Source organism: Leucobacter chromiireducens (assembly GCF_003917135.1).
Lineage (GTDB): Bacteria > Actinomycetota > Actinomycetes > Actinomycetales > Microbacteriaceae > Leucobacter > Leucobacter chromiireducens_A.
This window is the reverse complement of record NZ_RPDI01000008.1, coordinates 56,073-110,202: the sequence shown is the minus strand read 5'-3', so window position 1 is coordinate 110,202 and position 54,130 is coordinate 56,073. Positions and strand designations below refer to the sequence as shown.

The following is a 54,130-nucleotide window of genomic DNA, read 5'->3' as shown; positions in this document are numbered from 1 at the left end:
CGGCGCGGCCCGCGGCCCCGACCCCGGGCCGAGCCGGGCGCGAGCCGGGATCCCCATCGTCTCGCGCCGGATCGGGCTGACCGCCGCGGCGCTCCTCACCGCGCTCCTCGTCGGCCTGCCGCTTGCCGCCCGGATCTGGCCCGGCCTGCTCGTCGGCATCGCCGACGCGTTCACCCGCGCCGGTGCGCTCGTGTTCGGGGGCGGGCACGTCGTGCTCCCGCTGCTCGGGGCGGAGCCCGTGATCGCGGACGGCATCGATCCCGCGCAGTTTCTCGGGGCGTACGGTGCGGCGCAGGCCGTGCCTGGCCCGCTCTTCACGTTCGCGGCGCCGCTCGGTTTCGAGCTCGGCGCCGGGGCCGGCCTAGGCTGGGGAGCGCTCGGCACCGCAGCCCTCGCCCTCGTCGCCGTGTTCGTGCCCGGCGTGCTCTGGCTCCTCGCCGCGCTATCGGCGTGGGACGCGTTGCGCGCCCGGGCGTGGGCCGCGGCGGGGATCAGCGGCGCCAACGCCGCGGTGGTCGGCATTCTCGCCGCGGCGTTCGTCACCCCGGTCGTGCCCGCCGGCGTCACCGGATGGCTGCCGCTCGCGTTCGCGTGCCTCGTGTTCGTGCTGCTCACGCTGGCGCGGTGGCCCGCGTGGCTCGTGGTGATCGGCTGCGCCGTCGGGGGCGCGGTGGCTGCGCTCTGCGGCGTGCCGAGCGGGTGGTGAGCGCCTAGGATTGAGGGGTGCCACCCCGTCGCAGATTTCCCGTGTCGAGCAGCGCGAAGTCTCGCGCGCGTTACGCGAAGCGGCGCGAGCGGCGCCTCTCACGCGTGGACAACGACCTCACCGCAGCCGAGTGGGATGAGCTGCGCGCCGCCTGGGGCGGTTGCGCGTACTGCGGGGTGCGCGGTGCGGCGCTGCAGAAGGACTGCATCCAGCCGATCGCGCGGGGCGGCAGGTACACGCTCGAGAACGTGGTGCCGGCGTGCGCGTCGTGCAACGCGAGCAAGCACACCAACGAGGTGACCGGCTGGCTGCGCCACAAGCGGCTTGATGAGCGGGCATTTCTCCAGCGCTACGCGGAGATTATCGCGGAGCTCGCCCCGACGGTTGACTAGCTGGACCAGCGTTGCTCTGGCCGCGGCCCGGCCGGCCCGGCTGCTTCACCAGCTCCCCAACTGTGTTCGAGAGTGATCCGCTGGGTGTCAGGATTCCGGCCCGGGCTCACACATAGTGCGAGTGGGGGTGGGGTGCGAGTGAGGGTGTCGCGGCTCGGGCTGACCGGGCCAGTCGCTCGCACGGAAGCCTCGATTTGCCAAAATATATAGACTGGTCTATTTTTAATCCATGGCAACAAAAGGTGAACTCACGAAGGCCCGGCTCGCGGCGTCGATGCTGGAGCTGATCCAGATCGGCGGGTACAGCGGGACCGGCCTCAACGCAGTGACCGAGCACGCGGCGGCGCCCAAGGGTTCGGTGTACTTCCACTTTCCCGACGGGAAGGAGGGACTCGGTGTCGCAGCGGTGGAGCTCGCGGCGCGGCAGTTCGAAGCGCTGATCGCCGAGTCGGCGGCGTCCGCGAAGAACGTCGCCGAGGCGGCGCGCTCCGTGATCCTTGCCCTCGCGGCGCTCCTGGCGGACAGCGACTTCCGCGTGGGGTGCCCGGTGTCGGTGGTCACGCTCGAGATGGGGGCGGAGAGCGAGCGGCTGCGCGACGCGTGCGCCGCGGCCTTCGACTCCTGGATCGAACCCACGGCGGCGCTCCTCCAGGTGGGGGGCGTCGACGCGCAGCAGGCGAGCGCCACCGCGACCGTCGTGGTCTCCCTGATCGAGGGCGCAGTGATCGTGTCGCGCGCCCAGCTGAGCACGCGACCGCTCCTGGCCGCGGCCGACAGCGTCACCGAGCTCATCGAGCTGCGCTGCCAGACCGCTGGTGGACTCCGATGAGCGGGGCAGGGGTGGCGCGTCACGCGCTCGTGCTCGGCGCGTCCGGGCTGGTGGGCAGGCACCTCATCATGCGGCTCATCGACAGCGGCGCGCGCGTCACCGCGGCGGTGCGATCCGAGGCTTCGGGGGAGCGGATGCTGGCCTGGCTCCGCGAGCACGGGGTCACGAAGCCGGTCGGCACCGCGCTCGTCGACTTCACCGCGTCGCCGATCCTCGCGGGCGGGCCGGCCGAGTGGGCCGACGTCACGGAGATCCACAACTGTGCTGGATCATTCCGCTTCGGGATGACCGCAGCGGAAGCGCGTGGAGCGAACGTGGGGATCGTTGAGCAGCTCGTGGCGTTCGCCGCGGAGCTGCCGCTGGTGCAGCGCGTGGTGCACATCTCCGGCTATCGGGTGGGCGGCCAGGATCCGGCTCTGGTGCCGTGGAGTGATGAGTACCGTGCGGCCACCTATCGTGAGCTTGGGGCCTACGAGGCCTCCAAGGTGGAATCCGACGCGGTGTTCCAGGCCAACGCCAACGCGGCCGGGGTGCCGTGGACCATCGTGAACCCCGCGACCGTGATCGGTGACAGTGTGACGGGCGAGTCCGAGCAGCTGGTGGGGTTCGCCAGCACGATCCAGCAGCTCTGGGATGGAACGGCGACCGCGCTGCCGTCGAACGCCGACATCTTCCTGCCGGTGGTGACGGTCGACTTCCTCGCGGCGTTCATGGTGGCAGCCGCCGTTGACACCGACGCGGTGGGGCGCGCGTACTGGGTGCTCGACACCGAGACTCCGCCGCTCACCGAGCTGCTCACGCGGGTGGGGCAGCACCTCGGCGTCAAGGTTCCCCGCCTCCGGATTCCCGTCGGCCTCATCAAGCGGCTCCCCGCGCGCATCAGCGGCGTGGACCCGGAGACTCTCGGGTTCATGTCGAGTGATCGTTACCCGACGGGTCCGGCAGAGGCGCTCGCGCAGCGGCACGGGCTCCGGATGCCCGATGTGCACACCTCACTGATGCGCTGGGTCGACTACCTGGCGCTCCATCGCTTCGGCACCGCGGCGCCGGGAGCGCGCCGGTTCGTCAGCGCCGGGGGACTGCGCACCCTCGAACTGGGGGACCCGGCGGCGCCGCGTGTGGTGCTCCCCGGCCTGCCGGTCAACGCCGAGACCTGGGCAGGGGTCGCCGCCGACACCGGGGCGCGGGTGCGGGATCTCCCCGGGCTCGGGCTGAGCGGCGGCGCGGGGATCGAGGACTGGGACGCGTGGCTGCCCGCGGCTCTCGGCGAGGATCCGGTTGAGCTGATCGGGCACTCCATCGGGGCGGCTACCGCGGTGACCGCCGCGGCTCGGTTCCCCGATCGGGTGAGCGCGCTGACGCTCGTGGCTCCGTTCTTCCTGCAGCGGCTCCCCGGTTTCGGCGTGCGCATGCGCACCATGGTGCGCGAGTTCCTGCGGCACGCCAGCCCGGCGCAGCTCTCGCGCACGCTGACCGGATTCCCGGACAGCGCAGGCGCGCTCGACAGCGTGCGCAGCGATCTGTCGGCGCGAACCGCCGGGCGGGTCGCGGCGCAGCTCGCTCTCACCCACTCCCGGCAGTGGCGCGCGGAGCTGCGCGATGCGCTTGCGAGCTATCCCGGGCCGGTGCGCATCATCACGGGGAGCAACGACCCGCTCGACCCGATCGCGGCGGCGTGGGCTGAATCGCTGCCCGGCGTGACGCTGCACTCGCTCCGCGGCGCTGGCCATCACCCCCAGCTCACGCACCGCGCGGCGCTGAGCGCGGCAATCGAGGCACCCGTTCGGGAGTCGCGGTCTAGGGCCGAATGAGCCTCACTCACTTGGGGTCGGCGTGCGCGGCATCGTAGGTGTTTCGCGCGGAAACGACACGGTCCATGTGAGCTTCCGCCCACTGTTTCACCGGCTGCACCACAGCGAACAGCGAGCGGCCGAGGGGAGTGACAGCGTAGGTGACCGTCACGGGAACGGTTGCCACGACCGTGCGGGTGAGGATGCCGTCACGTTCAAGCCGGCGAACAGTCTGGGTCAGCATCTTCTGGCTGATGCCGGCGATGCGCCGCCGCAGATCCGAGTATCGCTGCGGCCCCTCTGCGAGCGCAGAGAGGATCAGCACGACCCACTTGTCGCCGAGCGTGTCGAGGAGTTGCCGGCTCGGGCACGCGGCCAGATAAGCGTCGTACGCTACCTCTGCGCTCGCTCGGCGTTCGGCTGCTGTGGTTGTCGCCATTGTGCTCCTCGTCTGCGTTCGGTGACCAACGCACCTTTAGGTGCCTACTTCCCGAAGGGGAGTGCGGTCGGACAGAGTGTACTCGGAGCGGCCAGACAGGCCCTGAAATGGAGAACAAGATGAGCGACAAGACCATGCGTGCGGCACTGGTGCGAACGCCGGGCGATGCGGACGCGATCGAGCTTGTGAGCGTCCCCACCCCGGTCCCAAGCTTCGGCGAGGTCCGAGTGCGGGTCGAAGCAGCAACGGTCAATCCCGTTGACGTGCAGACTCGGGGTGGGGTGTATCACCGGCTGGGTTGGGTCGCGTCATCCGAGGTGGGGCTGGGGTGGGACGTCGTTGGTGTGGTCGACGCTGTGGGCGACGGCGTCGCGGATCTCTCCGGGGGCGAGCGGATCGCCGCCCTGCTCGCAGGGGTCGATCGTGGGCCAGGCGCCTACGCCGAGCTGGCGATTGTTCCCGCATCGGACCTCGCCGAAGTGCCGTCAGCACTCAGCGCGGAGCTCGCGGCCACCGTTCCGTTGAACGCGCTCACCGCGCAGCAGGCGCTCGAGCTCCTCGGCGCGCCCAACGGTCGGCACCTCCTGGTCACCGGCGCTGGTGGAGCGGTAGGCGGATACGCCAGTGAGCTCGCGAGCGAACTCGGGTTCCGCGTCACAGGTCTGGCGAGGCCTGCGGACGAAGCATTTGTGGCCGGCACGGGCGCATCGTTCGTCGACACCCTCCCTGATTCACCACACTTCGACGCCGCGTTCGATGCGGCGGTGATCGGATCCGGAGTGCTGATGAGCATCCGGGATGGCGGTCACTATGTCGGCGTCGCACCGGCTGCGGTGCCCGATGCGCCCCGGGATATCACGAGCGAGGCGGTGCTGGTCGCTCCGAACGGGGCGCAGCTGTCAGCATTGCTCGACGCCGCTGCACGGGGGAGTATTACTCCCCGCGTGCACCGCACACTCCCACTGGAGCGCGCGGCCGCTGCGCACCGAGAGCTGGAGGCCGGGGGCGTGCGCGGGCGCATTGTGCTGACACCCAGCCGCACATGAGTGAGCACTGGGCGGTGCCGCCCGGCGGCTGAACTGCGCTCTGCTCAGTGCCGCTGAGCGAGCGGTGTGGCGGACACCCCAGAAACGCGTGAAGCCCCCGGCATGGCCGGGGGCTTCACTCTGTGCGCGATACTGGGATCGAACCAGTGACCTCTTCCGTGTCAGGGAAGCGCGCTACCGCTGCGCCAATCGCGCCTAGTTAAGGCTATTGAATTATAGCGAGGTGGCGACGGGATTCGAACCCGTGTATACGGCTTTGCAGGCCGCTGCCTCGCCTCTCGGCCACGCCACCGTATGGTGTTGCCACCTATTCAGATAAGCAATCAAGATAATACTGACTACCAGAGCGGATGACGAGACTCGAACTCGCGACCCTCACCTTGGCAAGGTGATGCGCTACCAACTGCGCTACATCCGCATGTTCACGGTGTCTGTTTCTGCGTTGCTGCCGTGTACTTGTATGACTATACGGGGATTTTGCGGGGGTGTGCAAATTGGGTCGGTATGCCCGGGCGTGCCGCGGCTCCACGTAAGGGATCTTCGGGGTTTCGAGTCATTTTGTGCATTCTTGGACCCGGGCCGACGCCGCGACAGTTACTGTGGTCACATGGCAAAGGCACAGCGTTCACGTCTCTGGCGCGGCCTGTGTGTGACGGTCGTCGTCCTCCTTGCGCTTTGCCTCGTGGTGGCGGTGATGTTCCGCCAGCAACTGAAGGATCACTTCGCCGCGGTGTCGTTCGATCCTGATCCCAGCGTGGAACGCGTGCTGCACGAGCTCGACCTCACGAAGCGTGGTGCGCGGGTGTTTCTCGCGACCCACCCCACAATCGACGGCAGCCAGCACTTCAATACCCAGTGCGCCGGGGTGGATCACTCCGAGCAGGGGCACGTGCTCGGGTGCTACACGCATGACCAGATCCACCTCTTCGATGTGACGGACGATCGACTCTCCGGGGTGGTCGAGGTGACTGCGGCGCACGAGCTGCTCCACGCCACGTTCGCCCGGCTGGGGGATGGGGATCGCGCAGCGCTCAGCGCGAAGCTCCGCCAGGAGTACGACAGCAGGGTCGAAAGTGATCCCGAGCTGAAGGAACGCATGTCGGTGTACGAACACCTGCCGGAGGCGGCGTTCGTGAACGAGCTGCACTCGGTGCTCGGGACCGAGGTGCGCGAGTTGCCCTTCTGGCTCGAGGAGCACTACGCCCAGTGGTTCGTTGACCGCGCCGACATCATTGACGCCTTCGCGAAGTATCACGCGGTGTTCGTGGATCTCCAGCGCCAGGCCGACGAGCTGCGCGCGGAGATGACCGAGCTCCGCGAGGACGTCGAGCGGCGGAAGAAGGAGTACGTGCTCGCCGTCGAACAGTTCAATGCCGATGCGGCCGAGTTCAGTGCGCGCAACGAGCGGTACGAGTTCTCCGACGACCCGTTCGGCTTCGATCAGCTGCGCGGGGAGCTCGAGTGGCGGCGCGGCGAGCTCGAGCGCACCCGCGTCGGGATTCAGGCCGACATTGATCGCTACAACGCGCTGCGGGATCAGCTGACGGCGCTGAGTGAAGTGAGCTCGGAACTGGACGAGTTGCTGAATAGTGACCTGGCCCCGGTCACGACACGCCCGGATGAGGGGTGAAAGACCCCCGAAAACACGCGGAACAACCCCCACGTGCGCGGGCCGTGCGCGAAGCCGTGTAGTATCGATCGAGTTGGTGCGACACCGCAAGGAACCGCAGCACGGGCGATTGGCGCAGTTGGTAGCGCGCTTCCTTCACACGGAAGAGGTCATCAGTTCGAGTCTGGTATCGCCCACCAGAGTGTCGATTGTTCAAACATGCGACGCGACATCCTCACCCGCGAGCACGCTGGATTCAGAAGCCAGTGGTGACGCGTGGACTGCCGGGTCGAGCAGCGTGTCGAATGGCGCGCCGGGCTCTGCCTCCACCCGTTCTGGGCTCTTTCGGACTCGTTCGCCGGTGGCTTGGGCGACCTCGACCTCGCCGATTCCGCGATGCTCTGTCGCGTCGGGATTGTCCGGTCCGTGGAGGAGGACGTGGGCGAGCTCGTGCACGAGAGTCTTCACCTAGGCGGCGTCGAGGATGTTCTCCCGGGCCGCCACCGTCTTCGCACCAAAGTCGGTGAGGCCGTTGGCTCCGTGGATCATGCCCTCGTGCGGCACCCGCATCACGGTGAACCCTTGCGCCTCGACTTGCGCGGTGATGCCCTCCCAAAGTCCGTCGGGGGCTTCGCCTTCGAGTAGCCGCGGGGACGGCGGTGTAGGGATCGGGTCGCCGGCGGTTTGCGAGAGATCCCAGACGTAGGCGGGTCGGACACCGACCATGCGCGACCGCACCGCCCCGCCGGGCTTCGGACTCTCGAACCTGCCAAGCCTGCGCCACGACTCCGCCACATACGACGGCACCGGCTCAGGTACCGGGCCTGCCTCGAACGCCGCCTGATGCTGCACAAAGATCAGCAGCGTGTTGTTGAACGAGCGGGCGCGGAACCTGGCCGCGAAAGCCAACGCCCGCTTCCCGCCCTCACCCGACACCGGCGACTCCACCGCATCAGTGAGTTGTTCGTGAAGCGCGTCGAGCTTCGCATCGCGCGCCGCGCGGGCTTCCTCGGTGGTTGCCATGGTGGTCCTCCGTCCGCGAGGCTCCGCACACGGCGGGTGACCTCTGCGACCAGAAGGTGCGCGAAGGAACTCAGGAAACGCAATCGAGACGGACGACGGACAGATTGTGAGCGACCGTCAGGTGCATCACTGAACCCGACGTGGTCACCCACCACTCCCTCAGCAGCAGGAAGCCTGGAGATCCGAGCATCGAATCATGGTCGTTTCACCCGGACGCACGCGCGTTCACTCGGGGTACGACGGCGACAGACGCTGCTGGCTGATCCGGCGATACTCGCTCGGAGTGATCCCGATGCTCCGTCGAAACTGCTGGGCTGCGAAGTCAGGATCACCCCAGCCGACAGAAGCCGCAATGACTGAGATCGGCGATTCCGTGGCTTTCGACAAGTTCGCCATTCGCTCCGCACGCAACATCGTCAGATACGCGATCGGTGACTTCCCGAACGCATCAGTGAATACCCGGCGCAGCTGCGAGGAATACAGGTGCACCGCGTCAGCCAGCTCAGGCATTGACCAGCGTCGATCCATTGCAGTGGCAAGGAGATCGGCGACGCTTCGTACTTCAGGGCGAAGGGGCCGAAACATACGATGCCGCGGAGTCGACGGTACGGCCGGGCTCCGCTGGGTCAACGTGACCCGTTGGCCGGTGATAGCAGGATAGGGAACGATGACATCGAGGACAGCTGAGAGCAGAGCCTGCGCTCGATAGCAGGGCTCTGCGCATGGACCCTCAACGCTCAAGGCCGCGAGTTCATCCAGCCACGGCATCAGCAATCCGGCGCGGTCCTCACAGATCCTGACGAGCTGCGCGGGCTCGGCATAGATCGTTTTGAGAAAGCTACGAGCGTCGAGCCGATCCTTGAACTTTGCGGCGTATTGCCAGAACACCTGATCGATCACCGAGCCACGGTCGAGATACGCGGTTGTAGCCGTTCCCCACCCCTCAGGCTCAGCTCCGCAGAGGGTGCTGTCGGCGAGCACGATGTCATCGCCGAGGCGTGCATGTTGACAGCCGAACTCGCTGAACAGCCGAGCACTCCCGGCCCGCACAATGATGAACTCCACATAGTCAAATTCGATCGGTTGGATCGGACGATAGTCGGTTCGTGTGCGGGTGACGATGGGCGAGAACGAGGTTCCGCTCTCTACAGACCGGCTGTCTTTCGAGGCAGAGAAGGCCCCTTGCGCGCGGATGTCAAGACTGTTCCGATGTTGCTCGCTTGTACGCGCGGGCGGCGGCGGCAGCAGGGAAGAACGAGACGATGACCCAGAGGAGAATCCAAGCCACGGCCACTCCCAGAAGTACAGCGGCAGTGGTGCTGAGTTCGGTAACGGCGAGTACGCTGGCCACGACTCCAGCCCCGATTGCCCCGATTCCACCGATGTACAGGTATGGGGCAGTCGCTTTGTGGACGGCGATCCAGGCGTTCTTGTCGTGCAGAGTGAGAGCGGTGCGGTAGCCGAAGATCCATTGCTGGCGAAGAGTTCCGCGCTGACTCGCTCGGGCCCACCACAGCACCAGCATGCCGAGCAGGACCACGAGCACAGCACCGATGAGTTGAGGCATGGTGACTCCTCCGTGGATATTGAAGAACCGTTGTGGCTTCCGATTCCACGTTACGAGTCTCGGACAGTGGCAGGCCACCAACCACGGGTTGAATGACTCCTGCCGCCTGCGCATCCCAGAACGGCGTTGGCGTGGCTGCAGGCCGGTTAAGTTGCCCAGTCGATGAGCGTGGATGACCGCCTGTGCACGGTCGCGGAGACCGAGTTTGCCGAACACCTTATTGATGTGGCTCTTGACGGTTGCCGGCGAGAGAAGGAGCCGTGCGCTGATCTCCGCATTGGTCATGCCCGTGGCGATCGCGAGGAACACGTCGTACTCGCGAGGACAGAGAACATCGAGTGCGCTACGAGGTTCCGGCGACGGTCGCGCTTGTTCTGCGAGGGCGTGGTCGATGAGTTTGCGTGTGATGCGCGGTTCTCCGACAGCGTCTCCCTGGTGGACGGTGCGGATCGCGCGGGGACCGTTCGGGATCGGCGCACCGGACTGGGCGAGCGTGACGGGAAGGCCCGTTGCCCGGAACACTTCGATGCTCTCTTCGAGCGGAGGCAAGTCATAGCCGGAACGATGTTGAGCTTCGTCGAGTTCCGCGTCGCTCAGAACCCTTGAGCACACGGCGAATCAAGGATTTCAGCGCCGGGCGCTTGTGTGAGAATCGCCCGGGCGGGCCCACTGAAAGAAGGCCCCCGGGATTGCCCGGGGGCCTTTTCATTTCCCGGTGAGGTGCGCCCGAGCTCAACCCGTGGGTGGCAGTGCAGCCCGGAGCCGGCTCCGTAGCGTGAATACGACAAGCAATTCACCGGATGCAACGGAGGTCGGACGTGAGTGTGCAGGTGCAGGCGCTCAGCAAGCGCTACGGGACGAAGTGGGCCCTACGGGATCTGACGTTTGAGGTGAAGCCGGGCCGCGTGACCGGCTTTCTCGGGCCCAACGGATCGGGGAAGTCCACGACGATCCGCGCGATTGTCGGGCTGGACCGCCCCACCGCGGGCGAGGCCCTGATCGGCGGGAAACCGTACGCGAAACTCCGTGCGCCACTGCGGGAGGTGGGCACGCTCCTCGACGGGAGGTCGGCGCACCGCTCGCGTCGCGCGATCGACCACCTCCGCGCCGTGGCCGTGACGCACGGCATCTCGCGCCGTCGCATCACTGAGGTGATCGAGCTGACGGGCCTCGGGGAGGCCGCGACGCGCAAGGTGGGCGGCTTCTCGCTCGGTATGACCCAGCGGCTTGGGATCGCGGTGGCGCTGCTCGGCGACCCGCACACGCTGATTCTCGATGAGCCGGTGAACGGGCTCGACCCGCAGGGCGTCGCGTGGATGCGTGAGCTGCTCGCCCACCTCGCGACGGAGGGGCGCACGGTCTTTCTCTCCTCTCACCTCCTGAGCGAGCTCGCGCTCGTGGCGGAGCACATTGTGGTGATCGGTCGCGGGGAGTTGATCGCTGACGCGCCGCTGTCGGAGCTCACCGCGCCAGCACACCGCGTCGCGGTCCGCTCCGCGCAGTTGCCCGAGCTGATGCGGCTCTTGGGTGCGCCCGGCGTGACGTCGGTGACGCGCGACGCGGAGCGGGCGGAGATCTCGGGGCTGTCCGCTGACACGATCGCGGAGCGTGCCGCGGCCGCCGGAATCGTGCTGCTCGAACTCGCACCGATCCATCGCACCCTCGAGGAGGCGTACACCGAGCTGACGCGCGGCGCGGTCGAGTACCGCGCGGGCGGCACTCTGGAGACCGGCACCGGGGAACCGATCCGATGAGTGAAGCCAAGCTGACGGAAGCCGCGCCCACCGCAGCGCGGGCGATGCGTGCTGAGTGGGTGAAGTTTCGGACGCTTCATTCGTACCTGGTGACCTCGCTGTCGGCGTTCGTCCTGATCGTGGGCATGGCGGCCATGCTCGTGTGGGTCCGCACGGGCGATGCGGCGGCGGTGACGCTGACCGAGTTGCTCACCGGGGTCTCCTGGGCGCAACTCATCGTCGCGGTGCTCGCGACGGTGTTCGCATGCGGAGAGTGGACCTCGGGGACCGCGCAGATCAGCTTTCTCGCGGTGCCGCGCCGCTGGCACGTGCTGCTGGGGAAAGCCGTCGCGCTCGCGGGCGTCGCGTTCGGGGTCGGCGCGCTCGGTGCCGGCTGCGCCGTCGCGCTCGGGGTCGTCGTGGGGCAGATGACTCTGGGCAGTGCGTCGCTCGGCGTTCGCGTGGCGCTCGGCGCGGGTGTCTACCTCGCCGGCATCGCGGTGCTCTCGGCCGGCATCGCGGTGGTCGTTCGCAACGTGGTGGGCGCGATGCTCACCGTCATCGGCTTCGTCTGGGGCCTCCCCATGGGGATCACGCTCGTGCCCGTTGTCGCGGTGCAGCGCGCGGCGTCCTATCTTCCTGCCCCGGCGGGAGGTCAACTCCTCGCTGGCGGCCGACTCCTCGCGGACGGCCCCGGTGCCGCGGCGCTCACGCCGCTCGCTGGGGGAGCCGTGCTGTGGGCGTGGGCGCTCGCCTCGCTCGTTGCCGCGGCCCTCGTGCTCCACCGCCGTGATGTGTAACAGAAAGCAGATGCAATCATGACTCTTCACACGAAACCCCTCGCCGCACAGCCCCGATTCCGCGGCGCGATCCGCGCGGAGTGGGTGCAGCTGTGGTCGCTCGTCTCTCGTCGCGTGATCATGGGGGTCGCCTTCCTGGTGATCGTCGGTTCGGGGGCCCTCCTGTCGGCAGCGCTGATCGCGCGGCTCACGGACGAGCGGTTCGCCGGGCAGGAGATCTCCGCGACGCCGATGATGTTCGTCGACGCCGTGCTCTGGGCGCAGATCGCGATGGTGATCCTCGCGGTGCTGTCCGTGACCGGGGAGTACGGTTCCGGCCACGTGCGGCAGTCACTGCTCGCGTTTCCCACGCGGAGCCCGTGGCTCGTGGGCAAGCTCGGGGTGGTGGGGGCCGTGGGGTGCGTTGTCGGCGCTCTGGGCGCCGCCGCATCTCTCGCCCTTTCGGTACTCATTCTGCGCGGCAGCGAGGTGCAGTACACGTTCGACTGGGCTGAGGCGGCGTCCCTCAGCGCGCGCTCGGGACTCTACCTCGCGCTGATCGGGATCCTCGCAGCGGCGGTCGCGATGACGATCCGGCACACCGTCGCAGCGTTGAGCGCCGTTCTCGCGCTCACGCTCGTGGTGCCGCCGGTGCTCTCCTCGATCCCGGTCGTGAACATCGCCGCGGATTTCCTCCCCACCATCGCGGGTCGGCGACTCATTTCGAACTTCGATACGCTCGCCGGGCTCAGCGACTGGCAGGGGGGAGCGGTGCTGGGTGCCTGGGTGCTCGCGGCCGTCATCGCCGCGTGGACGCTGCTGAAGCTGCGGGACGCCACCGACAACTGAGTAGTGGGGCCGTCAGCGACAATGGGGGGAGAGGCCAGCGCGGCAGCGCGGCCGGCTGAGGAGGACGCATGGCTGACGACCTGACGCTGCGCGCCGCCGATCTCCGGCGGCGGCCGTCGGCGGTTCGCGCGTGGCTGCGCCGCCACCCGGAGGTGGGGGACACCGTGGTTGTGCTCCTCGCCTGCGGGCCGCACCTCGCCGCGCTGCTGCTCCGCGCGTACGACTTCGGCTGGTGGGCCGTTCCGCTCCTGGCCGTCACCGCCGCCGCACTGTTCCTCCGCCGACGCTACCCGTTTCCCGTGCTGGTGATCGTTGCGCTCGCGTGCGCATTCAGTCCGCTCGCGCGCCCGGGAGCCGCGTTCCCCATGCTCCCGTTCGCCTTCGCCCTGTACACCGTCGCGGCCACGCAGCCGCTCGCGCGCGCCATCGCCGGCTACGGCGTCGGCATTGCGGCGAGCGTGCTCGCGACCATTCCGTTCTCGCTCGCCGGAGTCACGCCGCCACGCGTCACGCTCGAACCCTTCGTGCTGATCGCGTTCACCGCCGGGGTGATCGTGCAGAGCCGCCGCGAGCGGACCGCGCGCGTCGTCGACCTCGTCAACGAGCGCATCGAGCGGGCGGCGCTCACCGAGCGCACCAGGATCGCCGCCGAAATGCACGATGTGGTCGCGCACGCGCTCACCGTGATCGTGTCGCTCGCGAACGGCGCGGTCAGCGCGCGCGAGCGGCAGCCGGCGCGCGCTGACGCCGCGGTGGAGCGCATCGCGACCGTTGGCCGGGACGCGCTCGGCGACATGCACCGCACCCTCAGCATGCTCCGGCGCACCGACGCGACGCTCGACGCTGAGCTGATGCACTCCGGGGACAACCTCCCCAGCCTCGACGAACTCATCGCGGGGTTTCGCGCCGCGGGACTGCCCGTCGAACTGACGCTCGCGGGCGAGCCGATCCCGGACGATCTCGCACTGCGGCAGGCGCTCTATCGCATCGTGCAGGAGTCGCTCACGAACACCCTCAGGCACGCGACGGAACCCACGCGCGTCGAGGTGACGATCCTGCACGAACGGGGCCGGGTCTCGATCCGGATCGAGGACGATGGCGCGCCGCACGCTGCCGTCGTGCTGCCCGGGCACGGACTCGTCGGGATCCAGGAGCGCGCCCGCGCGCTCGGCGGAAGCGCGGAGTCGGGGCCGCTCCCCGGGCGCGGCTGGCGCACGAGCGCACAGTTGCCCACCGAGACGACGGAGATCCACCATGACTGACGCGCCCATTCGCGTGCTGCTCGTCGACGACCACGAGCTCATCCGCGCCGGCAACGCCCTCGTGCTGGAGAGCACGGGCGACCTCATGGTCGTCGGCGAGGCGGGGACCGGCGAGGAAGCGGTCGCGCGGGCCACCGAGCTGGCACCGGACATCGTGCTCATGGACGTGCGGATGCCGGGCATGGGAGGAATCGAGGCGACGCAGCGGATCACGTCCGCGCTGCCCGAGACCAGGGTGATTGTCCTCACCACCTTCCACCTCGACGCCTATGTGTTCGAGAGCCTCCGAGCCGGGGCGAGCGCGTTCCTCCTGAAAACAGCGACCCCGACACAGCTCGTGGACGCCATTCGCACCGTGGCGGCGGGGGAGAGCGTGCTCGATCCGCGGGTGACGACGCGGCTGATCGAGTCCTGGGTGGCGGCCGAGCCGAAGCCCGCGGTGGCGGAGCAGCCGTCGCCGGCCGCGGTCCTCTCGCCGCGGGAGTACGAGGTGTTCCGCGCGGTCGTCGTTGGCCTGACGAACTCCGAGATCGCCGCCGCGCTGTTCCTCAGCACGGCGACCGTGAAGACGCACGTCAACCGCATTCTCGCCAAGCTGCAGGCCCGCGATCGGGTGCAGCTCGTGATCCTCGGCTACGAGCACGGGGAGCTGCCGCCCGCGCGGCACGACGTGTAGGGGAGCGGTGCACTGGGATACTCGACGGGTGTCAGATTTCTCCGCACCTGTCGCGAAGCGTCCCGAGACTCCGGCGCCCGCGCGCGCTGCGACGCCCGGCCGCGGCGCGCGTAGGTGATGCCGGTGCGCGGCTCGTGCACGACGCGGACGAGCGGAGCGCGCTCGGCGACCGCGGCGCTCGCGTCGGTGCTGCCGTTCTCGACCACGATGATCTCTTCGGGGGAGACGGTCTGCCGCGATAGCGCACGCAGGCAGCGCTCGGGCATACGCTCCTCGTCGAGCACGGGGATGACGACGGACACGGAGGGCAGCGGGGCCTGCGCGGCCCGGGTGCTCGGCTTCTGAGCGCTCGCGTGCGGGGTGTGGTCTCGGCGGGCGGTGGTGCGTGACGGACGTGCCATTGGCGCGGGGATCCTCGCTGCATCGGGAGACCGTCTGTGGTGCGGTGGTTCGCCCGAACTGCGAGCCTCGTGAGCCTGGTCCGCCATGAGCCTGGTCAGGGACCGGGTGGCCTCCCGGTCAGCGGTATGCAGCCTCGACGCGAGCGCGCCGGGTTTGAGTGGGGACTACGGTTCCTTGAGTGCGTGCGTCGGGGCGCCCGCGAGGAGCGCGCCGAGCCGCCGGGCACCCTCGGCGAACTGCGCCGGGGTGCCGGCACCGTAGGAGAAGCGGAGATGCGCGGCCGGCGGCTCGTCGACGAAGAAGTGCGCGCCGTTCCCGACGAGCACACCGGCGGCGTCGGCCGCGGCGCACACGGCGCCCGTGTCCGCGTCGAGCGGCAGGCGCGCCCAGACGTGGAGGCCACCGCGGGGCACCGAGACGACCCGCACGGCCGGCACCGACTCCGCGAGCGCGGCGAGCAGCGCGTCGCGGCGCTCCGCGAGCGCTGGCGCGAGGCGGGCGAGGTGTCGCGGCCACGCGCTCGAGGTGAGGAGGCCGAGCGCGGTCTCCTGCACGAGAGGCGCGACCCCGAGATCCTCGGCGGTGCGCGAGGCGCGGAGCCGCGCCGCGGCAGGCCCACGCGCAACGAGCGCCCCGAGGCGCAGCCCGGGCGACGCGGGCTTCGCGAGCGTCAGGACCGAGACGACGTGGCCGTCCGGCGCGGCGGTGAAGAGCGGGGGCGGGGTGGGGGCGTCGATCCCGAGGTGCCTCGCCCAGTCGTCCTCGATGATGAACGCACCGTACGCAGCCGCGAGTTCGAGCACGCGTGCGCGGCGCTCGGGGCTGAGCGTGGCGCCCGTCGGGTTCGCGAAGCCGGGCTGCAGATACACGAGGCGCGCGCCCGTGCGCCGCAGCTCGTCCTCGAGCCGGTCGACGAGGATGCCGTCGGCGTCGCTCGGCACCGGGGCGAGCCGCAGCCCGCTGCTCTGCGCGGCGAGGATCGCGCCGGGGTAGCTCGGGCTCTCGGTGATGAGCGTCGCGCCGGGCTCGGCGAGCGTCCGCATCGCGAACACGAGCGCCTGCTGGCCGCCCGCGGTGACGAGCACCTCGCTGGGGTCGGCGCGGTAGGGCGCCGCGAGCACGCGGCGCAGCTCGGGGGAGCCGGTGGGCGGCGTCATCGCCCACGCGCGCTGGTGCTTCCCTGCGCGCGCCGCGATCCGCTGGAGCTCCTCGGCCGGCGTGAGCTCGGGCGCGAGGTACCCCCAGCTGAGCGGCAGGTGGTCCGCCCCGCCGTACCCGCCGAGGCGCGCGGCTCGATCGGGATCGATGCGCGCCCCGCCGAGCGCCTGGGTCTGCCAGGTGAAGTCGGGCTCGCGCTGCGTGCTGCGGTCGAGCACGAAGGTGCCGCGGCCGGGCTCGGCGCGCATGAGCCCGAGGGCGGTGAGTTGGGCGAGCGCCGCGGAGACCGTTGCGGCGCTGGCGCTGAACTCGCTCGAGAGCGCGCGCACGCCCGGCAGGCGCGTCCCCGCGGGGAGCTCGGCGATCCGAGCGCGCAGCTGCGCGGCGATCTCGGCCGCTCTGTTATCCTGAATCATGAAGCTAGTCAATAACGTTACTGGGTTTTCGGCAAGTGCGTTACGCACGCAGCGCGGGCCGCCGGCGTGGTCGAGGATCCGCAGCCAGGATCCCGATCTGATTCCGCGCCGCACGGCGCATCACGACGCACACGTAAAGGACCAGCCTTGTCGACCACCGCACACACCATCGTTCGTTTTCTCAGCCCGGCAGACGAGCCGCGCTGGCGCGCACTCTTCCGCGCGTACCGGGAGTTCTACCGCCTGCCCGAGTCGGAGGAGGTGGTGTCGCGCGCGTGGGGCTGGTTCATGGACCCGCGCCACGAGTGCGCCGCCCTCGTCGCCGAGGTCGACGGCGAGGTGCTCGGCTTCGCGCACCACCGCCGCTTCTCCTCGCCGTACACCGGCACCAGCCACCTGTTCCTCGACGACCTCTTCACCGACCCCGCGGCGCGCGGCCGTGGGGTGGGACGGGCGCTGATCACGCGGCTGCGCGAGATGGCGGCCGCCGAGGGGCGCGCCGGCGTGCAGTGGGTCACCGCCGCCGACAACCACCAGGCGCAGGCGCTCTACGACACGCTCGCCACGCGCGCGAGCTGGATCACGTACGACGCCCAGCCGCTCGCCGGCACCGCGGCCTAGCGCTTGCGCTGCCCGCCGTTCGCCGCGCGTCCCGACGCTTCCGCGGGGCGCGCGGCCGGCGTGCATGCACTCCCCGGATCCTGCGCGATAGAATTGCGTGGTCCGGTTTCTTTCTCCGAAGGAGTGTGCCCACGTGGCCGATGGCTTCTCCCTGTTCACTGATCGATCCGTTGTCGCGATGCGCGTCAATGGCGAGCTGCGCGACCTTGCGACCGAGGTCACGGAGACGGACACGGTGGAGCCCATCGCAATCGACACGGAGGACGGGCTGAACATCCTCCGCCACTCGGCCGCGCACGTGCTCGCCCAGGCGGTGCAGCGCATCAACCCGGAGACCACGCTCGGGATCGGCCCGCCCATCACCGACGGGTTCTACTACGACTTCGATCCGGCTGAGCCCTTCACGCCCGAGGACCTGAAGGCGATCTCCAGCGAGATGCAGAAGATCGTGAAGCAGGGCCAGCGCTTCGTGCGCCGCGTCGTGACCGAGGACGAGGCGCGCGCCGAGCTCGCGGGCGAGCCGTACAAGCTCGAGCTGATCGGGCTCAAGGGCGGCGCCGACGCCGGCACCGACAACGAGAGCGTCGAGGTCGGCGGTGCCGAGCTGACGATCTACGACAACGTCGATCCCAAGACCGGTGAGGTCTGCTGGAAGGATCTCTGCCGCGGCCCGCACGTGCCCAACACGCGCATGCTCGGCAATGGGTGGGCGCTCATGCGCAGCGCCGGCGCGTACTGGCGCGGCAGCGAGGCGAACCCGATGCTGCAGCGCATCTACGGCACCGCGTGGCCGACGAAGGACGAGCTGCGCGCCTACCAGACCCGCCTCGAGGAGGCTGCGAAGCGCGACCACCGCAAGCTGGGCGTCGAGCTCGACCTCTTCTCCTTCCCCGACGAGATCGGCTCGGGGCTCGCGGTGTTCCACCCGAAGGGCGGCATCATCCGCCACGAGATCGAGAACTTCATGCGCTCGGAACTGCTGAAGAACGGCTACGAGGTGGTGAACAGCCCGCACATCACGAAGGGCTCGCTCTTCGAGACCAGCCAGCACCTCAACTGGTACAAGGACGGGATGTTCCCGGCGATGCACCTCGACGAGGTCGTCGACGCGGAGGGCAACGTCACGAAGCAGGGCCAGGACTACTACCTGAAGCCCATGAACTGCCCGTTCCACAACCTCATCTTCCGTGCGCGCTCGCGCAGCTACCGCGAGCTGCCGCTGCGCCTCGCCGAGTTCGGCACCGTGTACCGCTACGAGAAGAGCGGCACGCTGTCCGGCCTCACCCGCGTGCGCGGCCTCACGCAGGACGACGCGCACATCTACGTCACCGACGAGCAGGTGAAGGGCGAGATCAAGACGCAGCTGGAGTTCGTGTTCGACACGCTGCGCGCGTACGGCCTCAACGACTTCTACCTCGAACTCTCCACGCGCGACCCCGAGAAGTCGGTCGGCACCGAGGAGCAGTGGGCCGAGGCGGAGCAGACGCTGCGCGAGGTGGGCGAGGAGTCGGGCCTCGAGCTCGTCGCCGATCCCGGTGGTGCGGCGTTCTATGGCCCGAAGATCTCCGTGCAGGCGCGCGACGCGATCGGCCGCACTTGGCAGCTCTCCACCGTGCAGCTCGACTTCAACCAGCCCGAGCTGTTCGAGCTCGAGTACGCGGCGGCGGACGGCACGCGCAAGCAGCCCGTCATGATCCACCGCGCACTCCTCGGCTCGGTTGAACGGTTCTTCGCGATCCTGCTCGAGCACTACGCCGGCGCGTTCCCGGTGTGGCTGTCGCCGACGCAGGTGGTGGGCATCCCCGTCGCCGAGCAGTACGGCGAGTACCTCGACGAGGTCATCGCGCAGCTGCGGGCACGCGGCGTGCGCGCAGAGGTCGATCACTCCGACGACCGCATGCCGAAGAAGATCCGCACGCACACGAAGGCCAAGATCCCATTCCAGCTGATCGCGGGCGAGGAGGATCGCGCGGCCGGCGCCGTCTCCTTCCGGTTCCGCGACGGCACGCAGCTGAACGGTGTGCCCGTCGCCGAGGCGATCGAGCGGATCGTGGGCTCGATCGAGTCGCATGAGCAGGTGTCGACGGCGTGGACCGCATAGAAGACCTCGGTTCCACCGCGGCGGTGGGCACCCCAGACGACATGGCTCGGCTGTGGGTGCCCCACCGCATGGTGTACGTGCAGGATCACCACCAGCCGACCCAGCACGACTGCCCGTTCTGCGAGGCGCCAACGAAGGGCGACGAGGACGCGCTGATCGTCGCGCGGGGCGAGCGCGCGTACGTGATCCTGAACCTGTTCCCCTACAACGCCGGCCACATGCTTGTGTGCCCGTATCGCCACATCGCGAGCTACGACGAGGCGACGCCCGCGGAGGTCGCCGAGATTGGCGCGCTCACGCAGCGCGCGATGCGGGTGGCTCGCGAGGTGCTGGGCTGCGACGGTTTCAACCTCGGGATGAATCAGGGCGCGATCGCGGGGGCGGGTGTCGCCGCGCACCTGCACCAGCACATCGTGCCCCGGTGGGCGTCTGACGCAAACTTCTTCCCGATCATCGCGAAGACGAAGGCAATGCCTCAGCTGCTGGGCGAGGTCCGGGAGAAGCTCGCGACGGCGTGGGCAGATCCCCCGGATGGTGCCGCGTAGCGGCCACGCACCCACAGACTTGAACCGACAGACACACGAAGGAGTCCCCAATGTCCGGACACTCCAAATGGGCAACAACGAAGCACAAGAAGGCCATCCTTGACTCGCGGCGCGCGAAGGCGTTCGCGAAGTACATCAAGGTGATCGAGGTCGCGGCGCGCATTGGTGGTGCCGACCTCGCGGGCAATCCGGCCCTCGCCGACGCGGTGCACAAGGCCAAGAAGAACTCCGTCCCCGGCGACAACATCGAGCGCGCAATCAAGCGCGGCGCCGGGCTCGACGGTGACGCGGTCGAGTACACCACGATCATGTACGAAGGCTACGGCCCGAACGGCGTCGCGCTGATGATCGAGTGCCTCACCGACAATAAGAACCGCGCGGCGGCAGAGGTGCGCACCTCGCTGAGCCGCAACGGTGGTACGCTCGCCGATCCCGGTTCGGTCGCCTACAACTTCGCCCGCAAGGGCGTCATCTCCGTGCCGGCTGCCGGCACGACCGAGGATGACGTGCTGATGGCCGTGCTCGAGGCCGGCGCGGAAGAGGTGACCCCTGCTCCCAACGGCGAGTCGTTCGAGGTGATCACCGATCCCTCCGAGCTCGTCGCTGCGCGCACCGCGCTCGTCGAAGCCGGGATCGACTACGACTCGGCCGAGGCGGAGTTCGTGCCGAATCTGAAGGTGGAGATCGACGCGGACACCGCGCGCAAGGTGTTCCGCCTGATCGATGCACTCGAGGACAGCGACGACGTGCAGAACGTGTTCTCGAACTTCGACCTCACCCCCGAGGTGCAGGCGCAGCTCGCGGACAACGAGTAAGCCCATTCCCACTGCGGCGCCCCGCCCCATGCGCATCATTGGTATCGACCCCGGCCTCACCCGCTGCGGCGTCGGCATCGTGACCGTTGGGGCGCGGCGCCGCGTTGAGTTTTCGCACGTCGAGGTGCTCGGCAGCCCGGCCGGCGCGAGCCTGCCCGCCCGGCTGCACCAGATCGGCTCGGGGATTCGCCGCCTGCTCGACGGCGAGCGGCCCGACGGCATCGCGCTCGAGCGCGTGTTCGCGCAGAGCAACGTCGCGAGCGTCATGGGCGTTGCCCAGATCAGCGGGGTCGTCATGTACCTCGCCGAGGAGCGCGGGATCCCGGTCGCGCTCTACACTCCGAACGAGGTGAAGTCGCAGGTCACCGGGTACGGTGCGGCGGACAAAGCGCAGGTCACCACGATGGTGACGCGCCTGCTCGGGCTCGCGGCTCCGCCGAAGCCGGCCGACGCCGCCGACGCGCTGGCGCTCGCGATCACGCACGCCTGGCACCTGGGCCGCGGCGGGGCGGCCGACCGGCAGGGCGCTGGTGCTGCGCCTGCGGCGGAGACCCCGGCGCAGCGCGCCTGGCGCGAGGCTGAGGCGAAGCTCGGCCGCCGCAGGAGCGGCCCCCGCTCTTAGTGGGGTTGTGTGGGGCTTACCCCCTTGCCTCCCCAGTCCACCTCAATCGAGAAGTGGCAAACCGACCCTTCAGCGGCCCGAAGCGTCGGTTTGCCACGTTTCGAGTTGGGTTCGTGGGGTGCGGGAGGCCCATGGCACACCCAGAGCTTAGCCAGGGCGTAGCCCTGGCTATGCCCGGGGCGTGCCATCCAGGAACGTGTCCTCTGGGGGGTCCTGGTGCCTGCCACGAGGGGCGCCGCCCTCGTGCGCACCATCCTCACGCTCGAGCGACTCGTCGCGGAGCTCAGAGAGGTCAAGGGGCAGGGTGATCGCGCCGGTCGCCAGTGCTTCCTCGATCGCCTGCTCGACCTGCCGCTGCCGCCGCAGCCGAATCCGGCTGAGCGCGCGCTGCTCCGGGAGGCTCCACCCGAACCGCACGGACAACAGCCGAACGACCGCGGTGACCCCGACGCAGACGAGACCCGCGACAAACACGTCGACCTGGAACGCGAGCAGGATGGCGAGGGTGGATACCCCGGCGAGGCTCGCCACCGCGTACAGCGATCCGACGTGCATGAGCGCGATCGGGATGTTGAGCATGACGTCGCGGAGCACGCCGCCGCCAACCGCTGAGACGGTGCCGATGAAGAGGGCCGGCACGACGGGCATCCCGAGCGCGAGGGCCTTCGTCGTGCCGATCGCGCCGAACATCCCGATGCTGAGCGCGTCGAGCACGGTGATCACCGGGTCGACCTTCTGCAGGAGGCGCGGCAGCAGCATGCCGACGAACGCCGCAAGTGTCGCGACGACGAGGTACAGGTTCTCCGAGAACGCGGCCGGCGTCACGCCGAGCAGGATGTCGCGCAGGAAGCCGCCGCCGATCCCGGACGCGATGCCGATGATCGCGACGCCGAGGAGGTCGATGCGCTTGAACCCGGCTGCGAACATCGCGCCCTGCAGGCTGCCGACGCCGACCGCGATCAGGTCGATGGGCAGCGGGGTCCGGAAGGTCTCGTCAAGCACCCCTCCATTCTCGCGCATGCCAGGTGCGGCGGCCGCTCGCCCCACCTCCCGCAGCAGAAACCCCACCTTCCACCGGAGAAATCTGGAATCTCGGAGCCATACGCACGCAGGCCTCCGAGATTCCAGATTTCTCCGCCGGGGTGGGGAGGGATTGGGGTCGGGGGTCGGGAGCCGGGGCCCGGGGGCCGGGGGCCGGGGGCCGGGCGCAGCCGGGCGGCGCGCCGCCCGTGTCAGCGGTGTGCGGGATACTGGAGAGGTGCCCCTCTATCGTGAACAAGGCGTGGTGCTCCGCACGCACAAGCTCGGCGAAGCCGACCGCATCGTCACGTTCCTCACGCGCGGTCGGGGAGTGCTGCGCGCCGTCGCGAAGGGGGTGCGGCGCACCTCATCGAAGTTCGGGGCGCGGCTCGAGCCGTTCATGGTGGCGGAGCTGCAATGCTTCGAGGGCCGCACGCTCGACACGATTACGCAGGCGGAGACGGTGGGCGCGTACGGGCCGGCGATCAGCGCGGACTACGAGCGCTACCGCGCGGGCAGCGTCATGGTGGAGGCCGCGGAGAAGCTGGCCGAGGGAGACCCGACGCCGGCCTTCTACGCGCTGCTGGTCGGGGCGCTTCGCACCCTCGCCGCGGCGATGATCCCGAGCGAGCTCGTGCGCGACGGCTACCTGCTGCGTGCCCTCGCCCAGGCCGGCTGGACCCCCGGGTTCGCGGACTGCGTGCGCTGCGGCGCCCCAGGCCCGCACACCGCGGTCGTGGTGCAGCTGGGCGGCGTGGTGTGCGAGGAGTGCCGCCCGCCAGGAGCCCCGCGTCTCGACCCCGGCAGCATCACCCTGCTGCGGGCGCTCCTTGCGGGCGACTGGGACACCGCCCTCGCGGCGTCCGAGCGCGAGCGCGGCCAGGCGGCGGGGATCGTCGCGGCGTACACGCAGTGGCACCTGGAGCGTGGCTTGCGCTCCTTCTCCACGCCGCGGCTTTAGAATCGGAATCATGTTCTCTGCCCCCGACGCACTCGTACCGGTCGACTGGACAGGGGCAACGCCGCCCAGCTTCGCTGGCCCAGCCCCGAAGCACGTCGCCATCGTGATGGACGGCAATGGCCGGTGGGCGAACCAGCGCGGACTCTCCCGCGTCGAGGGGCACCGCATGGGGGAGCAGGTGCTACTCGACGTGGTGGCCGGCGCGATCCAGGTCGGCGTGACGCACCTCAGCGTGTACGCGTTCTCCACGGAGAATTGGCGGCGCTCGCCCGACGAGGTGCGCTTCCTGATGGGCTTCAACCGCGATGTGCTGCGCCGCCGCCGCGCGCAGCTGCACGCCTGGAACGTGCGCATGCGCTGGGCCGGCCGCAAGCCGAAGCTGTGGGGCTCCGTGATCAGTGAGCTGCGCGCGTCCGAGCGCGAGACCGCGAACAACACGGGGCTCACCCTCACGATGTGCGTGAACTACGGCGGACGAAACGAACTCGTTGACGCGGTGCGCGCGATCGCGGCGGACGTGGAGAGCGGGCGGCTCACGCCGGGCGGGATCACCGAGCGCACGCTGGAGCGGCACCTCTACGTGCCTGAGCTGCCCGACGTCGACCTGTTCCTGCGGAGCTCGGGGGAGCAGCGCACCAGCAACTTCATGCTGTGGCAGTCGGCGTACGCGGAGATGGTGTTCCTCGACACGCTGTGGCCGGACTTCAACCGTGAGGAGCTGTGGCGCGCGATCCAGATCTATCACGCGCGGGATCGCCGCTTCGGCGGAGCTGTGGACACGCCGACCGCCGACGCCTGAGCATGAGAGAATAGGTCGGATATGACTGCCCAGACCCTCCCCGATTCCCGGCTCCGCATCGGCCCGCTCACGCTCGATGTGCCGGTCGTGCTCGCGCCGATGGCCGGCATCACGAATACCGCGTTCCGGCGCCTCTGCCGCGAGTACGGCGCCGGCCTGTACGTGAGCGAGATGATCACCAGCCGCGCGCTCGTCGAGCGCACCCCGGCCTCGCTCCGCCTCATCAAGCACCACGAGAGCGAGACGCCGCGCTCGATCCAGCTCTACGGGGTGGATCCGAAGACGGTGTCTGAGGCGGTGCGCTTCCTCGTCGATCAGGATCTCGCCGACCACATCGACCTGAATTTCGGGTGCCCGGTGCCGAAGGTGACGCGGAAGGGCGGCGGTTCGGCGCTGCCGTGGAAGCGTGACCTGTTCGAGGCGATCGTCACGGGCGCGGTGCGCGCGGCCGGCGACATTCCGCTGACCATTAAGATGCGCAAGGGCATCGATCAGGATCACCTCACGTACCTCGACGCGGCGCGTGCCGCAGAGGGCGCCGGGGTGGCCGCGATCGCGCTGCACGGTCGCACGGCGAACGAGTTCTACTCGGGCGAAGCCGACTGGGCGTCGATCGCCACGCTGAAGGAGACGATCACGAGCGTGCCGATCCTCGGCAACGGGGACATCTGGTCGGCGGAGGACGCGATCCGGATGGTGCGCGAGACCGGCTGCGACGGTGTCGTGGTGGGCCGCGGCTGCCTCGGGCGGCCGTGGCTGTTCGGCGATCTCGCGGCGGCGTTCCGGGCCGAGGCTGGTGAGCTCAGCCGGGAGGACGCGGAAGCGGCGATCGCGAAGCCACCGCTCGGCTTCGTGATGGACGCGATGCGCCGGCACACCGAGCTGCTCATCGAGTTCTTCGATGGCGAGGAGGATCGCGCCTGCCGCGATATCCGCAAGCACGTCGCCTGGTACTACAAGGGCTACGGCGTGGGCGGGGACACGCGCCGCGCGCTCGCCACGGTCGAGTCGCTCGCGCAGATGGATGAGATCTTCGCCACGATGGACGCGTCGATGCCCTACCCGGGTGAGGGCGCCGAGGGGCAGCGCGGTCGCGCCGGTTCGCCGAAGCGCGTGCACCTCCCGGACGGGTGGCTGAACAGCCGCACGAGCGAGGGCATCGACTTCGCCGATCTTGCTGAGGCTGAGCGGGACGATTCGGGTGGCTGAGGCGCTGCCCGAGGGGTACACCGCCTTCGATGCCGAGCGCTTCGTGCCGGAGACGCACGGCGGCGCACGCTCCGATTTCGCTCGGGATCGCGCCCGTGTGCTGCACTCGAGCTCGTGGCGCCGGCTCGCAGCGAAGACGCAGGTGCTGAGCCCCACCGCCGGCATCGACTTTGCGCGGAACCGCCTCACCCACTCGCTCGAGGTGGCGCAGATCGGACGCGAGCTCGCGGTCGCGCTCGGTCTCGCGCAGGACGTCGTCGATACCGCCTGCCTCGCGCACGACCTGGGGCACCCGCCGTTCGGGCACAACGGGGAGAAGGCGCTGAACGCGTGGGCGGTCGATGCTGGCGGCTTCGAGGGCAACGCGCAGACGCTGCGTCTGCTCACCCGGCTCGAACCGAAGCGCTTCGCCGCCGACGGTGCGAGCCTCGGCCTGAACCTCACGCGCGCGACGCTCGATGCGAGCTGCAAGTACCCGTGGAGCCTCGCCGAGGCCGATGCCGGCAGCGTGAAGTTCGGCTACTTCGCCGACGATGAGCCGGTGTTCGCGTGGCTGCGCCAGGGCGCGCCAGCGCGCGTGAAGTGCGCCGAGGCGCAGGTGATGGACCTCTCCGACGACATCGCCTACTCGGTGCACGACTTCGAGGACGCCGTCGTGAGCGAGTACATCGACCCGGAGATCCTGACGGCGCGCTCCGGCCACGACTCGCTGATTCGCGCGGTGTCGGAGTGGGCGGGCGGCTCGTTCTCGAGCGATGAGCTCGGGGCGGCGTACGATCGCATCGCCGCGACCGACACCTGGTTGACGCGCTGGGACGGCTCGCGCGGCCACCAGGCGCAGCTGAAGAACTTCACGAGTGACATGATCGGCCGCTTCGCGCGCGCGTCGATCTCGGCGACGCTCGCTGAGGCGGATGGGCGCCCGCTCGCGCGGTACGGCTCGAGCGTGGTCGTGCCCGCCGAGATCCGCGCCGAGATCGCGGTGCTGAAGGGGATCGTCGCGGCGTTCGTGATGGCGAGCGGTAGGCGGCAGCCCACCTACCAGCGCCAGCGTGATCTGCTCACCGAGCTCCTCGAGGCGCTGTGGGCGGCGGGGGAGCGCTCGCTTGAGCCGGCGTTCGCCGCCGACTTCCGAGCCGCAGCCGACGAGGCCGGCGCGCGCCGCGCTGTGGTGGATCAGGTGGCCTCGCTCACCGACCAGGCGGCGATCGCCTGGTACAAGGAGCACTGCGACGTTCCGCTCGTGTGAGGCTGGGGTGCGCCGCGCGCGCCACCCGCGCTGCCCGCTGTGGACATCCGCCGCGGCTGTCCCGTCGCGGCACTAAGCTGGCGGGTATGGCAGGCAGGATCCGCGCGAGCGACATTGAGGAAGTGAAGCGACGCACGAACCTCGGTGACCTCGTCGGGGACTACGTCACCCTGAAGAACGCCGGCATCGACTCGATGAAGGGGCTCTGCCCCTTCCACGACGAGCGGAGCCCGTCCTTCCACGTGCGCCCAGCGCTCGGGTACTACCACTGCTTCGGCTGCGGCGAATCGGGGGACGCGTTCACGTTCCTGCAGCGCATGGACCACCTCACCTTCGCCGAGTCGGTCGAGCGGCTCGCCGCGCGCATCCACTACGTCCTCACGTACGAGGAGGGCGGGTTCCAGCGCGAGGACGGTCCGAACCGGGCCAGGTTGCTCGCCGCGAATCAGGCGGCCGCGGCGTTCTACGTCGGCCAGCTCGCGAGCGAGGAGGGCGGCGCGGGGCGGGCGTTCCTTGAGCAGCGCGGCTTCGACCCGGCCGCCGCGGAGCGCTTCGGTGTCGGCTACGCGCCCCGCGGCTGGAGCGGCCTCACCGACCACCTGAAAGCGCAGGGCTACACCCCGGCGGAGCTCGCACAGGCCGGGCTCGTGTCGGAGGGGCAGCGCGGGGTGTACGACCGATTCCGCGGCAGACTCGTGTGGCCCATCCGCGACACGAGCGGGCAGACGATCGGCTTCGGCGCCCGTAAGCTGTATGAGGACGACAACGGCCCGAAGTACCTGAACACGCCGGAAACGCCGGTCTATCACAAGTCGCAGGTGCTGTACGGCCTCGACCTCGCGAAGCGCGCGATCTCGCGCGGCAAGCGCGCGGTGGTGGTCGAGGGGTACACCGACGTGATGGCGTGCCACCTCGCCGGGATCGACACGGCGGTCGCCACCTGTGGCACCGCGTTCGGCAAGGAGCACATCTCGGTGCTGCGCCGGATCATGGGCGACGACGCGGCGGCCGAGGTGGTGTTCACCTTCGACCCGGACGAGGCCGGGCAGAAGGCTGCGCTCCGCGCGTTCAGCGAGGAGAAGCGCTTCACCGCGCAGACCTACGTCGCGGTGGCGCCGGACGGCTACGACCCGTGCGACCTCCGACTGCACCGCGGCGATGAGGCCGTGCGCGAGCTCTTCACGCGGAAGCAGCCGCTCTTCGAGTTCGCGCTGCGGCAGGCCGTTGCGCGCTTCGACCTGAACTCGGTGGAGGGGCGCGTTTCGGCGCTCCGCGCCGCGTCCCCCATCGTCGCGGAGATCAAGGATCCCTCGCTGCGGCCTGCGTATGTGCGGCAGCTCGCGAAGATGCTCGCGGTTGATATTTCAGATGTTCAGCCGTTTGTTCGGAATACCGAACGCAGGGGTAGCGGAGCGAATGGACAGCGACTGCCCGACCCTGCCCACGACCCCGGCCCAGCCGGGGGCGCGCCAGCGGCTCCCGTGCTCGGGATCGCTGCGCTGCGCAATCTGCCCACCACGCGGCTCGAGCGCGACGCGCTCATGGCGATGCTGCAGCAGGGCGAAGCGATCGGCGCCGAGCTGCTGCAGCAGGCCGCGACCGCCCAGGTGAACGAGCCGAACCTCCGCCTGGTGCGCGACGCGATCGCGGCGGCGCTGCCGGCGCTCGGCACGCCCGAGTGGCTCGACGCGGTCTCCGCCGCCACGCCCGAGACGCACCGCGGACTGTTCCGCGAGCTCACGATGCTCCCGATGCCCGAGCGGCGGCCCGAGCAGCTGGCCGTCTACGCGCGCGACGTGGTCGTGTCGCTGCTCGATCGGGATCTGGTCGGGTTGAAGCAGGAGCTGCTCGCGCGCATGCAGCGGATCGGTGATTCGTCCGATCCGGGGTCTCGTCGCCTCCAGGAGCAGCTTGTCGCGCTGGAAGCCGCACGCCGGGGGCTTCGCGAGGAATGAACACGTCGCGCGCCCAGCGCTCCCGCGCATCCGTCGTCCCCTAGGCTTGCGCTCACGGGCACTTCCGCGCACGCGCAGGGGGATCGCCCAGCACCGCCCCATCCGTCCACCCCGAGGAGACAAGCCCGTGGCTCATCCCAACCTCGACGCGGCCCCCGCGATCCGCGTTTCCGACATCTCGCTCTCCTACCCGGCGCACGCCGGGGGGAGGGAGTTCGAGGCAGTGGAGGGCGTGAGCTTTGAGGTGGGACGCGGCGACGTGATGGCGCTGCTCGGCGAGAGCGGCTCCGGGAAGTCGACGATCGCGCGCTTCCTCGCCGGCCGCGCGCTCGACGCGGGGGAGAAGGCCGCCCGGATCAAGCTCACGGGCGGCGCGGCGACCGTGCTCGATGTGCCGATGCGCCGACTCGGGCGACGCAGCAGGAGCCGGCTGACCGCCTACGTCGGCCACCTCGCGCAGGACGCAGGCGCCACCCTCACCCCCGAGCTCAACGTCGGCGACATCCTGTTCGAGCCCATCGCCGAGCGCAGTCGGGACTTCGATCGCGAGGCGCTCGGCGAGGTCGTCGCCGAGATGATGGACATCGTCGCCCTGCCGCTCGCGAAGCTGCAGGAGTACCCGTATGAGCTGTCCAAGGGGCAGCGCCAGCGCGTCGCGGTGATGCGCTCGCTGATGCTCAACCCGACGGTGCTCATCGCCGACGAGCCCACGCTCGGCGTCGACGCGAACAACCGCCCGCGCATTGTCGAGCTGCTGCGGTGGTACCGCGAACGCACGCAGGCGACGATGCTGCTCATCAGCCACGACATCGGCATGCTCGAGGCGCTCGTGCAGGAGGTGCTCGTGATGCAGCAGGGCCGGCTCGTCGGCCACGGGGAGATCAACGAGATCTTCCGCACCGCCGATCACGGCTACGTCCAGCGGCTCGCGCAGGCGCTGCGCGCGACGGCGTACGACGAGATCGCTGAGGAATAGCGGGAGTGCGCCGCGGTGGCGCGGCACGCCCGGCGTCCCCGGGGAGTGCGGCCCGATTTGCGTCCCGTTTCTCCGCCTTGGTACGATAATCAGGTTGCAACGCAATGATCCCCTGTAGCTCAGTTGGCAGAGCGCTTGACTGTTAATCAGGATGTCGCTGGTTCGAGCCCAGCCGGGGGAGCGATACGGCCCTCACCGAACGGTGGGGGCCTTTTGCGATCTGCGGGGAGGCAGACATGAGCGAATCGCACACCACGCAGCCGGCGGCCAGCGCGGGCGCGGATCCTCAGTCTCGGCTGCACGGCCTCGTGATCCCGCTCGATCCGGTGCGGACCCCGCGCCTGGCGGGTGGGGTGTGGCTCGCGCCAGGCGCCGTCGTTGTGGGCGATGTCGTGCTCGCCGAGGAGGTGAGCGTCTGGTACAACGCGGTGGTCCGCGGCGACTCCGACGTTGTCCGCATCGGGCCGCGCACCAACCTGCAGGACGGTGTGGTGGTGCACACCCAGAAGGGCGACCCCGCGGTGATCGGCGCTGATGTGTCGGTGGGGCACAACGCGACCATTCACGGCGCGACGATCGAGGCCGGCTGCCTCGTCGGCATGGGGGCAACGGTGCTCAGCGGTGCGACCGTCGGGGCCGGGGCGCTCATCGCCGCCGGCGCGCTCGTGCCGCAGGGAGTGTCCGTGCCGGCGCACAGCCTCTTCGCCGGCGTGCCGGGGCGGGTGATCCGGGAGCTGCGGCCCGAGGAGCGCGCGGGCGTGCGCGACAACGCCGCGAACTATCTGCAGTACACCGAGCATCACGCCGAGGCGACACGCGAGCACCGTCGGGAGAATCGCGACGGCGGCGACTGATGCACTATGCTCGGTGGGGTGCTTCGGCACCTGGTGACCCACTCGGGGATGTAGCTCAATGGTAGAGCCTCAGTCTTCCAAACTGATTACGCGGGTTCGATTCCCGTCATCCCCTCCACCTGAAACCCCTGCTTCGTGCGGGGGTTTCGGGTTTTGTGGCGCGAAGTGCGCCACCCAGCATGTTTCGGCTAGACTTGCTCGGGTTGCGCGCAACACGCGCGTTCCAGCCGAACGACCAGCATGGTTTTCGGGGCGTAGCTCAGCTTGGCTAGAGCGCCCGCTTTGGGAGCGGGAGGTCGCAGGTTCGAATCCTGTCGCCCCGACCAGGGTCATCCGATCCGACACAGGCTGAAATGCAGCACGATTTCCGATCATTGAGAGGCCAAATTGCCGAAGACGACAGCTGAGAAGCTCACTCCGACCCGCGCCAAGCTGAGCGTCGAGGTCACGCTCGATGAGCTGGAGCCGTACCTGAAGCAGGCGTACAAGACGATCTCGGAGCAGGTCTCGATCCCCGGCTTCCGCAAGGGCAAGGTGCCCGCGCCGATCATCGATCAGCGCGTCGGCCGCGAGGCCGTCATCCAGGAGGCTGTCAACCACTCGCTCGACGACTTCTACCAGGCAGCGCTCGCCGAGTCGGATGAGCGCCCCATGGGCCGCCCCACCGCGGACGTGGCGAACTGGCCCGACGCGAAGGACCCGAAGAGCACGCTCGGTCTGGTCTTCGAGGTCGAGGTGCGCCCCGAGTTCACGCTCCCCAACTACGACGGCATCACGCTGACCGTCGACAACGCCGAGGTCGATGACGCCGCGGTGGACGCCGAGCTGCTCAAGCTCCGCGAGCGCTTCGGCACCCTCGTGACCGTCGATCGCCCCGCCAAGACCGGCGACTTCGTCGAGCTCGATCTCGTCGCGACCGTCGACGGCGAAGAGGTCGACCAGGCGCAGGGCGTCTCCTACGAGGTGGGCGCTGGCAACCTGCTCGAGGGCACCGATGAGGCCGTTGAGACGCTCACCGCTGGCGAGTCGACCACGTTCTCCTCGCAGCTGCTCGGCGGCGAGCACGAGGGCCGCGACGCCGAGGTGTCGCTGACCCTCACCGCCGTCAAGGAGCGCGAGCTCCCCGAGGCCGACGACGAGTTCGCGCAGCTCGCGAGCGAGTTCGACACGATCGCTGAGCTCCGCGAGAGCCTGAAGGATCAGGCGGCTCGCGCCAGCGTCTTCGCGCAGGGCCAGCAGGCGCGCGATCTCTTCACCGAGACCCTCATCGAGCAGGCCGGCATCCCCGTGTCGGAGGAGCTCGTCGAGGAGGAGGTGCACCGTCACCTCGAGGGTGAGGGTCGCCTGGAGGACGACGAGCACCGTGCAGAGGTGCGCGTCTCCTCGGAGAAGCAGATCCAGCTCCAGCTGCTGCTCGACGCGATCGTCGAGGCCGAAGAGGTCACGCCGACGCAGAACGAGCTCACGCAGTACATCTTCCAGTCCGCGCAGCAGTACGGCATGGAGCCCACCCAGTTCCTCCAGGCGATCAGCCAGGGCAACCAGATGGGCGTCATCCTCGGCGAGGTCACCCGCAACAAGGCGCTCGCGATCGCGCTCGCGAAGGCGAACGTTGTCGACCAGAACGGCAAGGCGGTCGACCTGAGCGAGTTCACCGCGGTGGACACCGAGGACGAGGGCGCTGAGGACGAGGGCACCGAGGCCGCGGCCGAGGAGAAGCCCGCGAAGAAGGCTCCCGCCAAGAAGGCTGCCGCGAAGAAGGCACCGAAGGCTGACGCCGACGACGCCGCAGCGAGCGACGAGGAGGCCGCGAAGAAGGCCGCCCGCTCCGCCGCAGCGAAGAAGGCAGCCGCGACCCGCGCGGCGAAGAAGGCCGCCGCTGAGGCTGAGGCCGCAGAGTAGGCTTTCGCAGCTCGCGGGAACGCCCCGCACCCGATTTCGGGTGCGGGGCGTTCCCCGTTTTCGCGCAGGGCGTCGGCGCATGCGCCTAGGGCGAACACGGGCCCGAGCGGTCCCGCAACTCGGTACGCTCGAATCACGACCCAACGATTGGAGCGCCGAATGGCAGAACAGACGCCACCGAACAGCGTGTTCGAACGCCTGCTGAAGGATCGCATCATCTGGCTCGGATCCGAAGTTCGCGACGAGAACGCGAACGAGATCTGCGCGAAGATCCTGCTCCTGGCAGCTGAGGATCCCGAAGCGGATATCTACCTCTACATCAACTCGCCCGGCGGCTCGATCACCGCTGGCATGGCGATCTACGACACGATGTCGTTCGTGCCGAACGACATCGTCACCGTCGGCATCGGCATGGCGGCCTCCATGGGCCAGTTCCTGCTGACCGCCGGCACGAAGGGCAAGCGGTACATCACGCCGAACGCCCGCGTGCTGCTCCACCAGCCGCACGGCGGCTTCGGGGGCACCGCGAGCGACATCCAGACGCAGGCGCAGCTCATCACCTCGATGAAGAACCGTCTCGCCGAGATCACCGCTGCGCAGACCGGCAAGACGGTCGAGCAGATCAACGAGGACGGGGACCGGGATCGCTGGTTCTCCGCACAGGAAGCACTTGAGTACGGCTTCGTCGATTTCATCCGCGACTCCGCGTCGGATGTGGTCGGCGGCGGCGGGACGAAGCGCTAGAGCATGGGACAGGAAACGAGCCTTTCGATGAAGACCTCACACATGCCGCAGGCCGGCGGTTCCGGCCTCATGATGCCCGAGTCGCGCTACGTGCTTCCCTCCTTCGAGGAGCGCACCGCGTACGGCTACAAGCGCCAGGACCCCTATGCGAAGCTGTTCGAGGATCGCATCATCTTCCTCGGCGTGCAGGTGGATGACGCCTCGGCCGACGACGTGATGGCGCAGCTGCTCGTGCTGGAGAGCCAGGATCCCGAGCGGGACATCACCATGTACATCAACTCGCCCGGTGGTTCGTTCACCGCGATGACGGCGATCTACGACACGATGCAGTACATTCGCCCGCACGTGCAGACCGTGTGCCTCGGCCAGGCTGCCTCCGCGGCGGCGGTTCTGCTGGCTGGCGGCACGCCGGGCAAGCGCCTCGCGCTGCCGAACGCGCGCGTGCTGATCCACCAGCCCTCCACTGGCCAGGCGGGCCACGGCCAGGCGTCCGACATCGAGATCCAGGCGCGCGAGATCATGCGCATGCGCGAGTGGCTGGAGGAGACGCTCTCGAAGCACTCGAAGCGCTCGATCGAGGAAGTGCATCGCGACATCGACCGCGACAAGATCCTCAGCGCGCAGGAGGCGCTCGACTACGGTCTCGTCGACCAGGTGCTGACGAGCCGGAAGAACCCGCAGCCGGTCCTTCCGCAGTAGTCGACTCGGGCCCCGGGGAGCGCCCCGGGGCCCGCGGCGTGCCGTCCGCCATTGTCGGAGGTGCCCGCTATTCTCGATGGTGTTCCCCCGACCGAGTGTGAAGGAGCCTCAGCATGGCGAAGATCGGCGAAAGCAGCGAGCTGCTCAAGTGCTCCTTCTGTGGCAAGTCCCAGAAGCAGGTGCAGCAGCTCATCGCGGGGCCGCAGATCTACATCTGTGACGAGTGCGTCGCGCTCTGCAACGAGATCATCGAGGAGCGGCTCGCCGAGACGCAGACGAGCGAGGCGAGTGACTTCACGCTGCACAAGCCGCGCGAGATCTCGGACTTCCTCGACGAGTACGTGATCGGGCAGGATCGCGCGAAGCAGTCGCTCGCGGTTGCCGTCTACAACCACTACAAGCGGGTGCGCGCCGCTGCCGCGCTCACGAGCGCGGACGCGATCTCCGAGCAGGTGGAGATCGAGAAGTCGAACATTCTCCTGATCGGCCCCACCGGCTGCGGGAAGACCTACCTCGCGCAGTCGCTCGCGCGGCAGCTGGGCGTGCCCTTCGCGGTCGCCGACGCGACCGCGCTCACCGAGGCCGGCTACGTCGGCGAGGACGTGGAGAACATCCTCCTGAAGCTGCTGCAGGCCGCCGACTTCGACGTGCAGCGCGCCGAGACCGGCATCATCTACATCGACGAGATCGACAAGATCTCGCGCAAGGCCGAGAACCCCTCGATCACCCGCGATGTGTCGGGCGAGGGCGTGCAGCAGGCCCTCCTCAAGATTCTCGAGGGCACCGTCGCCTCGATTCCCCCGCAGGGCGGCAGGAAGCATCCGAACCAGGAGTTCCTGCAGCTCGACACGACGAACGTGCTGTTCATCGTCGCTGGTGCGTTCGCCGGGCTCGAGGAGATCATCGGTTCCCGCCTCGGGAAGGGCGGCATCGGCTTCGGCGCCCCCGTGTCCGCGCGCCGGGACGAGGAGAACCTCTTCGCGCGGGTCGAGCCGGAGGACCTGCACAAGTTCGGGCTCATCCCCGAGTTCATCGGCCGCCTGCCCGTCGTCGCGACCGTCGATCCGCTCGACGTCCCCGCGCTCACGCGCATTCTCACGGAGCCCCGCAACGCGCTCGTGAAGCAGTATCAGCGCATGTTCGAGCTCGACGGCGTGAGCCTGGAGTTCGAGGACGCTGCGCTGGAGGCGATCGCCGAGCAGGCGGTCGAACGGAAGACGGGCGCCCGTGGCCTCCGCTCCATCCTCGAACGCGTGCTCGGCTCGGTGATGTTCGAGGTGCCGTCGAGCGACGAGGTGACGAAGGTCATCGTGACGCGCGAGGCGGTGCTCGGCGAGTCGGGCCCGCGCGTGCTGCAGGCGCGCGGCGGTCGCGAGAGCGCCTGACGGGTAGTTTCGGCGAGAACCCGTGGCGCGTGCGCTGACGTGCGCGTCGAAGCGGTGGGCCCACGTCTCGTCCCGCTACTCCCGTGTTGCCGGGCTGCGGAGGCCCGCTGAACCACCGCTTGATCCTCCTAACTGTCTACAGGTACCATGGTGCTGTAGACGATGAGGAGGTCACAGTGGAGGAGCTCACGGCGCCTGCATTCACCCTCGCTGATGCGCGCGCTGCCGGCATCGGCAAGGATCGCATCTACGATCTCCTCCAACGCGGCGCCCTGGATCGCGTCGCCCGCGGTGTCTTCGTGCGAACCGGCGCACTCGACCCGACGTTCGTGACGCTCGCGGCCGCCACCGCGGTGCATCAGACGTCAACGCTGTGCCTGACCAGCGCCCTGGTGTTCCACGAGCTGAGCGACGCGATCCCGTTCGGGGCCAACATCGCGCTTCCGCGCGGCACCCGCCACCCAGCGGGTTTCGATCATGCCACATGGCATTCGTTCGATGCCGAAACGTTCGGGATCGGCAGGGAGCTGCGCGAGATCGGGGGGATGCGCGTGGCGATCTACTCCGCCGAGCGATCGCTCATCGACTCCTTCCGGCTCATGCACCGTGAGGGAAGCGACGCGGCGTACGAAGCACTCAGACGCTGGCTCCGGCAGCGCGGCAACTCGCCGGCGACGCTGCTCCGCACAGCCGCCTCGTTCCCAACGGTGCTCCCGCGGCTCCGACTCGCGCTGGAAGTGCTGCTGTGACCCCGACTCCCGCGCGCGACACTCCCGCTGGTCGCGCCTACAACGATCTTCGCAATCTCGCGAAGCGCCAGGGGCGCGACCCGGCGGAGCTCTTCACGCTCTATGCGCTTGAAGGCTTTCTCGGACGTCTGGCCGCATCCGCGTACGCGGATGATTTCGTGCTCAAGGGTGGGGTGTTGATGGCGGCTTTCGCAGCTCGGCGCCCGACGCGGGACATCGATCTTGCCGCATCGGGCTTCGGGAACGATATTGCCGAGGTTGAGCGGCGAGTTCGAGAGATGATCGCGGAGCCGCTGGACGACGGCGTGACGTTCCACACGGCGTCAGTGGTCGGTGAACACATCCGAGATGAGGCCGACTACACCGGTGTACGCGTGAAGCTCACTGCTGGGCTGGGGTCGGCCCGGATCGCGCTGCACGTTGACGTCAACTTTGGCGACCCGATCTGGCCAGCTCCGACCACAGCGGAGATACCCCGGCTGTTCGGCGGCATGCTGGAGGTGAACGGTTATCCCGACCACATGGTGCTCGCGGAGAAGCTCGTCACCGCGGTGGACCGGGGTGAGGCGAACACCCGCTGGCGTGATTTCGTAGACGTTGCCGCGATCGCGAAAACCCGCAGTATCTCGGCGAGCGAGCTGCGGGAGGCGATGCGGATCGTTGCGCGCCACCGCGGCGTGACACTCGAAGCGCTCGGGGTGCAACTCGGCCACATGCCAGAGATCGCTCAGGTGAAGTGGGCGACATGGCGGAGGAAGCAACGGCTGACGGAGTCCACTCCGTCTGACTTCGCTGAACTCCTCGATGCGTGCGTCGCGTTCGCAGACCCGGTCATCATCGACCTGACGTTCGACGGCGTGTGGAACCCAGCCGCACGTGCCTGGGAAGGCTCCGCTCGCCCCTGACTTGGATCCCACAGTGCGTGCCGATGGGCTCTCCATCGGGGGATCTGCAGTTTGATCGGCGTTTCCGTGTCGATCACACGACACAGAGATCCGAGGGCGTATGAGCGCGGCACCACGGGGCCTTCTGGCCACAATTCGCGGCGAAGCAGGCCTGAGCTGGGGCGGTCAGACAACTCGAGTTCGCACTCGACTGCGCCCCCGAGTTCGATCTGTTCGTCCGCACAGTTGCGCTGGACTCAACGCGAGCAGACGGTTCCGCCGCAACCTCGCCGGTGCAGACCATCCACGTGGGGTTTTCAGACCTCAGCGACGCCGACGTCGCGCGCATCGCCGGGCGCACCCCGTCGCGCTGAGGCCGTATCCGGCAGGGGGCATCGTCGTCGCTACGCGGCGAGCTCGATGTCGTAGGAGATGAGCACCTGGCCGTCGTCCTGCGGGATCGTGAGGCCGAGCGCGCTCACGCCCTCACCGGTGAGCTGCGCGCTCATTCCGCCCTCCGCGGTTTCTGCGGAATCTGCCTCGGCGAAGCCGTTCGCGGAGATGATCCCCGCCCACAGCGTGTCGGCCGTCGCCGCGTCCGCCGCGCGCAGCACGACGAACCACGAGGTGTCCGAGCGCGACCCGGCGTCGTCAATCACGGCGCCGTCCGGGATCGCGAACTGCGCGGAGGGGAACGACTCGGGGAGCGTGGTCGACTTCGGCAGATCCTCCGGGACGTCCTGCTCGGACCAGCTGCTCTCCGAGTCGCCAGCGCCCGGCTTCGACTCGCTGTCCTTGCCACCCGCACCAGCGACGCTCTCGGGGATCGTGCCGCCCGTGTCGGTGCCAGGCTCCGGCGCGCACGCCGTCAGCGGGAGCGCGATCAGTGCGCCGGCGCAGAGCGCGAGCAGCGCGCGACGCGGCCGAGTTTCGGATACTCCAAGCATCAGTTCCTCCCTCGCTCAGCTAGCTGAGCCAGTCGTCTTCCTCGTCGGGGTCGCTCGCGAGGGACTCCGCACGGACGGAGCCGCCGGCGTCGAGCGTCACCACGAGGAGCTCGTCGAGCGCACAGCGCGGTCGCCCCTCGAGCCAGGTCAGCGTCCAGGACGCGGATCCCGGGTGCGCGGCCTCGGCGGCCGCGATGGCGTCGTGCAGCTCCGGGGGCACACCGCGGTGCGGCGGTTCGCCCACCCGCCAGCGTGCCCCCAGCTGCATGATTAGCCCTCCGCCTGCTCGAGCTGGATCTCGGCGACCGTGACCGCCTCGACCTCGGCGGCCTCGATGCGCAGCTCCGCGATGCGTCCCACCGCTGCGAGATCGGCCGCGGCGAGCGCGAGGCGATCCCGATCCGCTGCCGGCGCGTGCACGACCGCGAGCGTGACCGGCGTCTTCTGCGAGGCCTTCGCAGCGGTCTTAGCGCCGCGCACCCCGATCAGCGCGCCCCCGACGAGCGCGAGGAGCGCCGCGTCGGCGTCGTCCCCGGCGAGTGCGCGGGTCTCCGCCGCCACGGGCCACTGCGCCTGGTGCACGGAGCCCTCGCCGAACCACGACCAGACCTCCTCGGTCGCGTAGGGGAGTACGGGTGCGAGCAGGCGCACAAACACGGACAGCGCGGCGCGGAGCGCGGTCACGGCCGACGCGCGCGGCTGGCCGGTGCCGTCGTCGCCCGCGGCACCGTGCGCGCGCTCCTTGACGAGCTCCAGGTAGTCATCGCAGAACGTCCAGAAGTACGACTCCGTGAGCTCGAGCGCCCGTGCGTGGTCGTAGTGCTCGAACGCGCGGGTGGCGTCCTCGATCACGTCGGCCAGACCGGCGAGCATCGCCCGGTCGAGCGGCTCGGTCACCGTGCCGACACCGCTCGTGTCGAAGCCGAGCGTGAACTTCGCCGCGTTGAGCAGCTTGATCGCCAGGCGGCGGCCGATCTTGATCTGCGTGGGGTTCTGCGGATCGAACGACGCGTCGGTGCCGAGCTTCGCGGAGGCCGCCCAGTAGCGCACTGCGTCCGAGCCGTGCTGCTCGAGCATGCCGGCCGGCGTCACCACGTTGCCCTTCGACTTCGACATCTTCTTGCGGTCGGGATCGAGGATCCAGCCCGAAATGCCGGCGTTCTTCCACGGCAGCTGCCCGCCCTCGAGCTCCGAGCGCAGCAGCGTCGAGAACAGCCAGGTGCGGATGATGTCCTGGCCCTGCGGGCGCAGGCTGTACGGGTAGACGAGATCGAACAGCTCGGGATCGCGCTCCCAGCCGCCAGCGAGCTGCGGGGTGAGCGAGGAGGTGGCCCACGTGTCCATCACGTCGACCTCGCCCTGGAAGCCGCCGGCAACGCCGCGCTGCGCCTCCGTGAACCCGGCAGGCACGTCACTCGACGGGTCGACGGGCAGCTGCTCGGGCGTGGGGAGGATCGGCTCGTCGAACACGGGGTTGCCGTCGGCGTCGAGCGGGTACCAGACCGGGATCGGCACGCCGAAGAAGCGCTGGCGCGAGATCAGCCAGTCGCCCGACAGGCCCTCCACCCAGTTCTCGTAGCGCACCCGCATGAAGTCGGGGTGCCACTCGAGCTCCTTGCCGTGCGCGAGGAGGCGCTCGCGGAGCGACTCGTCGCGTGCGCCGTTCGTGATATACCACTGGCGCGTTGAGACGATCTCGAGGGGCTTATCGCCCTTCTCGAAGAACTTCACGGGGTGCGTGATCTTGCGGATCTCGCCCGTCAGCTCGCCGGACGCCTGCAGCAGTTCGACCATGGTCTGCTTCGCGCTGAACACGGTCTTGCCCGCGATCTGCGCGTACGCCTCGCGGCCGGCCTCGGAGGTGATGGCCTCCGGCGCCTCGCTGATCACGCGGCCGTCGAAGCCGAGGATCGCGCGGTTGGGGAGGTCGAGCTCGCGCCACCAGATCACGTCGGTCACGTCGCCGAACGTGCAGATCATCGCGATGCCGGTGCCCTTGTCCTGCTTGGCGAGGTGGTGCGCGACGATCGGCACCTCGACGTCGAAGATCGGGGTGCGCACGGTGGTGCCGAAGAGCGGCTGGAAGCGCTCATCGTCGGGGTGCGCAACGAGCGCGACGCAGGCTGCGAGCAGCTCGGGGCGCGTCGTGTCGATGAGGATGTCACCCGAGCCGTCGGACTTGTGGAACGCGAGCGTGTGGTACGCGCTCGGCTGCTCGCGGTCCTCGAGCTCGGCCTGCGCGACCGCCGTGCGGAAGGTGATGTCCCAGAGCGTCGGGGCCTGCGCCTGGTAGGCCTCGCCGCGCTCGATGTTGCGGAGGAACGCGAGCTGCGAGGCGCGCAGCGAGTCGGCGCCGATGGTGCGGTAGCTCTGCGACCAGTCGACCGACAGGCCGAGCGTGCGCCAGAGATCCTCGAACTGCTTCTCGTCCTCGACGGTGAGGCGTTCGCACAGCTCGATGAAGTTGCGGCGCGAGATGGGCTGCTGGTCGGCCGCCTTGATGCTCTTGCCGTCGCCGCCGTCGTGCGGGGGGACGAAGCCCTCGACGTAGGGGAGCGAGGGATCGCAGCGCACGCCGTAGTAGTTCTGAACGCGGCGCTCGGTGGGGAGACCGTTGTCGTCCCAGCCCATCGGGTAGAACACGCGCTTGCCCTGCATGCGCTGGTAGCGCGCCACCGTGTCGGTGTGCGTGTAGGAGAACACGTGGCCGACGTGCAGCGAACCCGAGGCGGTGGGCGGGGGCGTGTCAATGCTGTAGACGTCCGCGGCGGTTGCGCCCTCGCGGGGGAACGCGTACGTCCCAGCCTCTTCCCATACCGGGCCCCACTTCGCTTCGAGGCCTTCGAGTGCCGGCTTGTCGGGGATCGCGCTCATACCTGGGGGCTCCGTTCTCGACGCGCGGCGAACTCTCTCGCGGTCGGGCTCGATGTGGGCGGCACCGCGTCGTCGGGCGGTCTGCGTGTCACCGCGTTCGCCCTGGTGCCTGATGGTGTACCCGATCAGTCTACCGGCGAGAGCATCAGGCCAGGTGCACGCCGAGCAGCGTTTCATTCAGCGCGGGATCCCCGCCGGGCTCCGGCTCGGTGAGATACTGCTCCCAGGCGAGGCCGAGCGGCGTGTGCCCGGCCTCGGCGAGCCACTCGAAGAGGAACGCGTAGGCGTCGGCGAGGCCGCTGTAGTCGCCGCGGACGAGCAGCGTCGCCACCGTGCCGGCAGGGAGGGTCTCCGCCTGCACCTCGCCGCTCGGCGCAACCGGCGCGTCGACGGGCACCGCGACGGAGAGGTCGAGGGTGTCGCCTGGCGCACCGTGCACCACACCGTACGGGGCGCCGCTCGGGGCGGTCCCCGCGGCCTCCAGCGCGGCGAAGATCAGCGGGAAGGCGCGGTCGTAGAGCGCCGGGATCGCGTCCAGCTGAACCGTGTCGCGCACCACCGCGAGGTGCTGCTCGGCGCGCTGCGTGAGCGTCGGCGAATCGTACTGGGGCTGTGCGATATTCATGGCAGCATTGTGCCAGCAGCTGCCGGGCTGGGGAAGGGGCGCGCGGCGAGCAGCATGGTTTCCTCGAGGGTGGCCGGGAGTTCCGCGAGCTCGACCGCAGCGCCCGACGCCTGGATCGGCGCGAGGGCCGCGGCGATGCGTGCGCGCGGCACGCCGGGCACGCGGAGCGTTCGGCCGTCGAGGAGCGCCGGCAGGCCGGCGGCCCGCAGCAGCGTGAACGCGGCGGCCCACTCGGGCGTGGTCACGCTCACCGAGCGGTGCCCCGCGATCACCTCGGCGAGGGTACCGGCGCCCGAGACGCGCCCGCCAGTGAGCACCACGAGCCGGTCGCACTGCGCCGCCTCCTGCATGTAGTGCGTGCTGACGAGGATCCCGGCGCCCGCGTCGGCCTGCTGGTGCAGATCGTTCCACAGTCGGGTGCGTGAGAGGGCATCCATACCCGAGGTGGGTTCGTCGAGCACGAGGAGCGCTGGGGCGTGGAGCGCGGCCGCGGCGCACGCGAGCTGGCGCCTGGCCCCGAGCGGCAGCTCGGCGGCCGGCGCGTGCCCCCACTGCTGCGCCCAGGCCGCGAGCTCCCCGGGCACCGGAACGCCCTGCACGGCGGCGACGAAGCTCAGGTTCGCCGCGGCGGAGAGGCTCGGGTACAGGCCCATGCCCTGCGCGACGTAGCCGACGCTGCGACGCCCAGCGCGGGAGGGCGCCGCGCCGAAGACCTCCACGCTGCCCGCGCTCGGCGTCTCGAGCCCCAGGAGCACCCGCATGAGGGTGGTCTTGCCCGCGCCGTTGCCGCCGAGCAGGCCGACGATCTCGCCGGGGCCGACGGTGAGCGAGACGCCGTCGAGGGCGGTGACGCTCCCGAACCGCTGCACCGCCCCGGCCACGTCGACGAGCGGCCGCGCGGCCGTGTCGGCTGGCGCGGGCCGGGGTGTCAGCGGCGGCTGGCCGGCGGCCGAGGTGTGCTCCTCCGCGCGGAGCAGGAGCGCGATGCTCGCGTTCTCGAGGTCGGGGGTCGCGGCGCGGAAGCCCGCGGGTGCCGGCGCGGCAGGATCGCGGTGCCAGCGGAACACGGTGTTGCCGCGCCGCCACCCGGCCCCCGCCGGGCTCCCGGCGTCCGCTGGGGTCCCGGCGTCCGCGGCGCGCGCCTGCGACGAGTCGGCCGGGGCCGCCCAGAGCGCGCCTGGCGCACGCGCGATCACGTCGGCCGCGGTGCCCTCGGCGAGCACGATTCCGCCCCCGAGCAGGTGCAGCTGGGACGCGCGCTCGGCCTCGTCGAGGTAGCTCGTCGCGAACACGACGGTCGCGCCATCGGCCGCCGCGCCGGCGATCAGCGCCCAGAGCTCGGCCCGGCTGATCGGGTCGACGCCCGTGCTCGGCTCGTCGAGCAGCACGAGCTCGGGTTCGTGGAGCGTCGCGAGCACCACGCCGAGCTTCTGCCGCATCCCCCCGGAGAGCGCCCCGGCGAGGCGGCCGCGCGCGTCCTGCAGGCCAGCGCGTTCGAGCAGGAGCTCGCCACGATCCCGCGCGGTCGCGGCGGGGAGGCGGAAGACGCTCGCGACGAACGCGAGGTTCTCCGCGACGGACAGCGAGCGCCACACGCCGGCCTCCGTCGGCTGGAACCCGAGCCGGCGCCGCTCCGCGGGGACCCCGGTGATGCGTCCGGCCGAGACCGGCAGCCGCCCGGCGAGGGCGCGCAACAGCGTCGACTTGCCGGCCCCGTCGCCGCCGATGAGGGCGGAGACCGTGCCGGGGGAGAAGGTGCCGCTGAAGCCCGAGAGCGCCGGCCGGCCAGCGAGGGTCACGGCGACGCGCTCGGCGCGCACGGTCACGGCGGTCATCAGCGCGCTCCGCCGTGGGTGAGCGCGTGTCGCATTCGCAGGGTCGCGGCGCCGAACACGAGGACCGCCATGCCCGCGAGGACCGTGAGGGGGAACCACAGTGTGTCGAGCCCAGCCCCGCGCAGCATGACGCCCTGGCTGATCTCGCGGAACCAGGTGAGCGGGAGGGCGTATCCGATCCAGCGCACGCCGATCGGCATCGCCTCGAGCGGGAAGATGAGGCCGGAGAGCAGCACCTGCGGCACCACGAACAGGATCGCCAGTTGGATCGCCTGGCCTGTGCTCTGGGACACGGAGGAGATGAACACCCCAGCGCCGAGCACGACGAACAGGAACACTAGCGCGGCGAGGGTGAACAGCGCGAGGCTGCCGACGAACGGGATGCCGAAGAGCCACACGCCGAGCGCGGTGACGGCGGCCATGTCGAGGAGGGCGAGGAGGAAGTACGGCGCGATCTTGCCGAAGATGATCGCGGCGGGCCGCAGCGGCATCACGGCGAGCTGTTCGAGGGTGCCGGTCTCGCGCTCGCGCACGAGCCCGATGCTCGTGATCAGCGCGCCGATGAACAGCAGGATGAGACCGATCAGCCCGGGCACCATGACCCAGGAGGTCTTGAGGTCGGGGTTGAACTCCACCGTGATGAACGCGTCCGGGTCGGTGCTCGGGGTCGCGACGTCGGGGAACTCCGGAAGCGCGGTCGGCGTCGGCGTGCTCGGAGGCGCCGGCGGGGCTTCACCGGAGGCGAGCGCCGCCTGCACGCGCGCGCCGTACGCCGCGATCTCCTCGCCGAAGCGGGTGAAGTCCTCCTGCGCCGCGCTCGCGTCCGCTCGCGCCTGCTCTGCGGTGGCGCGGACCTCGGCGAGCCGGTCCTGGCCGTCCTCCGCGACGATCTGCATGAAGACGCCCTGCGCGGACTGGGCCGTGAACAGGCTGCTGCCGTCGAGGGAGACGCGCATGCGGTCCGCGAGTGCGGCGTTCTCGTCCGCGGCGTCGCTGCGCGCGACCACCACGGCGTCCGCAGCCCCGCGGCGCAGGAGTTCGAGTGCCTCGGCGCGATCGCCGGCCCCCGCGGTCTCGGGGTGGACGAACTCGAGGCTGTCGGCGGCGGTGGTGTCCGCGAGCTCGCTCTGGAGCGCCGGCGCCGAGGGGCCGATCACCGCGACCGCGAAGCGGTCGACCGCGAAGTTCGCCGCGTAGCCGAAGATGATGAGCAGGAGCACGGGGAGCGCCACCAGCATGGCGAGCGTGCGCCGGTCTCGCGCCAGCTCGCGGAACTCCTTCATGATGATCGCGCGCATCGCCGCCTCCTCAATTCACCAAGCGATGAAATGAGGATAGCTCAATTCACCGAGAAGTGAAATAGCGGGGAGCTTGCTACGCTGAGCGTGTCAGTCAGCACGCCAGTCAGCCGGCCAGTCAGCCGGCCGCTGCGCCGCACCGCGAGAGGGGACGGGTCGATGACCGCACCGCGAAACGCCGCCGAGGATGGTGCGCCCGCGCGCCGGGGCCGCCGCGTCGCCGGGGAGTCCGGGCGTGCGCAGATCCTCGCGGCGGCGACCACCCAGTTCCACGAGCACGGGTACCAGGGTGCGACGATCCGCGCGATCGCCGCCGAGGCCGGCGTCGACACGAAGCTCGTGCACTACTACTTCGGCACGAAGGGGGAACTCTTCACCGCGATGCTCGCCGCCGCGTTCGAGTCCTGGGGGTTCCCCACGCTGCTCACGAGCGACTCCGTGCCGCCCGGCGGCTCGCTCGGCACCGCCTACCTCCGCACGGTGCTCACCGCGCTCGAGGAGTCCGAGATGGGGCCGGCGTTCATCGGCCTAGTGAGAAACCTGGGCACGCACGAGGAATCGCGCCGGATCTTCCTGAACTTCATCTCGCGGGAGCTCATCACGCGGCTGACCCCGCTCCTGCCCGGCGAGCAGACGGAGCTGCGCGTCACGCTCGTCGGCTCCCACCTGCTCGGCACCGTCATCGCGCGCTACGTGCTCCGCGTGCCGCCGCTCGCAGACCTCCCGCGGGACGAGCTCGCCGCCGCGATTGGCCCGACGCTCGACCGCTACCTGTTCGGCGAGATCGCCGGGAGCTGACCCGGGGCACCAACCGGGTGCCCCGGGCCGTATCACAGCGCGCGCAGCATCACAGCGTGAGCGTCGGCCAGGAGGCGAGGTCCGCGAGCAGCGCCCGATCGTGTGTGGAGACGACGATCGCCGCGGCCGAGGCCGCGAGCGCCTCGGTGAGCTCCTCAACGAGCGTGAGCGAGAGGTGGTTGCTCGGCTCGTCGAGCAGGAGCACGTCGGGGCGTGCGACGAGGCACAGCGCGAGCGCGAGTCGGCGCTGTTGCCCAACGGAGAGTTCGGCCACGGGCACCTGGCTCTCGCGGGCGGTGAGGAGCCCGAGCTCGGTGAGCGTCGCCGGCCCATCGCCGGCCTCGGGGAGGACGCCGCGGCTGCGGAGGAGCCCGAGCCGCGCCCGGAACAGCTCGGCGGCGCTCCGCCCCCCCGAAAACGATTCCTCCTGCGCGAGCAGCTCGCGATGCGCCTCGGGGTGCAGCCGCACGCCGCCCGTCGCAGGCGTGAGCTGACCGGCCAGGATCCCGAGCAGCGTGGACTTGCCCGCACCGTTCGGACCGCGCACGAGCAGTCGCTCGCCTGCGGCGAGCGCGCAGCTCACCCGCGTGCCGAGCCGGGGCGCGAGGCTCACGCCGTCGGCGAGGAGCAGCGGGCCGCTGGCGCGGACGAGGGCCCGCGGCGCGGCGAGCGCGAGCGGGGGCTCCGGGAGCGGGATCGCGGCCGTGTCGAGCGCGGCCTGTCGGCGCCGCACGCTCTGCACGATCGCCGGCGCGCGGCTGGCGCGCTGGTGCTTGCCGGTGCCCTTCTCCGGGCGCCACCCCGTGCTGAGTCGCGCCTGCGCCGCCGCGAGGTCCGCCGCGGCCTGCGCGAGCTCCGCCTGCTGCGCGGCGTAGCGTTGCTCCCAGCTGGCGCGCGCCGCGAGCTTCGCCGCGCGGAACTCGGCGTAGCCGCCGCTGAAGCGCTGCGCGCGCCCATCCGGTGCGGGATCCAGGTCGAGGAAGGCCTCCGCGCAGTCGCGCAGCAGCTGCCGGTCGTGACTCACCAGGGCGTAGCCGCCGCCGCGCGCCCGCAGCGCGTCGGTGAGCGCGGCGAGCCCACGCGCGTCGAGGTGGTTCGTCGGCTCGTCGAGGAGCAGGATCTCGGCGTCGCCGGCGAGCACGCAGGCGAGCCGCACCCGGTAGCGCTGCCCGACGGAGAGCTCGGCGAGCGGCCGCGCGAGGTTCGTTTCGGCGTCGAGCGCCTCGAGCGCCTGGGTGACGCGCCGCTCGGCGTCCCAGGCATCGAGGTGGGTCGCGGTGTCGAGCGCCGTGGCGTACCGCGTCTCGACTGCCGTGGCGGTCTCGGGGCTGGCACCCGCCTCGGCGAGCGCCTCGGCTGCGCGATCGAGCGCGTCGAGCGCGGCGAGCGAGTCGCGAATCGCGAACGCGACCGCGGTCCCGACGGTTGCGCCCTCGGCGAGGGGCATCTCCTGCGCGGCGACCGCGATCCTGCCGTGCCTGGACACGGTTCCCGTGTCGGGCTCGAAGTCACCTGCGAGCGCCGCGAGCAGGGTGGATTTGCCTCGCCCGTTCTCGCCGACGATCGCGAGCCGGGTGGCGGCGTCGACGGTGAGCGTGAGCTCAGAGACGAGGGTGCGCCCGCCGCGGCGGAGCGAGAGCCCGGCTGCGGTGAGCTGTGCGCCCCCGGCCGAGCCGGCGGGGGTCGACACTGCGGGGGACGAGGGAACGCGTGACATGGTGTCCTTCTTCTGTGCGCGCCGTCACCAGCGTCCCATCCGGCACGAGAGGCAGGAGGGGAGGGGCAGCGCTTGAGGCATCGAGAAACTGATCCCGCAGACACGGCTGAGCCGCTGCGGAACAGGACGCCCTAGATGAAGAAGTACACGCGCATGGTCCCAGGATACGCGACGGCGGCCAGTTCCACCAGGGAACGGGCCGCCGTCGCGCGCTACCGTCGGCCGAGAGCCGGCCGGTGGGGGAGCGCTACTTCGTCAGCTGGGTGCTGAACGCGTTGGGGAACTTGCCGATCCAGTCGGCGATGGCCTCGGGCTCCTTGCCCTCGCCGTACTCGTTGACCACGAGGTCCTCGAGCGCGCCGTACTCGGCGTCGTCGAGCTCGATGCCACCGATCAGCTCAGCGGCGTCCGGGTACTTCTCCGAGAAGCCCTTCGTTGCGAGGAAGTGCAGGGCCTCGGGCTCGCCCATCGCCTGCTTCGGATCCTTCAGGTCCTTGATGGGGAAGGCGTCGTTCGCCCAGAACGGGCGCCACAGCGTGACGACCACGTCCTCCTGCTGGTCGATCTTGTCGCCCAGCGTCGCGAGCATCGTCGCGGTCGAGGAGGTGACGAGCTCGTACTCCGAGTCGAGGCCGTACTCGGGCATCACGACGGTCTCGGTCTGCTCGGTCAGGCCGGCGCTCGGCTCGATGCCGATGATCTTGCCGTCGAAGCGCGCGGCGTTCCCCTTCAGATCCTCGATCGAGTCGATGTCGACGTACTCGGGGACCGCGAGCGTCAGCACCGCGTTGTCGTAGTACGCGCCGAGATCCTCGATGTCGTCGCCGTACCGCTCCATGTACTTCGTGTGCGTCTTCTCCGACCACGCCGACGGGTAGATGTCGATGTCACCGGAGGCGAGGCCCGTGTAGAGCACGGCGGCCTCGGTGAGCTCCTCCATCTTGACCTCGTAGCCGAGCTGCTCGAGCTGGTTCTCGAGGAGGTATGCGGTGCTCAGGCCGTCCGTCCAGGAGGGCAGGAAGCCGAGGGTGATCGTCTTGTCGCCGCCGGCGGCGTCCGAGCCGCCGTCCGTGTTCGCGCTGCAGCCCGCGAGGGCGAGCGCTGCCGCCGCACCGAGCGCGAGCGCTCCGGTGAGGCTTCGCTTGGTCTTCTTCATCATGCGTCTTCCTTTCTGCCCGCGCTGTGCGCGGATCGTCTGGAGATCAGGGCCGGGGCCCCGGGGTCGTGCAGGTCTGTGGGTGCTAGGCGGGAGCGGTCGCCGGGCGCGGTGTCGACGCGGGCTCGGATGACGAAGCTCCCTGCGCGCCAACGCGGATCCCGCGCTTCCTGCGGAGCGTGGCCCGCAGGGAGGTGGGGTACTCGCTCGGCGTGCCGAGCGCTGCGGTGACGCGGTCGAGGAACACGGCGAGCAGCACCACGCTGAGCCCCGCCTCGACGCCCTGGCTCACGTTGAGCGTGGAGATCGACGCGACGACCTCCTTGCCGAGGCCGTTCGCGCCGGCCATGCCGGCCACCACCGCCATGGAGAGCGCCAGCATGATCACCTGGTTGATGCCGGCCATGATGGTGGGCATCGCGAGCGGCAGCTGGATGCCGCGGAGGATCGCGCCGGGGGTCGCGCCGAACGCGTACCCGGCCTCAACGGTCTCGCTGTCCACGCCGCGGATGCCGAGCTCGGTGAAGCGCACCCCGGGCGGCAGCGCGAAGATCACCGTCGCGAAGACGCCGGGCGCGAAGCCGATCGTGAAGAAGATCACCGCGGGGATGAGGTACACGAAGGCGGGCATCGTCTGCATGAAGTCGAGCACCGGCTTGAGGATCGCGCTCACGCGGTCGCTCCGCGCCGCCCAGATGCCGAGCGGCACCGCGAGCGCCACCGCGACGAGGGTCGCGATCAGCACGAGGGCGAGCGTGTACATCGCGTTCTCCCACTGATCCATCGCGACGATGAGGAGCAGCGTGATCACGGTGCCGACGCCGAAGCGCCAGGAGCGCACCGCCCAGCCGATCAGCGCCAGGGCCGCGATGAGCAGCAGGAAGGGGACCGCGAGCAGTCCGGTCGAGAGCGTGTCGACGAGCCAGCTCATGACGAAGCCAATGACGTCGAGCACGCCCTTGAACGCGACCTTCACCCAATCGAGCGCGGCCTGGGCCCAGTCGCCGAGCGGCAGACGGAGCCACTCGGGCCCCGTGCTCAGCGTGATCACAGCATTCGCGGGGGTCACAGTGCCTCCTCCGTTCGGGGCGCGAGCGAGCCGGCGGCGCTCTCGGCAAGGGTCTCGGTGATGGTGTCCGTCGGCACGGTGAGCGTCGGCTCGATGACCGGGATCTCGGTGGTGATCGGCGGCAGATCGGTGAGCGCCGCGAGCAGCGTGACGCGGGGCACCACGCCGATCAGGCGATCCTCATCGTCGATCACCGCAACCGGCAGCGGGCTCTCCACCGCGAGCTCGAAGAGCTCCGAGATCACCTGATCGGCGCGCACCACCGACGGGGTGGGGCGGAGCACGGCCGTGAGATCGGTGCCGCCCTCGCGCACCTGGCGGAGCACGTCCTTGTCGCGGACGACGCCGAGCAGCGTGCGCGCACCGGTGGTCACGAAGCAGGCGGAGGTCTGCAGGTCGCGCATGGTGCGCAGCGCGGTGCGGGGCCCGGCCGAGCCGGGAACCACCGCGCGCGGTGGCTCCATCACGTCGCCGGCGGTGAGCACGCGCGCCCGGTCGACGTCCTGGACGAACTGGGCGACATAGTCGTTCGCCGGGTCGGTGAGGATGTCGTTCGGTGTCCCGACCTGCACGATGCGCCCGTCGCGCATCACGGCGATCCGATCGCCGAGGAACATGGCCTCGTTGAGGTCGTGCGTGATGAACACGATGGTCTTCTTGAGCTCCTGCTGGAGCTCGACGAGCTGCTCCTGCATCTCGCGTCGGATCAGCGGGTCGAGCGCGGAGAACGCCTCGTCCATGAGCAGGATGTCGGTGTCGCTCGCGAAGGCGCGAGCGATGCCGACGCGCTGCTGCATGCCGCCGGAGAGCTCGTCGGGGAGGCGCTCCTCCCAGCCGTCGAGGCCGACGCGGCCGAGCCAGTGGCGCGCGCGCTCGCGGCGCTCCTCGAGCGCGACGCCCTGGAGCTCCAGACCGTACGCCACGTTGTCGAGCACGCTGCGGTGCGGCAGCAGTGCGAAGTGCTGGAACACCATCGACATGCGGTCGCGCCGCAGGGCACGCAGTTCGGTCGGGGCGAGGCCGGCGACCTCGGTGCCGAACACGCGGATCGAGCCGTCGGTCGTGTCGTTCAGCCCGTTGAGCATGCGGATCAGGGTGGACTTGCCGGAGCCGGACAGCCCCATCACGACGAAGATTTCGCCTGGCTTGACGGCGAAGGACGCGTCGATGACGGCTGCGGTTCCTTGGCTGCGGAGTTCGTCACGGCTGGCACCCGTGCGGAGGCGCTTGACGACCTCGCGGGGTCGCCGGCCAAAGACCTTGTATGCGTGCGACACCTCAATGGCCGGTGTCGCTGCCGCAGTTTCCCCCGGGGTGCCCGCCGGAGCGGACTGTTCAGTTATTCGGGTCACTCAGTACTCCTCGAAATGATGTCTTGGCACGGACTCAGAGGGTCGCCGACGAAGTCGCTGCCGGAGCGCTTCGAAACGGGCGCTGTGGAGCGGGCGGCCACTCGATGGCCAGATCTCTATTGCGGGGCGGAATTCGGCGGGCGCCGCATCGCACGTGCAGTTCGTCGACTCTCGACGATGCGTCTGACGGTGATGTTCCTGCGGGCAGGGCGGCGCGCCGGTGCCAAATCGCACTCAACGCTGTCCTCGACGCTAACAACCGAGCGCGACGTTGCGCAAGGGAAGTCGCGGAGAGACGCGCACCGAACACATGCTCTTATTCAAGCTGATCAGGAATTTTAGTAACGTCGGGTTGTTACGTGTTCGTTACCTATGAGGGTGCGTGCGGCGGAACTGAGTAGCCGGGACGGCGGCGTGCGCGGCCCGTTCAGGGTCGCGGTGCGGCCCTGCGCTACACTGGCCTGAGCGACTGCGATCCGGCCATCACCGGGGAGTCTTCGGAAGAACCTGGCGCCTCACCGCGCCGGCAGTAGACCCGAACGGTCACGGCCCGTTACCGCCGAACGAAGTGGGATCCCAGGCACTGGGAGACAAGCGGGGTGGTACCGCGGGCCAACGGCTCGTCCCGGCAGCACGTTGAACGATGTCCGGACCACGAAGGAACCTCATGCCGTACCCCCAGCAGCCCACCGGTCCCCAGGCGGCGGGCAGCGCAGCCGCACCAGGCGCAGCGTTCGGCGTCGCGCCCTCACCGAGCTTCCCCGAACTCGAGACGCGCGTGCTCGAGTTCTGGCGCGCCGACGACACCTTCCAGGAATCGATCCGCCAGCGCGAGGGCGCCGAGGAGTGGGTGTTCAACGACGGCCCGCCCTTCGCGAACGGGCTCCCGCACTACGGCCACCTGCTGACGGGCTACGCCAAGGACGTGTTCCCGCGCTATCAGACCATGCGCGGCAAGAAGGTGGAGCGGCGCTTCGGCTGGGACACGCACGGTCTCCCCGCCGAGCTCGAGGCCATGAAGCAGCTCGGGATCACCGAGAAGAGCGAGATCGAGGAGATGGGCGTCGCCGCCTTCAACGCGGAGGCGCGCTCCTCCGTGCTCCGCTACGTCGACGAGTGGGAGGCGTACGTCACCCGCCAGGCGCGCTGGGTGGACTTCGAGCACGGCTACAAGACGCTCAACCTCGGCTACATGGAGAGCGTCATCTGGGCGTTCAAGCAGCTGTACGACAAGGGCCTCGCCTACGAGGGCTCGCGCATTCTGCCCTACTGCTGGCGCGACGAGACCCCCCTCTCGAACCACGAGCTGCGCATGGACGACGACGTCTACCAGATGCGCCAGGATCCCTCGGTGACGGTGACGTTCCCGCTCGCCGGGGATCGCGCCGCCGCGCTCGGGCTCGCCGACGTGCGCGCGCTCGCCTGGACGACGACGCCGTGGACGCTGCCGACGAACCTCGCGCTCGCGGTCGGCCCGGCGATCACGTACGCGGTCGTGCCGGCCGGACCAGCGGGTGCCGCGGACGGTGCCGCCGCGGGTGCCGCGGAGTACCTGCTCGCCATCGACCTCGTCGGCGCGCACGCGAAGGAGCTCGGCTACGAGTCGCCCGAGGCGGCCCGCGACGCCGTCGCGCGCACCGTCACGGGCGCCGAGCTCGCCGGCGTGCGCTACGCGCGCCTCTTCGACTACTACGCCGACGCCGAGGTGTGGGGCACGGAGGAGGCCTGGCAGATCCTGGTCGACGACTACGTCTCGACGAGCGACGGCACCGGCATCGTGCACCAGGCGCCGGCCTACGGCGAGGACGATCAGCGCATCGCCACCGCCGCGGGGATCCCCACCATCGTGAGCGTTGACGACGGCGGCCGCTTCCTGAACTCGGTGCCCGACGTGGCCGGCGAGCTCTGGATGGACGCCAACCGGCCGCTCATCCGCCAGCTCCGCGAGCGCGGGCGCCTCCTCCGCGAGGCGAGCTACGAGCACTCCTACCCGCACTGCTGGCGCTGCCGCAACCCGCTGATCTACAAGGCGGTGTCGAGCTGGTTCGTGCGCGTCACCGACATCAAGGAGCGCATGCTCGAGACGAACGAGGAGATCACCTGGGTCCCCGCGAACGTCAAGCACGGGCAGTTCGGCAAATGGCTCGAGGGCGCGCGCGACTGGTCGATCAGCCGCAACCGCTTCTGGGGCAGCCCGATCCCGGTCTGGAAGAGCGACAACCCGGACTTCCCGCGCGTCGACGTCTACGGCTCGGTCGCGGAGCTCGAGGCCGACTTCGGTGAGCTGCCGCGCAACGCGGACGGCGAGATCGACCTGCACCGCCCCTACATCGACGAGCTCACCCGCCCGAACCCCGACGATCCGAGCGGGCAGTCGACGATGCGGCGCATCGAGGACGTGCTCGACGTCTGGTTCGACTCGGCCTCGATGCCGTTCGCCCAGGCGCACTACCCGTTCGAGAACCAGGACTGGTTCGACACGCATCAGCCCGCCGACTTCATCGTCGAGTACATCGGGCAGACCCGCGGCTGGTTCTACGTGCAGCACGTGCTCGCCACCGCGCTCTTCGACCGGCCGGCGTTCACGAACGTGATCAGCCATGGCATCGTGCTCGGCTCCGACGGCAACAAGATGTCGAAGTCGCTGCGCAACTACCCGGACGTGAACGAGGTGTTCACCCGCGACGGCTCCGACGCGATGCGCTGGTTCCTCATGGCGTCGCCCGTGGTGCGCGGCGGCAACCTCGTGGTCACCGAGGAGGGCATCCGCGAGGGCGTGCGCCAGTTCATCCTGCCGCTCTGGAACAGCTGGTACTTCTTCAGCCTCTACGCGAACGCCGACGGGATCACCGCGACGCGCCGCACGGGCTCGACGGACCCGCTCGACCGCTACATTCTCGCGAAGACGGGGGACCTCGTGCGCGAGGTCGGCGCCCACCTCGACGGGCTCGACACGACCTCGGCCGCCGAGGCGCTGCGCGCCTTCGCGGAGGTGCTCACGAACTGGTACGTGCGCCGCTCCCGCGACCGCTTCTGGGAGGGCGTGCACGGTGAGAACGGAAAGCCGGAGAACGCGCAGGCCTTCGACACGCTGTACACCGTGCTCGAGACCGTCGCGCGCGTGGCCGCGCCCCTCGCGCCGCTCGTCACCGAGGAGCTGTGGCGCGGACTCACGGGCGGCCGCTCCGTGCACCTGAGCGAGTGGCCGGACGCCGCGGAGTTCCCCGTCGATCCCGAGCTGGTCGCCGCGATGGACGAGGTGCGCCAGATCACCTCGCAGGCGCTCGCGCTCCGCAAGGCGCGCCGCCTGCGCGTGCGGCTCCCGCTCGCCGAACTGACGGTGGTCACCGCGCGGCCGGCCGCGCTCGAACCGTTCGCCGCGATCCTGCGCGAGGAGCTCAACGTGAAGCACGTGCAGCTCATCGAGCAGACCGAGTCGAGCGCAGCGGACCACGGCGTCGTGCAGACCCTCGCGGTGAACGCCCGCGCCGCCGGGCCGCGCCTCGGCAAGCAGGTGCAGCAGGCCATCAAGGCCGCAAAGTCGGGTGACTGGGCCGAGACCGACGGCGTGGTGGTTGCCGGCGGCATCGCGCTCGAACCGCACGAGTACGAGCTCACGCTGCGCGTGGGCGACGGCTCCGACGAGGGCCCGGCGCTCGGCCTGATCCCGGGCGGCGGCTTCGTGCTGCTCGC

At 69.8% G+C, this 54,130-nt stretch carries 47 protein-coding genes, 7 tRNA genes and 1 pseudogene (1 of these 55 running past the window's edge); 35 read left to right on the top strand and 20 right to left on the bottom strand.

Annotation, left to right across the window (positions count from 1 at the left end; all coding sequences use genetic code 11):
* The 4 genes from EGM46_RS06010 to EGM46_RS05995 form a co-directional block, all read left to right on the top strand.
* Nucleotides 1–706: chromate transporter (locus EGM46_RS06010; protein WP_206427513.1), on the top strand; the 706-nt coding region annotated here is incomplete at its 5' end.
* Between the two features lie 17 nt (nucleotides 707–723).
* Nucleotides 724–1,098, top strand: a complete 375-nt coding sequence (locus EGM46_RS06005; RefSeq protein WP_206427512.1) for an HNH endonuclease — start codon at nucleotides 724–726, stop codon at nucleotides 1,096–1,098.
* Between the two features lie 229 nt (nucleotides 1,099–1,327).
* Nucleotides 1,328–1,927 (top strand): TetR/AcrR family transcriptional regulator, encoded by a 600-nt coding sequence (locus tag EGM46_RS06000; protein ID WP_125099248.1) that lies wholly within the window; start codon nucleotides 1,328–1,330, stop codon nucleotides 1,925–1,927.
* Entirely contained in the window at nucleotides 1,924–3,738 is a 1,815-nt protein-coding gene (locus tag EGM46_RS05995) for an alpha/beta fold hydrolase (RefSeq protein WP_125099247.1), read from the top strand. The genes EGM46_RS06000 and EGM46_RS05995 overlap by 4 nt, the downstream gene beginning before the upstream one ends.
* A gap of 7 nt (nucleotides 3,739–3,745) precedes the next feature.
* Here EGM46_RS05995 and EGM46_RS05990 read toward each other — a convergent pair whose 3' ends face one another.
* Nucleotides 3,746–4,156 (bottom strand): winged helix-turn-helix transcriptional regulator, encoded by a 411-nt coding sequence (locus EGM46_RS05990; protein WP_125099246.1) that lies wholly within the window; start codon nucleotides 4,154–4,156, stop codon nucleotides 3,746–3,748.
* 119 nt (nucleotides 4,157–4,275) lie between these two features.
* Between EGM46_RS05990 and EGM46_RS05985 the strand changes: the two genes are divergently transcribed.
* Nucleotides 4,276–5,202: a zinc-binding dehydrogenase gene (locus EGM46_RS05985; RefSeq protein ID WP_125099245.1), complete on the top strand. Its 927-nt coding sequence runs from the start codon at nucleotides 4,276–4,278 to the stop codon at nucleotides 5,200–5,202.
* Between the two features lie 123 nt (nucleotides 5,203–5,325).
* Here EGM46_RS05985 and EGM46_RS05980 read toward each other — a convergent pair.
* The 3 genes from EGM46_RS05980 to EGM46_RS05970 all read right to left on the bottom strand — a co-directional run bounded on the left by EGM46_RS05980 (nucleotide 5,326) and on the right by EGM46_RS05970 (nucleotide 5,620).
* Nucleotides 5,326–5,397, bottom strand: a tRNA-Val gene (locus EGM46_RS05980).
* 26 nt (nucleotides 5,398–5,423) lie between these two features.
* Nucleotides 5,424–5,494, bottom strand: a tRNA-Cys gene (locus tag EGM46_RS05975).
* A 53-nt stretch (nucleotides 5,495–5,547) separates the two neighbouring features.
* Nucleotides 5,548–5,620, bottom strand: a tRNA-Gly gene (locus tag EGM46_RS05970).
* Nucleotides 5,621–5,809: 189 nt separating this feature from the next.
* On the opposite strand from EGM46_RS05970, the gene EGM46_RS05965 reads away from it, so the two are divergent.
* Both EGM46_RS05965 and EGM46_RS05960 read left to right on the top strand, forming a co-directional pair.
* Nucleotides 5,810–6,832 carry a hypothetical protein gene (locus tag EGM46_RS05965; RefSeq protein WP_125099244.1) on the top strand — a complete coding sequence of 341 codons (1,023 nt, stop codon included), beginning with the start codon at nucleotides 5,810–5,812 and terminating at the stop codon, nucleotides 6,830–6,832.
* A 103-nt stretch (nucleotides 6,833–6,935) separates the two neighbouring features.
* Nucleotides 6,936–7,011, top strand: a tRNA-Val gene (locus EGM46_RS05960).
* Between the two features lie 175 nt (nucleotides 7,012–7,186).
* On the opposite strand, the pseudogene EGM46_RS05955 reads toward EGM46_RS05960, so the two are convergent.
* The 3 genes and pseudogenes from EGM46_RS05955 to EGM46_RS05945 form a co-directional block, all read right to left on the bottom strand.
* Nucleotides 7,187–7,834 (bottom strand): annotated as a pseudogene (locus tag EGM46_RS05955) (hypothetical protein); the annotation flags it as partial.
* A gap of 225 nt (nucleotides 7,835–8,059) precedes the next feature.
* A complete protein-coding gene (locus EGM46_RS05950; RefSeq protein WP_206427511.1) occupies nucleotides 8,060–8,899 on the bottom strand; it encodes a helix-turn-helix transcriptional regulator in 840 nt (279 codons plus the stop codon).
* A 130-nt stretch (nucleotides 8,900–9,029) separates the two neighbouring features.
* Complete coding sequence (locus EGM46_RS05945) at nucleotides 9,030–10,013, bottom strand: helix-turn-helix transcriptional regulator (RefSeq protein WP_125099243.1); 984 nt, start codon at nucleotides 10,011–10,013, stop codon at nucleotides 9,030–9,032.
* Nucleotides 10,014–10,219: 206 nt separating this feature from the next.
* Between EGM46_RS05945 and EGM46_RS05940 the strand changes: the two genes are divergently transcribed.
* The 5 genes from EGM46_RS05940 to EGM46_RS05920 all read left to right on the top strand — a co-directional run bounded on the left by EGM46_RS05940 (nucleotide 10,220) and on the right by EGM46_RS05920 (nucleotide 14,700).
* Nucleotides 10,220–11,155, top strand: coding sequence for an ATP-binding cassette domain-containing protein (locus tag EGM46_RS05940; RefSeq protein WP_241156209.1), 936 nt, complete (start codon nucleotides 10,220–10,222; stop codon nucleotides 11,153–11,155).
* Nucleotides 11,152–11,934, top strand: a complete 783-nt coding sequence (locus EGM46_RS05935; RefSeq protein ID WP_125099241.1) for a hypothetical protein — start codon at nucleotides 11,152–11,154, stop codon at nucleotides 11,932–11,934. The genes EGM46_RS05940 and EGM46_RS05935 overlap by 4 nt, the downstream gene beginning before the upstream one ends.
* Before the next feature lie 18 nt (nucleotides 11,935–11,952).
* Nucleotides 11,953–12,762, top strand: a complete 810-nt coding sequence (locus EGM46_RS05930; RefSeq protein WP_125099240.1) for a hypothetical protein — start codon at nucleotides 11,953–11,955, stop codon at nucleotides 12,760–12,762.
* A gap of 68 nt (nucleotides 12,763–12,830) precedes the next feature.
* Nucleotides 12,831–14,024 (top strand): sensor histidine kinase, encoded by a 1,194-nt coding sequence (locus tag EGM46_RS05925; RefSeq protein ID WP_125099239.1) that lies wholly within the window; start codon nucleotides 12,831–12,833, stop codon nucleotides 14,022–14,024.
* Nucleotides 14,017–14,700 (top strand): response regulator transcription factor, encoded by a 684-nt coding sequence (locus EGM46_RS05920; RefSeq protein WP_125099238.1) that lies wholly within the window; start codon nucleotides 14,017–14,019, stop codon nucleotides 14,698–14,700. Before EGM46_RS05925 ends, EGM46_RS05920 begins: the two co-directional genes overlap by 8 nt.
* Here the strand turns inward: EGM46_RS05920 and EGM46_RS05915 are convergent.
* Complete coding sequence (locus EGM46_RS05915; protein ID WP_125099237.1) at nucleotides 14,658–15,101, bottom strand: glycosyltransferase family 2 protein; 444 nt, start codon at nucleotides 15,099–15,101, stop codon at nucleotides 14,658–14,660. The genes EGM46_RS05920 and EGM46_RS05915 overlap by 43 nt on opposite strands.
* 165 nt (nucleotides 15,102–15,266) lie before the next feature.
* Nucleotides 15,267–16,676, bottom strand: coding sequence for a PLP-dependent aminotransferase family protein (locus EGM46_RS05910; protein ID WP_125099236.1), 1,410 nt, complete (start codon nucleotides 16,674–16,676; stop codon nucleotides 15,267–15,269).
* Nucleotides 16,677–16,823: 147 nt separating this feature from the next.
* Between EGM46_RS05910 and EGM46_RS05905 the strand changes: the two genes are divergently transcribed.
* From EGM46_RS05905 to ruvC, 5 genes are all read left to right on the top strand, one after another.
* The gene (locus EGM46_RS05905; protein ID WP_125099235.1) at nucleotides 16,824–17,297 is read left to right on the top strand and encodes a GNAT family N-acetyltransferase; all 474 of its coding nucleotides are present in this window, start codon (nucleotides 16,824–16,826) and stop codon (nucleotides 17,295–17,297) included.
* A 133-nt stretch (nucleotides 17,298–17,430) separates the two neighbouring features.
* A complete protein-coding gene (gene thrS, locus EGM46_RS05900) occupies nucleotides 17,431–19,398 on the top strand; it encodes a threonine--tRNA ligase (protein WP_125099234.1) in 1,968 nt (655 codons plus the stop codon).
* Between the two features lie 41 nt (nucleotides 19,399–19,439).
* A complete protein-coding gene (locus EGM46_RS05895) occupies nucleotides 19,440–19,943 on the top strand; it encodes an HIT family protein (RefSeq protein WP_125099256.1) in 504 nt (167 codons plus the stop codon).
* 50 nt (nucleotides 19,944–19,993) lie between these two features.
* Nucleotides 19,994–20,758 (top strand): YebC/PmpR family DNA-binding transcriptional regulator, encoded by a 765-nt coding sequence (locus EGM46_RS05890; RefSeq protein WP_125099233.1) that lies wholly within the window; start codon nucleotides 19,994–19,996, stop codon nucleotides 20,756–20,758.
* 28 nt (nucleotides 20,759–20,786) lie between these two features.
* Nucleotides 20,787–21,380, top strand: coding sequence for a crossover junction endodeoxyribonuclease RuvC (gene ruvC / locus EGM46_RS05885; RefSeq protein ID WP_125099232.1), 594 nt, complete (start codon nucleotides 20,787–20,789; stop codon nucleotides 21,378–21,380).
* A gap of 168 nt (nucleotides 21,381–21,548) precedes the next feature.
* Here the strand turns inward: ruvC and EGM46_RS05880 are convergent, their stop codons facing one another.
* Nucleotides 21,549–22,382: a trimeric intracellular cation channel family protein gene (locus tag EGM46_RS05880; RefSeq protein WP_241156208.1), complete on the bottom strand. Its 834-nt coding sequence runs from the start codon at nucleotides 22,380–22,382 to the stop codon at nucleotides 21,549–21,551.
* A 256-nt stretch (nucleotides 22,383–22,638) separates the two neighbouring features.
* On the opposite strand from EGM46_RS05880, the gene recO reads away from it, so the two are divergent.
* The 16 genes from recO to EGM46_RS05800 all read left to right on the top strand — a co-directional run bounded on the left by recO (nucleotide 22,639) and on the right by EGM46_RS05800 (nucleotide 36,787).
* On the top strand, nucleotides 22,639–23,361 hold the full coding sequence (gene recO / locus EGM46_RS05875) for a DNA repair protein RecO (RefSeq protein WP_125099230.1): 723 nt from the start codon (nucleotides 22,639–22,641) through the stop codon (nucleotides 23,359–23,361).
* A 10-nt stretch (nucleotides 23,362–23,371) separates the two neighbouring features.
* Complete coding sequence (locus EGM46_RS05870; protein ID WP_125099229.1) at nucleotides 23,372–24,160, top strand: isoprenyl transferase; 789 nt, start codon at nucleotides 23,372–23,374, stop codon at nucleotides 24,158–24,160.
* Between the two features lie 21 nt (nucleotides 24,161–24,181).
* Complete coding sequence (gene dusB, locus EGM46_RS05865) at nucleotides 24,182–25,369, top strand: tRNA dihydrouridine synthase DusB (RefSeq protein ID WP_125099228.1); 1,188 nt, start codon at nucleotides 24,182–24,184, stop codon at nucleotides 25,367–25,369.
* A complete protein-coding gene (locus EGM46_RS05860) occupies nucleotides 25,362–26,618 on the top strand; it encodes a deoxyguanosinetriphosphate triphosphohydrolase (RefSeq protein ID WP_125099227.1) in 1,257 nt (418 codons plus the stop codon). The genes dusB and EGM46_RS05860 overlap by 8 nt, the downstream gene beginning before the upstream one ends.
* 86 nt (nucleotides 26,619–26,704) lie before the next feature.
* Nucleotides 26,705–28,573: a DNA primase gene (gene dnaG / locus EGM46_RS05855; RefSeq protein WP_125099226.1), complete on the top strand. Its 1,869-nt coding sequence runs from the start codon at nucleotides 26,705–26,707 to the stop codon at nucleotides 28,571–28,573.
* Nucleotides 28,574–28,700: 127 nt separating this feature from the next.
* Nucleotides 28,701–29,549: an ATP-binding cassette domain-containing protein gene (locus tag EGM46_RS05850; RefSeq protein WP_125099225.1), complete on the top strand. Its 849-nt coding sequence runs from the start codon at nucleotides 28,701–28,703 to the stop codon at nucleotides 29,547–29,549.
* Nucleotides 29,550–29,657: 108 nt separating this feature from the next.
* Nucleotides 29,658–29,730, top strand: a tRNA-Asn gene (locus EGM46_RS05845).
* 55 nt (nucleotides 29,731–29,785) lie between these two features.
* Nucleotides 29,786–30,403 (top strand): gamma carbonic anhydrase family protein, encoded by a 618-nt coding sequence (locus EGM46_RS05840; RefSeq protein WP_125099224.1) that lies wholly within the window; start codon nucleotides 29,786–29,788, stop codon nucleotides 30,401–30,403.
* Between the two features lie 44 nt (nucleotides 30,404–30,447).
* A tRNA-Gly gene (locus tag EGM46_RS05835) sits at nucleotides 30,448–30,521 on the top strand.
* Between the two features lie 130 nt (nucleotides 30,522–30,651).
* Nucleotides 30,652–30,729 (top strand) — tRNA-Pro (locus EGM46_RS05830).
* Nucleotides 30,730–30,790: 61 nt separating this feature from the next.
* On the top strand, nucleotides 30,791–32,305 hold the full coding sequence (gene tig / locus EGM46_RS05825; RefSeq protein ID WP_125099223.1) for a trigger factor: 1,515 nt from the start codon (nucleotides 30,791–30,793) through the stop codon (nucleotides 32,303–32,305).
* 33 nt (nucleotides 32,306–32,338) lie between these two features.
* A complete protein-coding gene (locus tag EGM46_RS05820) occupies nucleotides 32,339–33,049 on the top strand; it encodes an ATP-dependent Clp protease proteolytic subunit (RefSeq protein ID WP_277425212.1) in 711 nt (236 codons plus the stop codon).
* 27 nt (nucleotides 33,050–33,076) lie between these two features.
* Nucleotides 33,077–33,748, top strand: coding sequence for an ATP-dependent Clp protease proteolytic subunit (locus EGM46_RS05815; protein WP_125099222.1), 672 nt, complete (start codon nucleotides 33,077–33,079; stop codon nucleotides 33,746–33,748).
* 113 nt (nucleotides 33,749–33,861) lie between these two features.
* On the top strand, nucleotides 33,862–35,133 hold the full coding sequence (clpX, locus tag EGM46_RS05810) for an ATP-dependent Clp protease ATP-binding subunit ClpX (RefSeq protein ID WP_125099221.1): 1,272 nt from the start codon (nucleotides 33,862–33,864) through the stop codon (nucleotides 35,131–35,133).
* A 176-nt stretch (nucleotides 35,134–35,309) separates the two neighbouring features.
* Nucleotides 35,310–35,882, top strand: coding sequence for a type IV toxin-antitoxin system AbiEi family antitoxin domain-containing protein (locus EGM46_RS05805; RefSeq protein WP_125099220.1), 573 nt, complete (start codon nucleotides 35,310–35,312; stop codon nucleotides 35,880–35,882).
* Nucleotides 35,879–36,787, top strand: a complete 909-nt coding sequence (locus EGM46_RS05800; RefSeq protein ID WP_125099219.1) for a nucleotidyl transferase AbiEii/AbiGii toxin family protein — start codon at nucleotides 35,879–35,881, stop codon at nucleotides 36,785–36,787. Before EGM46_RS05805 ends, EGM46_RS05800 begins: the two co-directional genes overlap by 4 nt.
* Before the next feature lie 383 nt (nucleotides 36,788–37,170).
* Here the strand turns inward: EGM46_RS05800 and EGM46_RS05795 are convergent, their stop codons facing one another.
* From EGM46_RS05795 to EGM46_RS05770, 6 genes are all read right to left on the bottom strand, one after another.
* The gene (locus EGM46_RS05795; protein WP_125099218.1) at nucleotides 37,171–37,713 is read right to left on the bottom strand and encodes a hypothetical protein; all 543 of its coding nucleotides are present in this window, start codon (nucleotides 37,711–37,713) and stop codon (nucleotides 37,171–37,173) included.
* A gap of 19 nt (nucleotides 37,714–37,732) precedes the next feature.
* Entirely contained in the window at nucleotides 37,733–37,981 is a 249-nt protein-coding gene (locus EGM46_RS05790; RefSeq protein ID WP_125099217.1) for a Fe-S oxidoreductase, read from the bottom strand.
* A 2-nt stretch (nucleotides 37,982–37,983) separates the two neighbouring features.
* Nucleotides 37,984–40,587: a valine--tRNA ligase gene (gene valS, locus EGM46_RS05785; RefSeq protein WP_125099216.1), complete on the bottom strand. Its 2,604-nt coding sequence runs from the start codon at nucleotides 40,585–40,587 to the stop codon at nucleotides 37,984–37,986.
* Nucleotides 40,588–40,732: 145 nt separating this feature from the next.
* On the bottom strand, nucleotides 40,733–41,212 hold the full coding sequence (locus tag EGM46_RS05780; protein ID WP_125099215.1) for a GyrI-like domain-containing protein: 480 nt from the start codon (nucleotides 41,210–41,212) through the stop codon (nucleotides 40,733–40,735).
* A complete protein-coding gene (locus EGM46_RS05775) occupies nucleotides 41,209–43,047 on the bottom strand; it encodes an ATP-binding cassette domain-containing protein (protein ID WP_125099214.1) in 1,839 nt (612 codons plus the stop codon). Before EGM46_RS05775 ends, EGM46_RS05780 begins: the two co-directional genes overlap by 4 nt.
* Nucleotides 43,047–44,345 (bottom strand): ABC transporter permease, encoded by a 1,299-nt coding sequence (locus tag EGM46_RS05770; RefSeq protein WP_125099213.1) that lies wholly within the window; start codon nucleotides 44,343–44,345, stop codon nucleotides 43,047–43,049. The genes EGM46_RS05775 and EGM46_RS05770 overlap by 1 nt, the downstream gene beginning before the upstream one ends.
* 159 nt (nucleotides 44,346–44,504) lie before the next feature.
* Between EGM46_RS05770 and EGM46_RS05765 the strand changes: the two genes are divergently transcribed.
* Complete coding sequence (locus EGM46_RS05765) at nucleotides 44,505–45,143, top strand: TetR/AcrR family transcriptional regulator (protein WP_125099212.1); 639 nt, start codon at nucleotides 44,505–44,507, stop codon at nucleotides 45,141–45,143.
* A 49-nt stretch (nucleotides 45,144–45,192) separates the two neighbouring features.
* On the opposite strand, the gene EGM46_RS05760 is transcribed toward EGM46_RS05765, so the two are convergent.
* The 4 genes from EGM46_RS05760 to EGM46_RS05745 all read right to left on the bottom strand — a co-directional run bounded on the left by EGM46_RS05760 (nucleotide 45,193) and on the right by EGM46_RS05745 (nucleotide 50,428).
* A complete protein-coding gene (locus tag EGM46_RS05760) occupies nucleotides 45,193–46,860 on the bottom strand; it encodes an ATP-binding cassette domain-containing protein (protein ID WP_125099211.1) in 1,668 nt (555 codons plus the stop codon).
* 247 nt (nucleotides 46,861–47,107) lie between these two features.
* Nucleotides 47,108–48,019 carry a glycine betaine ABC transporter substrate-binding protein gene (locus EGM46_RS05755; protein ID WP_431194067.1) on the bottom strand — a complete coding sequence of 304 codons (912 nt, stop codon included), beginning with the start codon at nucleotides 48,017–48,019 and terminating at the stop codon, nucleotides 47,108–47,110.
* An 82-nt stretch (nucleotides 48,020–48,101) separates the two neighbouring features.
* Nucleotides 48,102–49,085 carry an ABC transporter permease gene (locus EGM46_RS05750; RefSeq protein ID WP_241156207.1) on the bottom strand — a complete coding sequence of 328 codons (984 nt, stop codon included), beginning with the start codon at nucleotides 49,083–49,085 and terminating at the stop codon, nucleotides 48,102–48,104.
* A complete protein-coding gene (locus EGM46_RS05745; RefSeq protein ID WP_125099253.1) occupies nucleotides 49,082–50,428 on the bottom strand; it encodes a quaternary amine ABC transporter ATP-binding protein in 1,347 nt (448 codons plus the stop codon). Before EGM46_RS05745 ends, EGM46_RS05750 begins: the two co-directional genes overlap by 4 nt.
* A 676-nt stretch (nucleotides 50,429–51,104) precedes the next feature.
* On the opposite strand from EGM46_RS05745, the gene ileS reads away from it, so the two are divergent.
* Nucleotides 51,105–54,130, top strand: partial view of an isoleucine--tRNA ligase gene (gene ileS / locus EGM46_RS05740; RefSeq protein ID WP_125099210.1) — the 5' portion only. The gene runs 364 nt beyond the window's last position; only the first 3,026 of its 3,390 coding nucleotides appear in the window; its start codon is at nucleotides 51,105–51,107; its stop codon lies off the right edge, out of view.

Bases quoted from the DNA above. Each gene is read 5' to 3' on its own strand.
- EGM46_RS06000 (WP_125099248.1), top strand. From the start codon at position 1,328: ATGGCAACAAAAGGTGAACTCACGAAGGCCCGGCTCGCGGCGTCGATG.
- EGM46_RS05995 (WP_125099247.1), top strand. From the start codon at position 1,924: ATGAGCGGGGCAGGGGTGGCGCGTCACGCGCTCGTGCTCGGCGCGTCC.
- EGM46_RS05990 (WP_125099246.1), bottom strand. From the start codon at position 4,156: ATGGCGACAACCACAGCAGCCGAACGCCGAGCGAGCGCAGAGGTAGCG.
- EGM46_RS05985 (WP_125099245.1), top strand. From the start codon at position 4,276: ATGAGCGACAAGACCATGCGTGCGGCACTGGTGCGAACGCCGGGCGAT.
- EGM46_RS05965 (WP_125099244.1), top strand. From the start codon at position 5,810: ATGGCAAAGGCACAGCGTTCACGTCTCTGGCGCGGCCTGTGTGTGACG.
- EGM46_RS05935 (WP_125099241.1), top strand. From the start codon at position 11,152: ATGAGTGAAGCCAAGCTGACGGAAGCCGCGCCCACCGCAGCGCGGGCG.
- EGM46_RS05930 (WP_125099240.1), top strand. From the start codon at position 11,953: ATGACTCTTCACACGAAACCCCTCGCCGCACAGCCCCGATTCCGCGGC.
- EGM46_RS05925 (WP_125099239.1), top strand. From the start codon at position 12,831: ATGGCTGACGACCTGACGCTGCGCGCCGCCGATCTCCGGCGGCGGCCG.
- EGM46_RS05920 (WP_125099238.1), top strand. From the start codon at position 14,017: ATGACTGACGCGCCCATTCGCGTGCTGCTCGTCGACGACCACGAGCTC.
- EGM46_RS05915 (WP_125099237.1), bottom strand. From the start codon at position 15,101: ATGGCACGTCCGTCACGCACCACCGCCCGCCGAGACCACACCCCGCAC.
- EGM46_RS05910 (WP_125099236.1), bottom strand. From the start codon at position 16,676: ATGATTCAGGATAACAGAGCGGCCGAGATCGCCGCGCAGCTGCGCGCT.
- EGM46_RS05895 (WP_125099256.1), top strand. From the start codon at position 19,440: ATGGCTCGGCTGTGGGTGCCCCACCGCATGGTGTACGTGCAGGATCAC.
- EGM46_RS05890 (WP_125099233.1), top strand. From the start codon at position 19,994: ATGTCCGGACACTCCAAATGGGCAACAACGAAGCACAAGAAGGCCATC.
- ruvC (WP_125099232.1), top strand. From the start codon at position 20,787: ATGCGCATCATTGGTATCGACCCCGGCCTCACCCGCTGCGGCGTCGGC.
- EGM46_RS05870 (WP_125099229.1), top strand. From the start codon at position 23,372: ATGTTCTCTGCCCCCGACGCACTCGTACCGGTCGACTGGACAGGGGCA.
- dusB (WP_125099228.1), top strand. From the start codon at position 24,182: ATGACTGCCCAGACCCTCCCCGATTCCCGGCTCCGCATCGGCCCGCTC.
- dnaG (WP_125099226.1), top strand. From the start codon at position 26,705: ATGGCAGGCAGGATCCGCGCGAGCGACATTGAGGAAGTGAAGCGACGC.
- EGM46_RS05840 (WP_125099224.1), top strand. From the start codon at position 29,786: ATGAGCGAATCGCACACCACGCAGCCGGCGGCCAGCGCGGGCGCGGAT.
- EGM46_RS05815 (WP_125099222.1), top strand. From the start codon at position 33,077: ATGAAGACCTCACACATGCCGCAGGCCGGCGGTTCCGGCCTCATGATG.
- clpX (WP_125099221.1), top strand. From the start codon at position 33,862: ATGGCGAAGATCGGCGAAAGCAGCGAGCTGCTCAAGTGCTCCTTCTGT.
- EGM46_RS05795 (WP_125099218.1), bottom strand. From the start codon at position 37,713: ATGCTTGGAGTATCCGAAACTCGGCCGCGTCGCGCGCTGCTCGCGCTC.
- EGM46_RS05790 (WP_125099217.1), bottom strand. From the start codon at position 37,981: ATGCAGCTGGGGGCACGCTGGCGGGTGGGCGAACCGCCGCACCGCGGT.
- valS (WP_125099216.1), bottom strand. From the start codon at position 40,587: ATGAGCGCGATCCCCGACAAGCCGGCACTCGAAGGCCTCGAAGCGAAG.
- EGM46_RS05780 (WP_125099215.1), bottom strand. From the start codon at position 41,212: ATGAATATCGCACAGCCCCAGTACGATTCGCCGACGCTCACGCAGCGC.
- EGM46_RS05775 (WP_125099214.1), bottom strand. From the start codon at position 43,047: ATGACCGCCGTGACCGTGCGCGCCGAGCGCGTCGCCGTGACCCTCGCT.
- EGM46_RS05770 (WP_125099213.1), bottom strand. From the start codon at position 44,345: ATGCGCGCGATCATCATGAAGGAGTTCCGCGAGCTGGCGCGAGACCGG.
- EGM46_RS05765 (WP_125099212.1), top strand. From the start codon at position 44,505: ATGACCGCACCGCGAAACGCCGCCGAGGATGGTGCGCCCGCGCGCCGG.
- EGM46_RS05760 (WP_125099211.1), bottom strand. From the start codon at position 46,860: ATGTCACGCGTTCCCTCGTCCCCCGCAGTGTCGACCCCCGCCGGCTCG.
- EGM46_RS05755 (WP_431194067.1), bottom strand. From the start codon at position 48,019: ATGATGAAGAAGACCAAGCGAAGCCTCACCGGAGCGCTCGCGCTCGGT.